This is a genomic window from Flavobacterium aquicola (assembly GCF_003385115.1).
Taxonomy (GTDB): Bacteria; Bacteroidota; Bacteroidia; order Flavobacteriales; family Flavobacteriaceae; genus Flavobacterium; species Flavobacterium aquicola.
This window is the reverse complement of sequence record NZ_QUNI01000001.1, coordinates 230,687-288,357: the sequence shown is the minus strand read 5'-3', so window position 1 is coordinate 288,357 and position 57,671 is coordinate 230,687. Positions and strand designations below refer to the sequence as shown.

At 33.0% G+C, this 57,671-nt stretch carries 56 protein-coding genes (1 of these 56 cut by a window edge); 36 read left to right on the top strand and 20 right to left on the bottom strand.

The window, feature by feature from the left end; translation table 11 throughout:
• The 3 genes from C8P67_RS01150 to C8P67_RS01140 form a co-directional block, all read left to right on the top strand.
• Positions 1 to 567 carry the 3' end of a RagB/SusD family nutrient uptake outer membrane protein gene (locus C8P67_RS01150; RefSeq protein WP_115809511.1) on the top strand. It extends 753 nt beyond the left edge of the window, so only the last 567 of its 1,320 coding nucleotides appear in the window; its start codon lies beyond the left edge, outside the window; the stop codon is at positions 565 to 567.
• 89 nt (positions 568 to 656) lie between these two features.
• Positions 657 to 1,688, top strand: a complete 1,032-nt coding sequence (locus tag C8P67_RS01145) for a hypothetical protein (RefSeq protein ID WP_115809509.1) — start codon at positions 657 to 659, stop codon at positions 1,686 to 1,688.
• A gap of 70 nt (positions 1,689 to 1,758) precedes the next feature.
• A complete protein-coding gene (locus tag C8P67_RS01140; protein ID WP_115809507.1) occupies positions 1,759 to 2,394 on the top strand; it encodes a M48 family metalloprotease in 636 nt (211 codons plus the stop codon).
• A gap of 535 nt (positions 2,395 to 2,929) precedes the next feature.
• Here C8P67_RS01140 and C8P67_RS01135 read toward each other — a convergent pair.
• The 3 genes from C8P67_RS01135 to truA form a co-directional block, all read right to left on the bottom strand.
• A complete protein-coding gene (locus tag C8P67_RS01135) occupies positions 2,930 to 5,533 on the bottom strand; it encodes a zinc-dependent metalloprotease (RefSeq protein WP_115809505.1) in 2,604 nt (867 codons plus the stop codon).
• 211 nt (positions 5,534 to 5,744) lie between these two features.
• Positions 5,745 to 7,499, bottom strand: a complete 1,755-nt coding sequence (locus tag C8P67_RS01130; protein WP_115809503.1) for an ABC transporter ATP-binding protein — start codon at positions 7,497 to 7,499, stop codon at positions 5,745 to 5,747.
• A 65-nt stretch (positions 7,500 to 7,564) separates the two neighbouring features.
• Positions 7,565 to 8,311, bottom strand: a complete 747-nt coding sequence (truA, locus tag C8P67_RS01125) for a tRNA pseudouridine(38-40) synthase TruA (RefSeq protein ID WP_115809501.1) — start codon at positions 8,309 to 8,311, stop codon at positions 7,565 to 7,567.
• 429 nt (positions 8,312 to 8,740) lie between these two features.
• On the opposite strand from truA, the gene C8P67_RS01120 reads away from it, so the two are divergent.
• Positions 8,741 to 9,238 (top strand): metallophosphoesterase family protein, encoded by a 498-nt coding sequence (locus tag C8P67_RS01120; RefSeq protein WP_115809499.1) that lies wholly within the window; start codon positions 8,741 to 8,743, stop codon positions 9,236 to 9,238.
• On the opposite strand, the gene C8P67_RS01115 is transcribed toward C8P67_RS01120, so the two are convergent.
• The 3 genes from C8P67_RS01115 to C8P67_RS01105 form a co-directional block, all read right to left on the bottom strand.
• Positions 9,235 to 10,935 carry a tetratricopeptide repeat-containing sensor histidine kinase gene (locus C8P67_RS01115; RefSeq protein WP_115809497.1) on the bottom strand — a complete coding sequence of 567 codons (1,701 nt, stop codon included), beginning with the start codon at positions 10,933 to 10,935 and terminating at the stop codon, positions 9,235 to 9,237. The two genes, C8P67_RS01120 and C8P67_RS01115, sit on opposite strands and share 4 nt — an antisense overlap.
• 57 nt (positions 10,936 to 10,992) lie before the next feature.
• Complete coding sequence (locus C8P67_RS01110) at positions 10,993 to 11,655, bottom strand: response regulator (RefSeq protein ID WP_115809495.1); 663 nt, start codon at positions 11,653 to 11,655, stop codon at positions 10,993 to 10,995.
• Positions 11,656 to 11,800: 145 nt separating this feature from the next.
• Complete coding sequence (locus tag C8P67_RS01105) at positions 11,801 to 12,214, bottom strand: DUF4293 domain-containing protein (protein ID WP_115809493.1); 414 nt, start codon at positions 12,212 to 12,214, stop codon at positions 11,801 to 11,803.
• Positions 12,215 to 12,396: 182 nt separating this feature from the next.
• Here C8P67_RS01105 and rho point away from each other — a divergent pair, with 182 nt between their 5' ends.
• On the top strand, positions 12,397 to 14,232 hold the full coding sequence (gene rho / locus C8P67_RS01100) for a transcription termination factor Rho (RefSeq protein WP_115809491.1): 1,836 nt from the start codon (positions 12,397 to 12,399) through the stop codon (positions 14,230 to 14,232).
• Positions 14,233 to 14,367: 135 nt separating this feature from the next.
• Here the strand turns inward: rho and C8P67_RS01095 are convergent, their stop codons facing one another.
• From C8P67_RS01095 to C8P67_RS01085, 3 genes are all read right to left on the bottom strand, one after another.
• Positions 14,368 to 15,585 carry an RsmB/NOP family class I SAM-dependent RNA methyltransferase gene (locus C8P67_RS01095; RefSeq protein ID WP_115809489.1) on the bottom strand — a complete coding sequence of 406 codons (1,218 nt, stop codon included), beginning with the start codon at positions 15,583 to 15,585 and terminating at the stop codon, positions 14,368 to 14,370.
• Between the two features lie 102 nt (positions 15,586 to 15,687).
• Positions 15,688 to 17,658, bottom strand: coding sequence for a KUP/HAK/KT family potassium transporter (locus C8P67_RS01090; protein ID WP_115809487.1), 1,971 nt, complete (start codon positions 17,656 to 17,658; stop codon positions 15,688 to 15,690).
• Positions 17,659 to 17,789: 131 nt separating this feature from the next.
• Positions 17,790 to 19,139 (bottom strand): hypothetical protein, encoded by a 1,350-nt coding sequence (locus C8P67_RS01085; RefSeq protein ID WP_115809485.1) that lies wholly within the window; start codon positions 19,137 to 19,139, stop codon positions 17,790 to 17,792.
• 115 nt (positions 19,140 to 19,254) lie between these two features.
• Between C8P67_RS01085 and C8P67_RS01080 the strand changes: the two genes are divergently transcribed.
• Complete coding sequence (locus C8P67_RS01080) at positions 19,255 to 20,319, top strand: sialidase family protein (protein WP_317125436.1); 1,065 nt, start codon at positions 19,255 to 19,257, stop codon at positions 20,317 to 20,319.
• 55 nt (positions 20,320 to 20,374) lie between these two features.
• On the opposite strand, the gene C8P67_RS01075 is transcribed toward C8P67_RS01080, so the two are convergent.
• From C8P67_RS01075 to C8P67_RS01060, 4 genes are all read right to left on the bottom strand, one after another.
• On the bottom strand, positions 20,375 to 20,833 hold the full coding sequence (locus tag C8P67_RS01075) for a sensor of ECF-type sigma factor (RefSeq protein ID WP_115809483.1): 459 nt from the start codon (positions 20,831 to 20,833) through the stop codon (positions 20,375 to 20,377).
• Between the two features lie 44 nt (positions 20,834 to 20,877).
• A complete protein-coding gene (locus tag C8P67_RS01070) occupies positions 20,878 to 21,306 on the bottom strand; it encodes a hypothetical protein (protein WP_115809481.1) in 429 nt (142 codons plus the stop codon).
• Between the two features lie 108 nt (positions 21,307 to 21,414).
• Positions 21,415 to 21,957 (bottom strand): RNA polymerase sigma factor, encoded by a 543-nt coding sequence (locus tag C8P67_RS01065; protein ID WP_115809479.1) that lies wholly within the window; start codon positions 21,955 to 21,957, stop codon positions 21,415 to 21,417.
• A 58-nt stretch (positions 21,958 to 22,015) separates the two neighbouring features.
• Entirely contained in the window at positions 22,016 to 23,128 is a 1,113-nt protein-coding gene (locus C8P67_RS01060) for an SRPBCC family protein (RefSeq protein ID WP_115809477.1), read from the bottom strand.
• A 330-nt stretch (positions 23,129 to 23,458) separates the two neighbouring features.
• On the opposite strand from C8P67_RS01060, the gene C8P67_RS01055 reads away from it, so the two are divergent.
• The gene (locus C8P67_RS01055) at positions 23,459 to 25,465 is read left to right on the top strand and encodes a dipeptidyl-peptidase 3 family protein (protein ID WP_394338633.1); all 2,007 of its coding nucleotides are present in this window, start codon (positions 23,459 to 23,461) and stop codon (positions 25,463 to 25,465) included.
• Between the two features lie 105 nt (positions 25,466 to 25,570).
• Here C8P67_RS01055 and C8P67_RS22310 read toward each other — a convergent pair whose 3' ends face one another.
• Positions 25,571 to 25,759, bottom strand: a complete 189-nt coding sequence (locus C8P67_RS22310) for a hypothetical protein (protein ID WP_115809473.1) — start codon at positions 25,757 to 25,759, stop codon at positions 25,571 to 25,573.
• 82 nt (positions 25,760 to 25,841) lie between these two features.
• On the opposite strand from C8P67_RS22310, the gene C8P67_RS01045 reads away from it, so the two are divergent.
• The gene (locus tag C8P67_RS01045) at positions 25,842 to 26,225 is read left to right on the top strand and encodes a pyrophosphohydrolase domain-containing protein (protein ID WP_115809471.1); all 384 of its coding nucleotides are present in this window, start codon (positions 25,842 to 25,844) and stop codon (positions 26,223 to 26,225) included.
• An 85-nt stretch (positions 26,226 to 26,310) separates the two neighbouring features.
• Here C8P67_RS01045 and C8P67_RS01040 read toward each other — a convergent pair whose 3' ends face one another.
• Positions 26,311 to 27,378, bottom strand: a complete 1,068-nt coding sequence (locus tag C8P67_RS01040; RefSeq protein ID WP_115809469.1) for a branched-chain amino acid aminotransferase — start codon at positions 27,376 to 27,378, stop codon at positions 26,311 to 26,313.
• A 308-nt stretch (positions 27,379 to 27,686) separates the two neighbouring features.
• On the opposite strand from C8P67_RS01040, the gene mnmD reads away from it, so the two are divergent.
• Entirely contained in the window at positions 27,687 to 28,346 is a 660-nt protein-coding gene (gene mnmD / locus C8P67_RS01035; protein ID WP_115809467.1) for a tRNA (5-methylaminomethyl-2-thiouridine)(34)-methyltransferase MnmD, read from the top strand.
• Between the two features lie 153 nt (positions 28,347 to 28,499).
• Positions 28,500 to 28,697: a hypothetical protein gene (locus tag C8P67_RS01030; protein ID WP_100841544.1), complete on the top strand. Its 198-nt coding sequence runs from the start codon at positions 28,500 to 28,502 to the stop codon at positions 28,695 to 28,697.
• Between the two features lie 377 nt (positions 28,698 to 29,074).
• On the opposite strand, the gene C8P67_RS01025 is transcribed toward C8P67_RS01030, so the two are convergent.
• Positions 29,075 to 30,016 (bottom strand): LysR substrate-binding domain-containing protein, encoded by a 942-nt coding sequence (locus C8P67_RS01025; protein WP_115809465.1) that lies wholly within the window; start codon positions 30,014 to 30,016, stop codon positions 29,075 to 29,077.
• Positions 30,017 to 30,158: 142 nt separating this feature from the next.
• On the opposite strand from C8P67_RS01025, the gene C8P67_RS01020 reads away from it, so the two are divergent.
• From C8P67_RS01020 to can, 4 genes are all read left to right on the top strand, one after another.
• Positions 30,159 to 30,638 (top strand): Dps family protein, encoded by a 480-nt coding sequence (locus C8P67_RS01020; RefSeq protein ID WP_115809462.1) that lies wholly within the window; start codon positions 30,159 to 30,161, stop codon positions 30,636 to 30,638.
• Positions 30,639 to 30,841: 203 nt separating this feature from the next.
• Entirely contained in the window at positions 30,842 to 31,060 is a 219-nt protein-coding gene (locus C8P67_RS01015) for a hypothetical protein (RefSeq protein WP_147298182.1), read from the top strand.
• 309 nt (positions 31,061 to 31,369) lie between these two features.
• Positions 31,370 to 33,025 carry a SulP family inorganic anion transporter gene (locus tag C8P67_RS01010; protein ID WP_115809458.1) on the top strand — a complete coding sequence of 552 codons (1,656 nt, stop codon included), beginning with the start codon at positions 31,370 to 31,372 and terminating at the stop codon, positions 33,023 to 33,025.
• A 57-nt stretch (positions 33,026 to 33,082) separates the two neighbouring features.
• Positions 33,083 to 33,724 carry a carbonate dehydratase gene (gene can / locus C8P67_RS01005; protein WP_115809456.1) on the top strand — a complete coding sequence of 214 codons (642 nt, stop codon included), beginning with the start codon at positions 33,083 to 33,085 and terminating at the stop codon, positions 33,722 to 33,724.
• 63 nt (positions 33,725 to 33,787) lie between these two features.
• Here the strand turns inward: can and C8P67_RS01000 are convergent, their stop codons facing one another.
• The 4 genes from C8P67_RS01000 to C8P67_RS00985 all read right to left on the bottom strand — a co-directional run bounded on the left by C8P67_RS01000 (position 33,788) and on the right by C8P67_RS00985 (position 37,038).
• A complete protein-coding gene (locus C8P67_RS01000; RefSeq protein WP_115809455.1) occupies positions 33,788 to 34,990 on the bottom strand; it encodes an LETM1-related biofilm-associated protein in 1,203 nt (400 codons plus the stop codon).
• Positions 34,991 to 35,262: 272 nt separating this feature from the next.
• Positions 35,263 to 35,832 (bottom strand): YdeI/OmpD-associated family protein, encoded by a 570-nt coding sequence (locus tag C8P67_RS00995; RefSeq protein ID WP_115809453.1) that lies wholly within the window; start codon positions 35,830 to 35,832, stop codon positions 35,263 to 35,265.
• 14 nt (positions 35,833 to 35,846) lie between these two features.
• Positions 35,847 to 36,374, bottom strand: coding sequence for a superoxide dismutase family protein (locus tag C8P67_RS00990; RefSeq protein ID WP_115809451.1), 528 nt, complete (start codon positions 36,372 to 36,374; stop codon positions 35,847 to 35,849).
• Between the two features lie 139 nt (positions 36,375 to 36,513).
• Entirely contained in the window at positions 36,514 to 37,038 is a 525-nt protein-coding gene (locus C8P67_RS00985; RefSeq protein WP_115809449.1) for a hypothetical protein, read from the bottom strand.
• Between the two features lie 124 nt (positions 37,039 to 37,162).
• On the opposite strand from C8P67_RS00985, the gene C8P67_RS00980 reads away from it, so the two are divergent.
• From C8P67_RS00980 to C8P67_RS00875, 22 genes are all read left to right on the top strand, one after another.
• Entirely contained in the window at positions 37,163 to 37,594 is a 432-nt protein-coding gene (locus C8P67_RS00980) for an META domain-containing protein (protein ID WP_115809447.1), read from the top strand.
• A gap of 52 nt (positions 37,595 to 37,646) precedes the next feature.
• Positions 37,647 to 38,156 (top strand): DUF4251 domain-containing protein, encoded by a 510-nt coding sequence (locus C8P67_RS00975; RefSeq protein WP_115809445.1) that lies wholly within the window; start codon positions 37,647 to 37,649, stop codon positions 38,154 to 38,156.
• The gene (locus C8P67_RS00970; protein ID WP_115809443.1) at positions 38,156 to 38,530 is read left to right on the top strand and encodes a hypothetical protein; all 375 of its coding nucleotides are present in this window, start codon (positions 38,156 to 38,158) and stop codon (positions 38,528 to 38,530) included. Before C8P67_RS00975 ends, C8P67_RS00970 begins: the two co-directional genes overlap by 1 nt.
• Positions 38,531 to 38,655: 125 nt before the next feature.
• Positions 38,656 to 39,852 carry a BamA/TamA family outer membrane protein gene (locus tag C8P67_RS00965; protein ID WP_394338632.1) on the top strand — a complete coding sequence of 399 codons (1,197 nt, stop codon included), beginning with the start codon at positions 38,656 to 38,658 and terminating at the stop codon, positions 39,850 to 39,852.
• 96 nt (positions 39,853 to 39,948) lie between these two features.
• A complete protein-coding gene (locus C8P67_RS00960) occupies positions 39,949 to 41,103 on the top strand; it encodes a BamA/TamA family outer membrane protein (RefSeq protein ID WP_115809439.1) in 1,155 nt (384 codons plus the stop codon).
• A gap of 136 nt (positions 41,104 to 41,239) precedes the next feature.
• A complete protein-coding gene (locus tag C8P67_RS00955) occupies positions 41,240 to 41,722 on the top strand; it encodes a hypothetical protein (RefSeq protein WP_115809437.1) in 483 nt (160 codons plus the stop codon).
• Between the two features lie 213 nt (positions 41,723 to 41,935).
• Positions 41,936 to 42,685: a hypothetical protein gene (locus tag C8P67_RS00950; protein ID WP_115809435.1), complete on the top strand. Its 750-nt coding sequence runs from the start codon at positions 41,936 to 41,938 to the stop codon at positions 42,683 to 42,685.
• A 141-nt stretch (positions 42,686 to 42,826) separates the two neighbouring features.
• Positions 42,827 to 43,633 carry a transporter gene (locus tag C8P67_RS00945; protein ID WP_170141384.1) on the top strand — a complete coding sequence of 269 codons (807 nt, stop codon included), beginning with the start codon at positions 42,827 to 42,829 and terminating at the stop codon, positions 43,631 to 43,633.
• Positions 43,634 to 43,663: 30 nt separating this feature from the next.
• Positions 43,664 to 45,001 carry a TolC family protein gene (locus tag C8P67_RS00940; protein ID WP_115809431.1) on the top strand — a complete coding sequence of 446 codons (1,338 nt, stop codon included), beginning with the start codon at positions 43,664 to 43,666 and terminating at the stop codon, positions 44,999 to 45,001.
• 9 nt (positions 45,002 to 45,010) lie between these two features.
• Positions 45,011 to 46,075: an HlyD family secretion protein gene (locus C8P67_RS00935; RefSeq protein WP_115809429.1), complete on the top strand. Its 1,065-nt coding sequence runs from the start codon at positions 45,011 to 45,013 to the stop codon at positions 46,073 to 46,075.
• Complete coding sequence (locus C8P67_RS00930) at positions 46,072 to 46,296, top strand: hypothetical protein (RefSeq protein WP_115809427.1); 225 nt, start codon at positions 46,072 to 46,074, stop codon at positions 46,294 to 46,296. The genes C8P67_RS00935 and C8P67_RS00930 overlap by 4 nt, the downstream gene beginning before the upstream one ends.
• Before the next feature lie 26 nt (positions 46,297 to 46,322).
• Positions 46,323 to 47,891 (top strand): efflux MFS transporter permease, encoded by a 1,569-nt coding sequence (locus C8P67_RS00925; protein WP_115809425.1) that lies wholly within the window; start codon positions 46,323 to 46,325, stop codon positions 47,889 to 47,891.
• A gap of 149 nt (positions 47,892 to 48,040) precedes the next feature.
• Entirely contained in the window at positions 48,041 to 48,754 is a 714-nt protein-coding gene (locus C8P67_RS00920; RefSeq protein ID WP_115809423.1) for a potassium channel family protein, read from the top strand.
• A gap of 26 nt (positions 48,755 to 48,780) precedes the next feature.
• Positions 48,781 to 49,869 (top strand): AI-2E family transporter, encoded by a 1,089-nt coding sequence (locus C8P67_RS00915; protein ID WP_115809421.1) that lies wholly within the window; start codon positions 48,781 to 48,783, stop codon positions 49,867 to 49,869.
• Between the two features lie 391 nt (positions 49,870 to 50,260).
• On the top strand, positions 50,261 to 51,142 hold the full coding sequence (gene bla / locus C8P67_RS00910; RefSeq protein ID WP_115810086.1) for a class A beta-lactamase, subclass A2: 882 nt from the start codon (positions 50,261 to 50,263) through the stop codon (positions 51,140 to 51,142).
• 33 nt (positions 51,143 to 51,175) lie between these two features.
• The gene (locus C8P67_RS00905; protein WP_115809419.1) at positions 51,176 to 52,312 is read left to right on the top strand and encodes a tetratricopeptide repeat protein; all 1,137 of its coding nucleotides are present in this window, start codon (positions 51,176 to 51,178) and stop codon (positions 52,310 to 52,312) included.
• 52 nt (positions 52,313 to 52,364) lie between these two features.
• Positions 52,365 to 52,817: a GNAT family N-acetyltransferase gene (locus C8P67_RS00900; RefSeq protein WP_115809417.1), complete on the top strand. Its 453-nt coding sequence runs from the start codon at positions 52,365 to 52,367 to the stop codon at positions 52,815 to 52,817.
• Between the two features lie 85 nt (positions 52,818 to 52,902).
• Entirely contained in the window at positions 52,903 to 53,631 is a 729-nt protein-coding gene (locus C8P67_RS00895; RefSeq protein ID WP_115810084.1) for a carbon-nitrogen hydrolase family protein, read from the top strand.
• Positions 53,632 to 53,796: 165 nt separating this feature from the next.
• The gene (chrA, locus tag C8P67_RS00890) at positions 53,797 to 54,927 is read left to right on the top strand and encodes a chromate efflux transporter (protein ID WP_115809415.1); all 1,131 of its coding nucleotides are present in this window, start codon (positions 53,797 to 53,799) and stop codon (positions 54,925 to 54,927) included.
• Positions 54,928 to 55,044: 117 nt separating this feature from the next.
• Positions 55,045 to 55,611 carry a murein L,D-transpeptidase catalytic domain-containing protein gene (locus C8P67_RS00885; protein WP_245980352.1) on the top strand — a complete coding sequence of 189 codons (567 nt, stop codon included), beginning with the start codon at positions 55,045 to 55,047 and terminating at the stop codon, positions 55,609 to 55,611.
• Between the two features lie 56 nt (positions 55,612 to 55,667).
• A complete protein-coding gene (locus C8P67_RS00880; protein ID WP_115809411.1) occupies positions 55,668 to 56,420 on the top strand; it encodes a helix-turn-helix domain-containing protein in 753 nt (250 codons plus the stop codon).
• Positions 56,421 to 56,445: 25 nt separating this feature from the next.
• Positions 56,446 to 57,606 (top strand): FAD-dependent oxidoreductase, encoded by a 1,161-nt coding sequence (locus tag C8P67_RS00875; RefSeq protein WP_115809409.1) that lies wholly within the window; start codon positions 56,446 to 56,448, stop codon positions 57,604 to 57,606.
• Positions 57,607 to 57,671 lie beyond the last annotated feature (65 nt).

The window sequence follows — 57,671 nt, the reverse complement described above, 5'->3', positions numbered from 1 at the left end:
ATTATGCCTTCTGAATATAATTCGGCAGAGTCAATTTTGTCATTAGAAACTGTTGCAACTTTTGACATAGCAAATAATGCCTCCATTTCGGATGATTTGATTTCGGCTTATGATAAAACCAATGATTTGCGTTTTGATTTATATTTTAGCCCAAATACAGATGGATCTTATCGCTCTAGGAAAAGTAAAGACATCAAATTCAAGGCGTCATACAGAACAGCTGAATTGTTTTTGACGACTGCAGAATGTTTGGTTCAGTTGAATGACATTGCAGCGGCTAAGCAAAAATTAATCGATTTTACTAAAAATCGATATACTCCTGCTGGCTGGACAGCTTATAAAACTAAAATAAATGCTTTAAATGCAGCTGATTTATTGACCGAAATACTAGAAGAACGCCGAAGAGAGTTTGCAATTGAGGGCTACAGATGGAATGATTTGAGAAGAACAACGCAGCAAGCTTTGACAAAAAACTTTAATGGAAAAAATTATACACTGGCTAAAAATGATAGCCGATACGTAATTCCATTTCCAAAAGAGGCAACTATAAATAACCCGAATTTATAGAACGAAACCATTTTAAACTGTTATTATCTTGTGGTTTAAGATGCTGAATAAAGAAGATAAATAAAACCCATTTTAACCTATTTTTAATTATGAAAAGAATTTTTTCGACCCTGTGTTTGTTTATAGCAGTAGCTATATCAACGGTTTCTTGCTCAAGTGATGATAGCGAATCAGCTTCAAGTTTAGCTAGTATTAATGATTTTAAAATTACAATAGCTAATGTTGATGCTGCAGCAATTACTTATAATTTGGGTACTGCCATTACAGTAAGTGTACCTCATGGAACAAGTCTAACGGCTGTTACACCAACTATCAGTATTTCTGATAAATCAACAATTTCGCCAGCATCTGGTACAAAAGTTAGCTTCGTTGATGGAGAAGCTAAGCCATTTACCGTTACTGCCGAGGATGGAACAACAAAAGTATACATGGTTACTATTAAAGTTCGTCCAGAAGTGGGCAGTGGTTCTAAATTAAAAACATATAAATTAGAAGATTTATATGGTGAAAACTCTACTACAACTTTTGCAAAATACAATACAGCTAATTTTGTAACTGAGTTTACCAAAGAAGTGGATGATTTTGGAGATATAACTTCTAATACTTATACATTAGTGTACAATGATGAAAATGAAGTGATAGAGAAAAAGTCTGAAACAGCTAAAGAAAGCACTGTTTACACATACAATAGCGCAGGTCAAATTGCAACTGCCGTTTACAAAAAGAATTCAGTCCTTACTTATACTTATGCATATACGTATGATACAGCTGGAAATTTATCTACTGAAAAAAGAACTGATCACACCAAAACAGATGAAGTTTCTGAAGTGAAATATACTATTGTTAATGGAAACGTTACCAAAGAGAATAGATTTGGAGAGGATTATATTGCCACTTACGATTCAAAAAACAATCCTTTCAAAGGAATTTATCCATCTGCTTATGCTGCAATTAATGCAGGAATTCAATCAGTTAACACAAACAATCCTCTTACAGGTACTTTTGCTGATTCAGGAGTGAAATACGTGTACAATACAGATAACTATCCTGTAAGTGCTGAATATACTTATTTTGATGGTTTAGCTACGGTATCAAAAACATTTACTTACTACGCTAATTAAGTATTTTTTTTAAAGAATTGAAACAAACACTCTTTTTTAAGAGTGTTTGTTTTTTATAAACAGTTATGAAATGAATAAGTACTTATTTATATTGCTTTTTGCTTGTTTATGCAGTTGCAATGGCTGTTCTTCGGATAGTGAGGATAAAAGTGCAGAAATAGTTTTAAGCAATGAGGATTTGCTCATAAAGCGGTACAATGAATTAGTTGTTCCAATGTTTAAAAGCTACAATGGTATTGAAATTCCTAGCGAGTTTCATGTTGATACCAAAGACAAAACGATTAATGCTGGAGCTTCTTTTGGCTATGTAGAAGTAAGTCAGGGATTGATTGAGGTTAAAAAACAGTCACTGCAAATTTTTGTATTATCACATGAAGTATCCCATATTGTTACTATTTCACAAGCAAAATTATTTGGTTTAAAAGGAGAGATTCCAAGAGGAGCTGTAACCAACGACTATAAAAAAGCTGAATACTTGGCCGATTTAATTGCGGTACATTTAATGCAGACCAAATTGCCTAAAGAGTTTGAATCCTTGTATGCAGATTTTGATTATTTACAGCAATTGCTTGGACCAGTAACTTTTACACATCCTTCGGGTTTAGATAGGATTAATTCTCTAAAAGAATATCTCCTTAATAGTAAAGAAGAAAACGAACCAACAGCTTTTAAAAAGCAGTTTCTAAGCATCTGGAATAGGGATTAGCAGAATTTCAAAGTTACTTACAGAGAGAGTAGAAAATACAGTAGTGTGAAAGTTAATAAAGCTCTAAAACAGTCTGTATTGTTTTGATCTTTTGTGTTTTGCATATTTAAAAAAATAGGTGACCCAATTAGGTCGCCTTTTTTTTGATTCTAAATTGTAAATGATTTTTATGACTATCCGTGACTAATACCAAATCGATAAAATTAGCCACAGATTATAAAGATTCTCACAGATTTCTAAAAAATGCATGTAAAATCAGTGAGAATTTGTGTAATCTATGGCAAAAGAAGACTATATTGTTTTAAGATCTTTTGTGTTTTACATATTTAAAAAAATAGGCGGCCCAATTAGGCCGCCTATTTTTTTATTCTAGATTGTAAATGATTTTTATGACTATTCGTGACTAATACCAAATCGATAAAATGGGCCATAGATTATAAAGATTAACACAGATTTCTAAAAAATGCATCTAAAATCTGTGAGAATCTGTGGCAAAAAAACATTTAGTATGTTTTGTGCATAGTCATAATGATTTTTATAATGATGAGTTTAATGCTCTTTCGATTCGTTGAATCAAATCAAAATAATGATTTTTAGTTTCTTGATTGCCTGTGTTTTGTTTGATTTTTACTAATTTCAAGATCTTGTTTAACTCTCCTCTTTTCTCTGAGGTGACTTCAGAAACTCTTTTCATAGCCGATTGATTGATGTTGCGCACCATTTTAGAATCGTCAATGTAGGTGCATATTTCGGGAATATTCAAGTTATTTTCAATTTGAATCAGCTTTTTAGACTCTGTTTTTTCGAATAGTTTATTGATTGAAACAATTAGTACATCTACATAATTTTTTTGAGTCATACGCTCTAAGATGCTCAAGGATTTATTTTGTAATGTGGGAGCAAAAATATGATTATTAACAGTTTGAAATAACTGGGTTACTGTAAATAGTTTCTCTTTGCTTTTATTACGCTGATACAATTCGTTTTCAATCATCCGAAGCAAGCGTTCGTCATTAAACATGTTGTATAAAGTGTTATACTGAAGATCTCTTGCCAAGGTATAAGGTGTGTATTCATAAGGGCCAACGGGAGAATCTTTCAGTGGATTTGTCTTGTCCAGTATAGGATTAAAAAACAGCCATTCTGGCAAAGTGATACTATTTTTCAATAAGTATGATGTCGCTCTTTTTTGAATAGAAGCAGGAACAGCTGTATAACTAGCCTTATTATCTCCATGTACTGTTGTGTTGAGATAAATACCGCCGAGGTTATTCAATACATGTCTGTTATACAACTGCCATTGTCCTATGGCACCAATGTATAATTTTCCAGTTTCATAGTATGATTCATCCTTATCATATGTCCAGGCCAGGATGTTATTCACAACAACTTTTAGGTTTTTCAGGCCATATTCGCCGGCTTTCATAGCATCATTTCCTAAATCTTCTGATTGCGAACGGGGATCTATAGTACTGTCTCCATCTTGTTGTTCTCCATAGAAGTAGATAGGGTCATTTTGATGTTTGGTAATCAGTCCGTTTAAAGCTGTATGTTCTTCTTTTTCATTAGCATACCAGCGGTAGCCCCATTCGATAGCATATTTGTCATATTCTCCAATTTTTGGAGTGATTGCTTCTACATGATCTTCGGGTTGGGCGATATAATTGTAACGTGCATAATCCATGATCGATGGAGCTGTTCCTCCCATTTTTGCTGTAAAATCTTTAGAACGAAGTGATTCAACATCATAAGCAAAAGAAGCACCCATATTGTGTTTTAAACCAAAAGTATGCCCCACTTCATGAGAAGAAACAAAACGAATAGCTTCGCCCATGTGTTCATCACTAAAATGATTATTTCTAGCCTTTGGGTCAATAGCACCTGTTTGAATGCGCATCCAGCTTTGCAGGGAAGTCATTACATTATGCCACCAGATAATATCGGATTCAATTATTTCTCCGCTTCTGGGATCCACAACTGCTGGTCCCATCGCATTTGCTTTTTGTGAAGCTACATAGGTTATTACCGAGTAGCGTACATCGTCAATGTCAAAATCAATATCATCTGCAGCAGGTTCTTTAGCGATAACAGCATTTTTAAAACCTGCTTTTTCAAATGCAGTCTGCCAATCGAGAACTCCCGCGATGATATAGGAACGCCATTGTTTTGGGGTAGCCGGGTCAATATAGTAAACGATTGGTTTCTTAGGTTCTACTAATTCTCCTTTCTGGTATTTTTCAATATCTTCTTGTTTAGGTTCTAAACGCCAGCGTGTAATCAATTCTTTTTCATTCATAGCATGCTGTGCATCACTGAAATACCAATGCTTTTCGGAAAAGTAACCAATTCTGTTATCAGAAAATCGTGCTTTCATAGGTGTTTTGTCCAGTAATATAATATTGCTGGTTACACCAATAGTAACTGATAAAGCGGGTCCTCCTTCGGCAACCGAAGTGGTGAGCTGCGATTTTATAATAATATTTTTTGGAAAGCTTTTTACTGTTTCTATATAGGATAATTCTGGTTTTACAGAACCTCCAAAACCAATATTGCTCAATACATCATTAAAACTTTTTTGTTTTCCGTCAAATACTTTATTCACTTTAATAACTACTGATGTAGAGTCGTTATTTTTAGTTTCAATATCAAAAACTTCAATGATGGATTCCGAAAAATTATTATTTACAGAAGCTGTTATTGCATCACCTATTGGAGAAGAAATTTTTGGAACAGATGATTTTACCCAGACTTTTTTTGCAATAAGATCTTTATGGAAAGTAATGATTTTGTTTTCATAATTCATTCCCTTATTTAATCCTGCATCATTTACTGGCATCGGAACATTAGAAATTTTGTTTACCAATAAAAATTCTCTTTGAAAAAGCGAGTCATTAATCTCAAAATAAAGATCACTTTTAACTTGAATAATATTGAATAATCCTTTTTTGACAGTCCCTTGTTTTATAAGGACATCATATTTTTTTCCTTTTTTGTTAGCGGTACTATCTTGGATGATTTCTGTTTTGTCTGTTTTGTCTTTTTTATTCTTTTTTTGAGCAATTATAGCATTACAGCTCATAACTAATATAAATAATAGCAAACTGTTTTTTAGAGCTGTTTGATATGCCTTTCCCTTCATGTGAAATAAGTTTAGGTTAAAATTTTTCCTAAAAATATTTGATTCATTAATCTTAAAAAAACAAAAAGGAGTGAGTAGTATTATTCTGGGAGTGAATACTTATTTTTGTTTATTAAAGTTAAAAAGGTAATTGTGCTAATTGATTGTCTTTATGATTAAAAGGCTTGCGAAGTTTGCAAGTGTCTTGTATGTATAAGTACAGGCAAAGTGATTAGTTAGCAGTTGAGAACTGCGAATCATACAGATTTTTATAATAACCTTTCTCTTGGTTTATTAATTCCTGATGCGTTCCCTGTTCTACAATCAGACCTTTGTCCATAACCACAATTTTATCAGCATTGACAATAGTTGCCAATCGATGGGCAATAACAATCGAAGTTCTGCCTTTTGTAATCGTTTCAGTCGCGCGCTGAATCAATTCTTCCGAATACGTATCAATAGATGAAGTAGCCTCATCCAGAATAAGAATACTCGGATTACTGACATAAGCCCTCAAAAACGCAATAAGCTGTCTTTGACCAGAGGAAAGCATAATGCCTCGTTCTTTTACATCAAAATCATAATTGTCCGGTAAGCTCATAATGAAATCATGAACCCCTATTTTTTTGGCCGCATCCAATACCTGCTCTCTTGTGATTTCAGGATTATTGAGTGTAATGTTGTTGTAAATGGTATCGGCAAAAAGAAAAACATCCTGTAAAACCACAGCAATTTGTTTACGCAGTGAACTCAAAGTATAATTCTCAATATTGTGATTGTCTATAAAGATGGAACCGCTGTTAATTTCGTAGAAACGGTTCAGTAAATTGATAATCGTTGATTTTCCAGCTCCAGTAGAGCCAACAATAGCAATTGTCTGACTCGCTTTTACTTCAAGATTGATTCCTTTTATCACCTCTTCGTTTGGAATATAGCCAAAACGAACATCTTCAAAACGGATATCTCCGTTAAACAAAGGGGCTTCAATTGTTCCAGTATCTTGAATTTGATCCTGTGTGTCCAAAATATCAAAAACACGGTTGGCTGCAATCATTCCCAATTGCATCTCATTGAATTTATCTGCAATCTGACGCAAAGGATTAAACAGCATTCCGATAAACATCGTGTATGAAAATAAATCTCCAAATGTGGTAGAACTGTCTCCGTCCAAAATATGGAAACCTCCGTAAAGGACAATAAAACCAAGAGTTAATGATGAAATTATATCGGCAATAGGGAAGAAAATGGAGTTGTATAAAATTGTTTTTATCCAAGCCCTATTGTGTTTGTCATTGATAACTTTGAATTTTTCTGCTTCAATATCTTCGCGCTGAAACAGCTGAACAATTTTCATACCCGTAACTCTTTCCTGTACAAATGAATTCATATTGGCAATTTGAGTTCGGACTTCTTCGAAAGCAACCTGCATCTTTTTTTGGAAAATACGGGTAATAAAAACCAAAATCGGCATGGCGACAATCACAATCCACGTTAGTTTCCAGTTCATATAAAACATAAAAATAAGAACCACCAGCATTTTCATCAAATCACTTATAATCATAAATAATCCCTGGCTGAAGATACGGGCAATCGCTTCAATATCGGATACAGAACGTGTTACAAGCTGACCTACAGGTACCAGATCGAAATATTTCATTCGGAAACTCAAAATGTGTTTGAATAGTTTTACGCGAATGTCTTTTACAATATCCTGTCCCAGCCAGTTTGCCCAATAGACAAAGAAAAACTGTGCCAAAACCTCAAGTATCAGGACAACTCCCATTAACGAGATGTAAATCAATAAACCGGTTTGGTCTTTTGGCTGGATGTAGCTATCAACTGTCTGTTTTAATAAATAGGGGCGAAGCGCTGCAAAAACAGATAGTGAAACAGCAAATGCAATCACACCATTAAAACGCCATTGATAGGGTTTAGTGTATTTTAATATTCGTTTGAATAATCGGGTGTCAAATGCTTTTGCTTTCAAAATTTACCTTAAAAATTAATAGGTTGTTGTTATAGTTTTCAAGAATTATCTAATTGTCAAATTATCTAATTCCCTAATTTTTCAAAATCATATTCTATTTTGGTCAAATATAAACCATGTGCTGGCACCGAGAATCCTGCTTTTTCTCTGCTTTTGCTTTTTATAATCTGTTCAAAATCGTCCAAAGAGATTTTATGTAACCCAATATTAATTAAAGTTCCTACTATAGAGCGTACCATATTTCTCAAAAAGCGATTGGCCGAAATGGTGAAAATCAAGCTGTCACTATTCCTTTTCCAGGACGCTTCAAATATTTCACAGTCAAAAGTATTTACATCAGTGTTGACTTTAGAAAAACATTGAAAATCTGTGTGATTTAATAATATTCCTGCGGCTTGATTCATTAAATCTAAATCTAGCTTTTGATGAAAGTACCAGCTCTGCTCCTGCAAAAATGCATCTTTAAAAGTATTGATATGGTATTCATAAGTCCTTTTGATAGCATCAAAACGGGTGTGTGCATCATCAGCAACTGGAAAAATATCGTAGATAACAATGTCTTTTGGCAGAAAAGAATTGAGCTTATGAATGGTATTTGGAATATCAAAAGATTTTTCCAAATCAAAATGTGCGTACATTTCTTTGGCGTGAACTCCCGTATCAGTTCTGCCGGCGCCCATAAGATTTATTTCGTCATTGAGTATAACCGAAAAAGCCTTGTTCATTGTTTCCTGTACAGAGGAAGCATTCGGCTGGTATTGCCAACCGTGATAATTGGTTCCGTTGTAAGCTAATTTTATAAAATACCTCAAGGCGATGATTTTAGATTGCAGATTTTAGATTGCAGATTTTAGATTTTTAAATCCTAATAATTGCAAACTGAGTACTGCTATTTTTTTATTGCAAATTTACAAAGAATGTGTCTTCTCAAGGTAAACGAATAAGTTGTTTTTACCGCAGATTCGCAAATTTTAATAAAAATCATTCTATGAAACTTCTATTTTCAGCTGAAGTAACACATATTAATTTTTCAAAAATTATTAAATCAAGTCTCCTAAAAAAATAAATCTGCGAATTTGCGGTTATTTTTTAATCATTTGCAGAATACTATTTGTTTTAATTTAAAAGCAGAATGTCTATTTTTGCTGGAATCTCCTAGCCCCGATAGCAGCGACATCCTTTTCCTTTTTTCTTTATAAAGGAAAAGATATAGCGGATAGCGGGATCAGCTCTAAAAAAACATGAAAAAAATTCTTCTTCTTTCGGATACGCACAGTCATATTGATGATACAATTTTGAAATATGTAAATCAGGCTGATGAGGTTTGGCATGCTGGTGATATTGGCGATTTGGCTGTTACCGACACTATAAAAAAGTTAAAGCCACTGCGCTGTGTTTACGGTAATATTGACGATGCGCGGGCGCGTTTGGAATTTCCTTTGCACAACCGTTTTTTTTGTGAAGGAGTCGATGTATGGATTACGCACATTGGCGGTTATCCAGGGAAATACAATCCAACGTTGAAAGAAGAGATGACAAGCAATCCACCGAAATTGTTTATCTGCGGGCATTCGCACATTCTAAAAGTGATTTTTGATAAAAAGAATAATCTATTGCATATGAATCCCGGTGCAGCAGGGAAAAGCGGTTTCCATCAAGTAAGGACGATGCTTCGTTTTGTAATTGATGGTGATAAAATTAAAGACTTAGAAATTATAGAAATTGATAAGAAAGTCTAATCATAATTAACAATAGGAACTTTTAAATGAATTGATGTGCCTTTATTTGGTGCCGAATTTATAATAAACTCACCTTTCATATTGTTTATTCGGGCGCGGATCTGGTTGATTCCAAATCCCTCGTGAGCTTCAAATTGGCTGTTTTTAAAGCCGGTTCCATCATCAGTTACATGAATGATTAGGGATAAGGCTGTTTCTTCAATGTTAATCGAGGAGTGACTGGCATTACTGTGTTTTATGATGTTGTTGATTAGTTCTGCAATTATAAAATATAATTTCATTTCAAAATCTTCATTATATCTTTTCTTTATTTTTATTAAAGAATTAAAACTAATCTTAATTCTTGAATTAGAGGTTTTTTCACATAAATCTTCCAATGCATATAAAAGCCCAAATCGTACCAAAAGTGCTGGCATCAGCTCATGAGATAAGTTTCGGATTTGTTTGTGAGCCTCTTCAAGAATTCCTTTGGTTTTGTTGATTTCCTCGGGCTGTGTTTTTTGCTGTGAAGTGAAAACATTAAGATGTAAGCCAGCTGAAGAAAGCAGTGCACTTATATTGTCATGCAGAAATGTTGAGATTTTTTTCCGCTCCAATTCCTGACCATCAATTGAAGCATTGATAATTCTTTCCTGAATTTTGCTCTGAACATCTATAAGTTTATTTTTTTGCTTTAGATGAATGTTTTGAAAGAAGTAATAGAAAGATATGATTGTGCATACTAAAATAATAAGAACAATAATTACAATTTTTTTATTTTTCGACTGCTCCTCGATTAAGAGATCCTGTTTGTTTTTATAAGATGCTTCGATCTTGTCAATTTCTCTTTTGTAATGATCAATTTCAAGGTTGATGCCAACAATATTGGCTTTGTTCAACTTCTCTTCTATGTGAAGTTCGTCTGTAATTTTATTGAATAAGCAAAGGTTTTCATATGCTTTTTGAGGTTCATGAATTTTGTTTAAAAATTTTGAGTATTCTAAATGTGCAAAAGACAGATCTGATTTTTCATTTCCTGCGGTGCCTAATTCTATGGCTTTTTGGAAATAAAAATTTGCTTTTTCATTTTCGTTCAAAAAATTGTAATACATGCCGTTTAACATGTTTAAAGCAACAATGGAGGACTCGCTGCCAAAAATAGACTGATATTTATTGATGTATTCTAAATAGGGTAGTCCTTCCTGAAATTTTCCAATATCAAAATATGCCCAGGTAATGTTTAATTTTGTGAAGAATATTTGATTCTTATCTAGTATTTTTTGGCTTTGCTGCAATGATTTTTGATAATAATATATCCCTTTATCATATTGTTTTTTGTCAAAGCAGTAGATGTTTCCTAAGTTATTATAAAACTGATTTTTTAGAGTATAATTATTAGTTTTATTAACATAGTAAAGTCCTAGATTGTAATAATGTAAAGCTTTTAAGGGTTCAGTAAGTTCGTCAAAGTTAGAGGCAATTATTAAATACGAATTGGCAATTAAATCATTGCTTTTGTTTTTGATTGATTGTTCTAAAGCTACTCTTGATTTTAATAATGATTCTTCATAATTACTCTTGATTCTATGGGTTTTTGCATCTCTTAATAAAGTAGCTATTTCTTTATTGGAAAGTGTTTTATTTTGAGCAAGTGAGGTTAAACTCAAATGGATTAGAAACAGAAATTGAATTAATAAACGAACCCTAATTTGAAACATGTTTTTGTTGAATCAATAAATAAAATGAATTGCAATTTTTGATTTAAAATATTTGAATTAAGATATGACCAAATGATTATTCATAGCATATTTTACAATGCCTATAGTGTTTTTGGCTTTAAGTTTTTTCATAATATTTTTTCTGTGAGTTTCTACAGTATTGGTACTTATAAAAAGCTGCTCACTTATTTCTTTCCCGCTGTATTCAAGAGCAATCAAAATAATGATTTCAATTTCGCGCTCTGTTAATAATGGGTTTACGTTTGGTTTGTATGTGTTTAGTTTTGGATTGTTTTTTGTAGCATGGCTAAATATTTTCTCTCGAATCGTTTCGCAAAAATATTCTTCACCTTTGGCAACAGCCTGTACTGCTTCAATGATACTATCACCAGCGCATTGTTTGGTCAAATAGCCTGTTACTCCCATATCCATGATTTCTTTAATTAATTTTAAATCATCATAGCTGGAAAGTATTATTACTCTGCACGGAAAACCTTTTGCCGCAAATTCTTTGACAACTTCAATTCCGTCCTTTTCGGGCATGCTGATATCCAGAACCAAAACATCAGCTCTATTATTAATTACATCTTCATATACAGTAGTTCCATTTAGTGAAAAACCCACAACCTGAAAATTTGGGACTGTATTAAGCAGGGTTTGAATTCCGTGAATAATTATTTGATGATCATCTGCAAGATGAATTCTAATATTCTTTGTCATACTTGTTAATAACTGTATCCAAATTTATAAATAAAGATTTTGAATAAAGCTTATTTAATAGAAAATTATTCGATAAATGAAAAAAAAAACCCGAATAGTTACATTCGGGTTTTCTTCGCACATTAATAAATTAAATCTCATAGGTTTATCTCAATCGATCCACAGATTTTACAAGATCTTCGTCCTTCTTGATCGCCTTGTTAGCTAAAACTAAAAAAACGATGCCCAAGACAGGCAGAAACATCCCAATACCTTTCTTCGAAACAGTAACTGTCTCTCCAGATAAATTTAGTGAATGATAAACAAACAATCCTAATAAAATCAAATTTAATACGATATTCAATCTGTTGGCAACAAATTGAGTTTGTCTTTTTTTAAATGATATAATACTGTAAATAGTAATTGCTGTACTTAATCCAAATACAATAGTATAGATTTGGTTTTCTCTTGCGAAATATTCTTTACCTCCTTCTAGTATCCAAAGAGGGAAAATGAATGGCAGAATACCAATCAATAAAAAGGTAAGAATTAAATATATGGTCTGAATGCGTTGTATCATGTCGTTGTATTGTAGTACAAAAATATATTTTCTTTTTAATAAATACTATTGTATGATAAATTTTATTTGTATTATTGCAAGACAATACCGTAAGCACTTCATACTGCGGGATATTAAAATAAGATACTACCTAAAAAATCTTTTGTATTATTTTCCAAATTAATTAAACAAATAGAACATTCATGTTTGATATTTCTGTATTAAAAGAATTGAAGCTTGCTGAGCTTCAAGAAATAGCTAAAAAAGCTAAAACCATAAAATTCACAGGTGTTAAAAAAGATACTTTAATTGGTCTTATTTTAGAACATCAAGCTGTTAGTAATGAATCTGTTCAGGAGAAATCATCAGAAGAAGAGAAGCCCAAAAGAGCTCGCATTACTGCAGAAAAAAAAGCAGCAGTTCCAAAAAATGAAACTCCGGATCTATTTGAAAGTGAAGAAAAAAAAGAAACTGAAATTATAGCAGTTCCAGAGAAAAAAGGCAAAGTTATTACAAAGGATAGCTCTCCAAAAGAGAACGAGTCTGTTTCTGATAATAATGCAAAAGATGTTAAAGTTGTAAAATTCAGTAAGTCAGCTTATGAAAAAAAGATGGCTTTGCAAAGAGAGAAGGAAGCTTTAAAAGAAACAGCACCCGTTGAGGAAGCTGTTGTAGCAGATTCTAATTTGGATGTAACTGAAAAAACAGAAAATCCTATTTCTGAAAAAAAGATAAATCCTAATCAATTAAATAAAAAAGGGCAAAATCCAAATACTAAGATAAACCCGAATCAAAACGGAAATTCCAATTCAAATGGAAATTCCAATTCAAATGGAAATCAAAATCCGAATCAAAACCAGAATCCGAATCAAAATCCTAATTTTAAAAACAAAAAAAGCAATTTCAAAGATGCTGATTTTGAATTTGACGGAATTATAGAAAGTGAAGGTGTTCTTGAAATGATGCCTGATGGATATGGTTTTCTGCGTTCTTCGGATTATAATTATTTGGCATCACCAGATGATATTTATTTATCTACATCTCAGGTACGTTTGTTCGGTTTAAAAACTGGTGATACTGTAAAAGGTGTGGTTCGTCCTCCAAAAGAAGGAGAGAAATTTTTCCCTCTTGTTCGTGTTTTAAAAATTAACGGACATGATCCGCAAGTAGTTCGTGACCGAGTTTCTTTTGAGCATTTAACTCCGGTTTTTCCTTCTGAAAAATTTAAATTGGCAGAGAAACAAAGTACTATTTCAACCCGAATTATTGATTTGTTTTCTCCAATAGGAAAGGGACAGCGTGGTATGATTGTTGCCCAGCCAAAAACTGGTAAAACAATGCTGCTGAAAGAAATTGCCAACGCAATTGCAGCGAATCATCCAGAAATTTATTTAATTGTTTTGCTAATAGATGAACGTCCAGAGGAGGTTACTGATATGCAAAGGAGCGTTCGTGGCGAAGTTATCGCTTCTACATTTGACAGAGAGCCACAAGAGCATGTGAAAATCGCTAATATCGTACTTGAAAAAGCAAAGCGTTTGGTAGAATGCGGTCATGATGTAGTTATATTATTAGATTCTATTACTCGTTTGGCAAGAGCTTATAATACTGTCCAGCCGGCTTCTGGTAAAGTATTGAGTGGTGGTGTTGATGCCAATGCACTGCAGAAACCAAAACGTTTCTTTGGAGCAGCTCGTAATGTAGAAAATGGAGGATCTTTGAGTATTATTGCAACAGCCTTGACCGAAACTGGTTCTAAAATGGATGAGGTAATTTTTGAAGAATTTAAAGGAACTGGAAACATGGAATTACAGTTAGACCGTAAGATTGCTAACAAACGTATATTCCCTGCTATTGATTTAACATCATCCAGTACTAGACGTGATGATTTATTATTAGATCAAAAAACATTACAGAGAATGTGGATTATGCGCAAAATGCTTTCGGATATGAATCCAGTTGAAGCTATGACGCTGATAAATGATCGTTTCAAGCAAACTAGAACTAACGATGAGTTCTTGATTTCAATGAATGATTAGTTTAATGAGATAATTAGAAAATTGGATACTACAAATAGATTGACAAAAAAAGCTTCGAAGAAATTCGAAGCTTTTTTTTATGTTTAGATTTTGTTTAAATTATCTAATTACCACATTATCTAATTCTCACATTTTCTAATTTTCCTTACGTTCCAATAAAGCCATATAAAAACCGTCAAAACCTGATTCTGAGGCTAATATTTTTTTATCTTTTATGAAGTTGAATTGTTTTCCAATTTCGGTAGTTAGGAACTTTTCAACCTGTTCTTGATTTTCTGATGGCAAAATAGAGCAGGTTGCATAAACTAATTTTCCGCCTGGTTTTACGATTTTAGAATAACTTTCCAATACTTCAGATTGAACTTTTCTAATGTTATCAATGAATTCCGGCTGCAGTTTCCATTTTGAATCTGGGTTCCTTTTAAGAACACCTAATCCGCTGCATGGAGCGTCAATTAAAACTCTATCGGCTCTTTCGTGAAGCTTTTTGATCACTTTCGTCGAGTCAATGATGCGGTATTCAATATTGAAAGCACCATCTCTTTTTGCTCTAAGTTTCAGCTGTTTTAATTTACTCTCGTATAAATCCATTGCAATTAATTGCCCTTTGTTTTCCATCAAAGAAGCAATGTGCAGTGTTTTTCCTCCAGCTCCAGCGCAGGTATCTACTACTCGCATACCAGGTTTTACATCTAGGAAATGTGCAACTAATTGTGAATTGGCATCCTGAACTTCAAAGAAACCTTGTTTGAAAGCATCTGTCAGGAAAACATTAGCTCTTTCTTTTAAGACTAAAGCATCAGGCTGGTCTTTTAAGAATTCCGTTTCGATGTTTAAATCCATCAAAATTGCTCTTAAGTTCTCTTTGGTAGTTTTAAGTGTGTTAACTCTCAAAATTACTTTAGCTGGCTGATTTTGAGCCGCTATTTCGGTTGCCCAAACTTTTTCACCTAATTCTTTTACACCCAATTCATCCATCCAGTCTGGAATAGATTCTTTTAGTGCTCTTACTTTTGAAAGTTCGTCAAAACGTCCTTTTATTTTTCTTTCAGGAGTTCCTTCTAATTGTCTCCAATCTGGAATTGGATATCCTCTTAAAACTGCCCAAACAGAAAACATTCTCCATAGATTGTCTCTGTCATAAGGTTCTTTTACTTCGGCTATTTCAGCATATAATCTTTTCCAGCGTACAATTTCGTAGATGGTTTCTGCAACAAATTTTCTATCGGAACTTCCCCAGCGTTTGTCTTTTTTAAGGGATCTTGCCACTACTTTATCTGCATATTCTCCTTCGTTGAAAATAGCGTTGAGTGCATCGATAGTGGTATAAACTAAATTTCTGTGTAATCTCATTTTAAATAATTGAATTGCAAAGGTACTATTTATTGGTCAAAACCAAATTTTAAATTTTAATCAAAAAAAAACACTGTTTTTGGAACAGTGTTTTAAAGTTTTTTAGTTTTTAACAAAAACTCTTGTGAGTCCAATGTTTTCTGGCGGATGCAGTACCATTGGGAATTTCTCTATTTTTACAGAACTGCTGTCTAAACCAAAAGCACTTTCTTCTGACAAGCTTAGTTTTTTAATTAAGAAATAAGAGTTCATAATTAATTTTTCATGCCATAATAAATGACTGTCAGGAGATAAAAATTTCTCCGATAATACGAATTTAAAATCTCCAATAATATTGTTTTTATTAAGAGATTCGTATCGGCTTGTTATATCTACTTCACCATTTTTCACCATGTCTTTGATTACTTCTCTGAACATCAGATTTATTTTCGTAGGTTCTCTAAAACCAAGATTGAAATCGACTCTATATAAATCGTCTTTAAGGATTTCTCTTACCTTGTACTCTGTTTTATATGGTTCGGATACAATATTTACGTGAACAAACCAATAGATATCAGCTCTTTTAGGTCTTTTCTGTAAAATTGAAAACATTACTTTTTCTTCTATTTCATCACTACGGTTGGCATTGGTCATATAAACCAAATGGGTAGCGTATTTTGGAATGGATAAATCGGCACTTAGTTCACTTAGTACTTTTTTGTAATCATCAATTTTTACAAACTTGGTATAGCTTTTATTGATCTGTTTGGCTCTGTACCAAATGGTCATGACACCAATAAGCATCATAGCTATAAACAGGGTTACATAGCCGCCTTCTGCAAATTTTGTAATATTTGCAGCGAAGAAACTTAATTCGATACTGAGATAAATAGTGATTAATGGAACAAAAAAATACCATTTCACCCGCTTCATAATTAAATAAAAGTTTAACAGCACAGTAGTCATTATCATACATAGAATAATGGCTAAACCATAAGCATGTTCCATATTACTGGATTCTTCGAAATGTAATACGATCCCGATACAGCCAATAAGAAGCAGCCAGTTTATAGATGGAATGTATAATTGACCTTTCAGTTCTGTAGGATATTTGATTCTGACTTTTGGCCAAAAACTTAATCGCATTGCCTCATTGATTAAAGTAAAAGAGCCAGAGATAAGAGCTTGAGACGCAATTACTGCAGCCATTGTTGCAATAACAATTCCAAAAGGCTTGAACCATAATGGCATTATTAAGTAGAATGGATTAGCAAAATCGCCTCCTAAAGACTGCAAGGTTACCCCTTCGTGATGTATTAAATAAGCAGCCTGTCCGAAGTAATTTAAAACCAAGGCTGATTTTACAAAAATCCAGCTTATTCTAATGTTTTTTCTTCCGCAATGCCCCATGTCAGAGTATAAGGCTTCAGCTCCGGTGGTACACAGAAATACAAAACCTAATGCAAAAAAGCCTTCAGGATGTATGCTTAATAAATGATATGCGTAATAGGGATTAATGGCTTTGAAAACTTCTGGATGTAAAGAAATTTGATTAACGCCTACAATGGCTAGCATTAAGAACCAGATAAGCATCATTGGTGCAAAAAATTTACCAACTAGTTTAGTCCCAAATTGCTGAATAGTAAATAATACAACCAGAATACCTATTACAATTGGTACGGTATTTATATGCGGAAAATAACTTCTCATTCCTTCTACTGCTGAAGATACCGAGATGGGAGGGGTGATAATTCCGTCAGCGAGTAAGGCACTTCCTCCAATAATAGCGGGGACAATGAGCCATTTAATTTTTGTTTTTTTAACCAAGGCATATAAAGCAAAAATTCCGCCTTCTCCATGATTATCAGCACTTAATGTGATGAGCACGTATTTAATTGTTGTTTGTAGTGTTAGTGTCCAAAATACACAGGATACACCTCCTAAAACAATATCGGCATTAATGATATATTCACCAAGTATGGCTTTCATTACATATAAAGGAGAAGTGCCAATATCTCCATAAATAATTCCCAAAGAAATTAATAAACCTCCCAGAGTTAATTTACTATGGAGGTCTTTGTGCGTTGCGCTCATCTATTATTTTTATAAAAACTTGGCAAATTTACTATTTTTCAATAATAAATGTGGTCAAATCTATTAAAATAATAAAAGAGGCCTAATATGTTACTATTAAGCCTCTTTTGTGAATTGTTATATTTATTTATTTATGTTCTTCGATTATTAACTCTGGAGGCATATTCATTATTTCTTTGTGATTCTGATCTTTGAGTGCTGTTTTCTCTAGGACTGCTGTTTCTGTTTTGAGAATAATCCCTTTGAGGCTGTGCTCTTTGAGTGTTATTTTCTCTAGAGTAGCTCGGAGTGTTTTGAGAATAATCTTTCTGAGTACTATTTTCTCTAGATGCAGCTGTATTTCTATTTTGTGAATAATCTCTTTGGGACTGCGCTCTTTGAACATTGTTTTCTCTTGTTGCACTTGCTGTATTTTGTGAATACTCTCTTTGGGTCTGTGCTCTTTGGACATTGTTATCTCTTGAAACACTAGCTGTATTTTGAGAATAATCTTTTTGAATTTCTCTTGAATTATTATTTCTATTTTGTGCGTAATCTCGTTGGGATTCAGTTCTAGAAGGTCTAGCTTGGTTTTGAGAGTTATCTCTTTGATATTCTATCATAGATCGATTTGCTGTTCTTGATGAACCTGTTCTATTTTGAGAATATTCTCTTTGTGAGTTGTTGTAACTAGTATTTCCTCTATTGTTGTTTGAATTATTTCTTGAATAAGCTATTTCATTTCTATTGCTGTTACCGCTTCTTCTTTGATTTAACTCATAATGGTTTGAATAGTTACTGTTTCTTCTCGAAAAATTATACTCCGGATGTCTTCTTTCATAAGTATTACAGCTGTATGAAGTATAAATTGCAGGAGCTCTGTAGCATCTTCTGTAATTCACATAGGTGTATGTATTGCGATAATTTACACAACTATAAACATTTTGTCTATATCTAAAAACTGAATATGGATTCCAGGCAACATAAAAAGTCGGATAAAGATTCCATGTCCAAGTTGAATAATACGGTCTGTAATAACTAGTCCAGAAGCTTGCATATATTTGCGGTGTCAAGCAATATTGTGGTTCGTAAATATAATTTTCCCCGTAAATAAATGTGTTTCCAACAATTTGAATAGAAATTTTATTATTTCTATCTTTTTCCACTTCTATTGTAGCGACATCTTGGTATAAATCACGGCCAAGAATTGATTGTATTATGATGATATGTGTATAATTTTCTACAGATTCGATTACTCTTAAATAGTCTACCTGATTGTCATTATTTAAATCTAAATTTGAAATTTGAAGTTTAGGATCATTTAAACGCTTTTCAAAGTCATTTAAATTCTGTGACTCACCAAAAATAGAAGAAACGGCTGTTAAATCAAGATTATCACTAATATCGGAGTTCATTGCGTTTATTGTTGTTCTATTTTGTGCGTTCATTTGAAAGGCAAAAAAAGCGGCGATAATTGCAGCTAAATGTATTTTGGTTTTCATGGCTTTTTAAATTTAATTGGTTGTATTACTATCTATACAACAACTGTGCCAGAAATAAGAATTATTGATAGTGGATCTTGAATAAAATTATACATGTAATTAAAATTAGTAAGTTATGATGAATAAAATATTTTTTAGTTTATTGTTTTTTAGTGGATTGAATTTTGTTTTGGCTCAAGATTTAAATAAAAATAAAAGGGCAGAAATTCATTTTAGTACGGTTCAAATAGATACTCTTTTTCAGGATAAGATAAGTATCAGAGCAATTGTGATGGATGGGAATAAAGTTTGGTATGCAGCTGATAAAAATCGCTATGGATATTATGATTTAAAATTGAATGAAAAATTTGAAAATAAGATTGTAAAGGATACTCTAAAAATAGAGTTTCGGAGTATTGCAAAAACAGACAAATTTATATATTTACTAAGTGTAGCAAATCCTGGATTATTGTACCAAATTAAGAAAGACGGAAAAAGTATCAAATTAGTCTATCAGGAAAGAAATGAAAAAGTTTTTTACGACAGTATGCAGTTTTGGAATAATAAAGAAGGAATCGCTATTGGTGATCCTTTGACTGATCGTCTTTGTATTCTAAAAACAATTGACGGCGGTTTTACTTGGAATAAATTATCAGAAAATAAACTGCCTCAAATTTTTGATGGCGAAGCTCATTTTGCAGCAAGTAATACTAATGTTGTTATTAAAGGAAATGACACTTGGATTGTTTCTGGAGGGAAAAAATCAAGAGTTTTTTATTCGTCAGATAAAGGAGATTCCTGGACCAGTAACGAAACACCGATTGATCAGGGCAAAAATATGACCGGAATATTTACCGCTGATTTTTATGATAATAAAAATGGTTTTGCAGCTGGAGGAAATTATGAAATCCAAAATCAGAATTTTGATAATAAAGCTGTCACAATTGACGGAGGAAAAACATGGAAACTTATTGCCGATCATAAAGGTTTTGGTTTTGCTTCCTGTGTGCAGTATGTTCCCAAAAGTAAAGGAAAAGGAATAGCAGCCGTTGGAGCATCTGGATTGTATTATTCATCAGACGGCGGAGCTAATTGGATTCAGTTTAGTCAGGATTCCAGTTTATATACAATTAGGTTTGTCAATGAAAATACGGCAATAGCAGCGGGTCGAAATAAAATGATCCGTATCTGTTTCAAATAAAAAATCCCATTTTATAAATCTATTATAAAACGGGAATTTTTGAATTAATTACCAATTATCTATTAGAACCTTTGTCTTTATATTGCTGCAGAAGCTTTCTGTTGAAATCTTCTTCTGCCTTTTTCAATTTTAATATTTTAGTGGCAGGCAGTACATCTTTGATATTGATCATGAATTTTTTTCGCAAGTTGTATAAATCTTCTTCATTATCCTGAATCTGATCTAAAAGTGCACTAGCTTCTTTCTCTGATAATTTATCAAGATTGTCACCTTGCATTCTTTTAAAATAACCCTTCATTTTTTGATGTCTAAGTTCAAATTGTCTGTCATCAAAAGTATTATAAATGGGCCAGAATTTTTCTGCTTCGCTTGGAGTAAGATCAAGTTCAGTGGTGAAAAAAGCAACTTTCATAGCTCTGATCTGTTCTTTTTTATCTTTAAAATTATCGCTTTGAGCATAAAAATTAAAGGTTAAAAACATAAAAAGTATCGGGAGTATTTTTTTTAAGTCCATGTCTTTATTTTTTTGGATATGTTTATTTTTAGAGAATTTAAAATTTAATTTTCAATTACAAGATTTTCTATATTGGGATTGGAAGCTAACATGTCTTCTAATGTTTGAGTTTCTATTTCTTTTGTATCCAATATAATGATATTGCTTTCAGGTTCAATTTCGCTTATTATTTCGTCCTGATTCAGATGACCTTCTTCCGTTAAATAACTTTCAATAGTTGCTGCGTCCAGATCTTTACTTTTTGAGTATGATTGGTACACTGCCGGAATCATTAAGGCGAGTGCTAAAACTGCGGCAACAGCAAAAAGAACTGTTTTCCTTTTTCTAAAAATAGATATAACTTTTGTTTCCTTATTACTTGGTTCGTTATCTAATCTTTCGATTAATGCTGTTTGGAAGTTCTCAAAGTAGTTGTCAGGAGTTTTAAATCCTGATTCTATTTTCGGTTCGCTATCTAATTTAAATGGTGTCATGAGGTAATATTTTTAATGAAATAAGTTAATTGATAAATGTTTTAATGTTATCAAATAGTTGTTATAGTATTTCATAATGTTTATTGGACTTATTTTTTTAACAAAGGTTTAATCGGTTGTTACAAAAGCTTCTATTTTTTTTACTGCATGATGGTATGAGGCTTTTAATGCTCCTACTGATGTTCCTACTATCTCTGATATTTCTTCGTATTTTAAATCTTCAAAATATTTCATCTTAAAAACCAATTGTTGTTTTTCTGGTAATGTGGCAATTGCTTTCTGTAATTTGATCTGGATTTCATTTCCATCAAAATAAAGATCAGCTTTTAGGTTATCAATTGCTTTGTTTTGCAACTCAACAGATGATATACCGCTTTTTTTTGCTTTTTGATTTAAAAAAGTCAATGCTTCATTTGTTGCAATGCGATACATCCAGGTAAATAATTTGCTTTCGCCTTTAAAGCTTTTTAAATTTTGAAATACTTTTACAAAAGTGTTCTGCAGAACGTCATCAGCATCATCATGGCTTAAAACAATATTTCGGACATGATTATATAATGGTTTTTGATATTCCTGCATGAGTCTTTGAAACGCTTGATTTTGCGTTTGCGGATTCAATAGACTAAAAATAAATTCCTTTTCGTCCTGCAATTTGTTTTGTTTTAAACTTTGATGCGAATAAACAGAAAAGGTTTAATTGGAATTTAATTTAAAAATCAAATTCGTTTTCCTGTTTTTTAGGATTATGCTGAGGAGCCAGACTGTCTTTTACCACTTTCTTATAAACCTTAGGTATTGTTACAGCTTTTGGTGTTATTGGGAAATACATTTCGGTGAGCCATTTTGAAGGGCTTAAGCTTTCATTTTTCCCTTTTGTAAAAATTTCCAAATGAGAAAAAGTGGAACCAGTTTTAATATTCTTGGCTGTTCCATATGCAGCAGTTTCAGCTAGTGCTTTGTTTTTATATGTATAATTTCCAGTCAAGCTTGTTTTTAATGCTTCAAAAGCTGTGAGTTTTCCTGCTAGAATATCGCTGCCCTCACTAGTAAAAATTTGTTCTTTTATTGGGATGCAAAAAGAAACTCTGGTCAGATCTTTTATTGTATCATAAGTTTGATAGATTATAAAAGGTTTCCCATTCATGCTGATGTTGTTTTGCTGGCAAAAAGCAATAATTTTTGGAAACACAGCATTAGCATTTTTGCTTATATCAGATATTTTACTTGTAAATGATTGTCTTAAGTAGAAAGTTTCCAGTTTTTTGACAATTCCATTTATTTTTACAGCATAAGTAGAGTTTTCAAAATCCAATGTTTTATCAAGGTTCACCAAAGATTTATCATAGATTTTTGATAATGTGTTTTTTGTGCCTACGTTAAAAAATGAACTAACTTTCAGCATAAAATCCATTTTCCCAACAGATTTCCAAGTCACTTTTGTTCCGCCCACAGTATCTTTGAAACTCCAATATACATCCGAAGAAGTTTCATTAAATTCCATTTTCTGAACAATGCTGTCATTCGCTTTAGCGTACAAAGTCTGAATAGTACCTATCTCATTATTTCCTTCCCAAGTAAGAGAACTTCCGTTGCCTGTCGTTGATGGAGAAAATGATGGCTGGACTGATGGATCAGATAAAATCCAAGAGCTGAATTTAGGCCAGTTTTTATAATCATTAACATAATTAAAAACAGTAGCCTTTGGAGAATTGATTACTTTACTGCTTTCTACTGTGAAATCGCCTTTTTGCGTTGCAATATAAATTGTAAGTGCTACAAGACTTAATAGAAATAAAAGAAAAAGATACTTAATAATTCTCATAATGGGTTCAGTGTTTTTGCTGCTGTAAAGTTAGAAATTAAATTAATTATACTACAACATCAATTCATAAAATGTTAAAGCAATTCAGAGGTATTATAGTTTATTATGTAGAAAAATACCTTTACAATTATTTAAAACGCCAAATAGTTTTGCAATAGTGTGTGTGAATTTATATTCAGGCTGTTGAAAATTGATAAATGTGTAAATTAATAATTATTAGAGGCTTTGTTTTTATTGTTTGTTTAAGGAATGTTTATATTTGTTGTGTATTTATTTGTTTAACATCTAAAAAAAATAAAAATGAAATTAGTTAAAACTATAGGTCTTTTCATGGCTTTTACGGTTTCAGTTATCAGCAGCGCACAAAATGATAAAAAAGCTGTGGCAAAATCAGATGAAAATGTGCCTTTCGACTTTTTCGTAGAACAGTTCTCGGATATAAAAGTTTTACGTTACCAAATTCCCGGTTGGGAAAACCTTAGTTTGAAAGAACAGGAGCTCGTTTATTATCTAACGCAGGCAGGAAATTCAGGACGAGATATAATGTGGGATCAGCATTATAGATACAATTTGAAAATACGAAAAGCATTAGAAAATATCTATCAAAATTATAATGGAGACAAAAGTACTGCTGATTGGAAGAATTTTGAAATTTATCTGAAAAGAGTCTGGTTTTCAAATGGTATTCATCATCATTATTCCAATGATAAAATTAAGCCGGATTTTTCTATAAATTATTTTAATACTTTGTTAACAGCGACAAAAACGGATTTATCTCCTGAAATTACTGCTATTTTATTCAATGAAGCTGATTCTAAAAAAGTAAATCTTGATGCTTCAAAAGGATTGCTTGAGGGTTCAGCAATTAATTTTTATGATAAAGGAATCACTCAGAAAGATGTTGAAGCTTTTTATGCCAACAAAAAGAGTCCGGATCCTAAAAAGCCATATTCTTTTGGATTAAATTCTAAATTAGTCCGCAATGCAAATGGACAATTGGAAGAAAAAGTTTGGAAAAGCGGCGGTATGTATGGAGCAGCGATTGATAAAATTATTTATTGGCTGGAAAAAGCACAAAAAGTTGCCGAAAACAAAAAGCAGGGTGATGCTATTGGTCTTTTGATTAAATATTATAAAACCGGAGATCTTAAAACTTGGGATGATTATAATATTGCTTGGTTAAGCGCTACAGAAGGAAATATTGATTACATCAACAGTTTTATTGAAGTGTATAATGATCCTTTAGGGTACAGAGGTTCTTATGAAGGCATTGTTCAGATTAAGGATTTTGACATGTCCAAAAAAATGGAAGTAGTGTCAAGTAATGCTCAATGGTTTGAGGATAATTCTCCATTGGCACCAGAACATAAAAAGAAAAAGGTAGTAGGTGTTTCATATAAAACGGTTATTGTTGCCGGAGAATCTGGAGATTCATCACCAAGCACTCCGATTGGAGTGAATTTACCAAATGCAGATTGGATTCGTGCTGAGCATGGTTCTAAATCGGTTTCACTTGGAAATATTATTGACGCTTATTCTAAAGCTGGAGGAAAAGGCAGATTGAAAGAATTTGCTAATGATGCTGAGGAAATTAGACTGGCAGAAAAATATGGCGAATTAGGAGGTAAATTGCATACTTCTCTGCATGAAGTAGTAGGTCATGCATCTGGACAAATTAATCCAGGCGTTGGAACTCCAAAAGAAACATTAAAAAATTATTCTTCAACATTAGAAGAGGGAAGAGCAGATTTAGTGGGATTGTATTATTTATACAGCCCAAAAATTCAGGAAATTGGATTGACAGACAATTGGAAAGAATTGGGAATGGAGTGTTATGACGGTTATATCCGCAATGGATTGATGACACAGTTAGTGCGTTTGGAATTAGGTGCAAATATTGAGGAAGCTCACATGAGAAACCGTCAGTGGGTGAGTGCTTGGGTTTTTGAAAAAGGTCAAAAAGATAATGTTATCGAAAAAATTACCCGCGATGGTAAAACTTACTTCAATATTACCGATTATGACAAACTGCATGAGTTGTTTGGCCAATTATTGAAAGAAGTACAGCGAATTAAATCAGAAGGTGATTTTGAAGCTGGAAAAGCATTGGTAGAAACATACGGTGTAAAAGTGGATCAAAAACTTCATGCCGAAATTTTAGAGCGCAATAAACAGTTTCCAGATGCTCCTTACAGCGGTTTTGTGAATCCAGTTTTGATTCCAAAATTAAATGCTAAAGGACAAATCATTTCAATAGAGATTGAACAGCCAAAAACATTTGCAGAACAAATGCTGCAGTATTCTAAAAAATATGGTTTTCTGCCGTTAGAAAATTAAGGGTAAAAGTTTCTAAAATTCTAAGCTGCTAAGTTTCTAAGTAATCGGGATTTTAAGATTAAAGTGATCTTAGAATCTTAGTGTCTTAGAAACTTAGTGTCTTTTTTAATGCTTAAAGTAAATCTTGATAACGAACAAGAGTCCGATAAATACCAAGAAACCAATTAAGATTTTATAATTCCCTTTGTAGAAAACTTTATGTAAGTTGGCATCTTTTCGATAAGCAAAGACCATTGTGATGACAAATGCGATGAAAAAACAGAGTGCAAATATTAATTGACCTTGGCTGAACATGTTTGAAAATTTTCTGCAAATTTAGACAATAGTTTAGAAATAGTTGCTAATTTTCCGTTTCAAATCAATAACAAGTCAAAGGATGCAAAAACAAATCAACGCTGTAAAGGAATTTCACACAGCATTTAGAATAGGACACAGCGAAACGCCGATTGCTAGTTTGGGAGAGGTTAAAAATATACTCCGCTATAATTTAATGAAGGAAGAAAATGAAGAATACCTAGAAGCGGTTCAAAATAATGACTTAGTAGAAATTGCCGATGCACTAGGGGACATGATGTATATTCTTTGTGGAACTATTATCGAACACGGGCTACAGCATAAAATTGAAGAAGTCTTTGATGAAATTCAGCGTTCTAATATGAGTAAATTAGGCGAGGATGGAAATCCTATTTACCGTGAAGACGGAAAAGTAATGAAAGGACCTAATTATTTTAAACCCGATTTTTCAAAATTGCTTTTATAATTTCTGAATGATATAAAAAAAGAAATCCCAATTGTTTCGACAATTGGGATTTCTTTTTTACGATCTGCAATCTAAAATCTAAATTTTATACTTTAACTGTCCAGCCAAAGGTATCTTCAGTTAACTTATTTTGAAGGCTTGTTAATTTATCTTTCAATAAAGAAGCAAAAGAGTTTTCAATTTTAGGAAGTTCATAATAAACTTCTTTATATGAATAACCTGCAATTGGGTTTACTACAGCAGCAGTACCAGCTCCAAAAATTTCTTTTAAAGTTCCTTTTTGAGAAGCTTCAACAAGTTCAGAAACTAATACAGGGCGAACCTCTACATTAATTCCTTCTTTTTCGGCCATATCAATAAGACTTTTTCTAGTAATACCATCCAGGATTCTTTCACTTACAGGAGCAGTCAATAAAGTGTCGTTTATTCTAAAGAACACATTCATTGTACCAGCTTCTTCTAGCTTAGTGTGTGTAGCATCATCAGTCCAGATTACTTGTTGGAATCCTTCCTTGTTAGCTAAACTAGTAGGATAGAATTGCCCAGCATAGTTACCTGCAGCTTTTGCAGCACCAATACCTCCGTTCGCAGCTCTGCTGAAGTGTTCTGCAATTAATACTTTTACTTCTCCTGAGTAATATGCTTTTGCAGGAGATAATAATATCATGAATTTATAATCTTCAGATGGGTTCGCTACAACTCCAGCTCCTGTAGCAATCATAAATGGTCTGATGTACATAGTGCTTTCGTTTCCATTTTTTACCCAAGCTTCGTCCAGTTTTAATAATTGTTTTAAACCTTCTATGAAAACAAATTCAGGAACTTCAGGCATAGCCATACGTACCGCAGAACTATTAAAGCGTTTGTAGTTTTCATCTGGTCTAAAAAGCCAAATGTCATTATTAGTATCTTTATAAGCTTTCATACCTTCAAAAATAGCTTGACCATAATGAAAGACTTTTGCAGACGGATCGAGTAGAAGAGGTGCATAAGGCTTAATGACAGGCTGCTGCCATTCTCCGTTAATGAAATCACATTCTAATAAATGGTCTGTAAATACAGCTCCAAAAGATAAATTGTCGAAATCAACTTCATTTATTTTTGTAGCAGTGGCTTTTATTGTTTCTATTTTGTTAGTTTGAGTGGTACTCATAATTATTGCTTATATATTAAAAAAAAGGATTGTTTCGCTGATAAAAATGACGACAGCAATGAAAATTTCTGTAACCATTATTGCTGATTGCAAAATTAAATAAAAATCAGATAAATAGTTGTCAAAAAACCATTAATTATGGTCTTTAACTGTGATTTATTTATTGTATAATTTTATTTAAAAAATGGTGTTAAATTCTGCTGAATATATAAAAAATACCGATTTTAGATAACGATAAGAAATTCTTTTATTTAATTTTGGAAGCAATATAGCAGTCTAAAATGCTGTAATAACTCAAAAACAATACTTTGGAAAGAGAAATTATCCGCACCTCCGATGGTTCTACAACAATTCATATCAAAGATTGGGATGAATGTTATCATTCTAAGCATGGAGCAATACAGGAAGCTAAACATGTATTTATCAAAAATGGATTGGCTTTGTTTCCTAATCAAAAAGTTTCAATACTGGAAATTGGTTTTGGAACTGGTTTGAATGCATTTATTACTTATTTGGAAGCTCAAAAATTAGGACAGACAATTGATTATATAGGAGCAGAGGCGTATCCTATTTCTGCAGAAGAACTGCAATCTATGAATTATCCACACGAACTGAATGCTTTGACAGAAAAAGTTATTTTTGATAAAATGCATGCTGTAAATTGGGGAGAAAAATTCGACCTGTCCGAAAATTTTTCTTTAACCAAAAGAAAGCAATTTTTTGAGGATATTAATGATATTGAAAAGTTTGATTTAATTTATTTTGATGCTTTCGGTTATCGTGTTCAGCCCGAATTATGGAGTGTCGATGTATTTAATAGAATGTTTAAGGCATTAAAAAAAGATTCTATATTGGTAACTTACGCTGCAAGAGGTGTTATTAAAAGAAATATGATTGAAGCAGGATTTACGGTCGAAAAGCTTGCTGGACCACCAGGAAAAAGAGAAATGTTTAGAGCAAGAAAATGATTTTATTCTATAAGCCTTGTGTTTATTAGCTTCTTGTACGAAATCGTTATAATTTTCATATTTTGATGTTAAAAAAAAGATTTGTATTTGGAAAAAAATGTACATTTACGGCATTATAATCGAGATAATAACCCCAAAAAATCTTAATTTATTATGTCTAAAATTATGTTTGATTACACAAAATCAGTACTAGAGAGAGTTAGTTTTGATCCGGTACTTTTCTGTAAAGAATTAGAGAAAGCAATTAGAACACTATTACCTTTTGAACTGGATCAATTAAGAGAGTGGCTGTTTGACTTCACAATCGAGAAACCAGAATTGAAACAATGTTTAATAATTGTAAATTCATAACAAAGAGAGGAATCATTTAATGATTCCTTTTTTTATGGATTTGTTTTTTATTAGATGATTCTTAGTTGAAAGCGTAATTAACTTACAATAAAATTGCAAAATACGTTATTTGTCGACTTATTTTGTTTTTTATGGATTATTTTTAGTTGAGATAAGAAATTTTTTCAATAGTTTTGCAACTGTTTACTAATTCAATTTATTTAAATCTTTTTGTTATTTGTAATTAATTATACAAAAGGGTTCTCGAGAGAGTGAGCTTTAATCCTATACATTTTGAAAAATAGTTGAAAAAAGCAATAAAATACTTGCTCTAAATGTTTAAACAATTAAGAGCAATAAAAAAGGAACCAAATAAGGTTCCTTTTTTTTGTTTTATATTATTTTTTTAAGAGCGGACTCACAATCTGCACATTTTGAAAAACGATCGCACCTTTTACAACTCCAGAAATGGTGCTTCTTAAAGCATCAATGATTTGTATTTTTAATTCACTTTTTGGATAAATTAAACTTACCTCTCGCGCTGGTTTTGGTTCTTTAAAATGTCTTAGTTTTAATTTATCTGAATCCTTTAAATCCAATGTGTGTAAATAAGGTAATAATGTAGTGCCTAATCCTTCATCAGCTAGTTTTATTAATGTTTCAAAACTGCCGCTTTCTATTTGAAAAGATTTAAGTCCTGCTTCATTTCTGTTTTTACATAAGTTTAAAATTCCGTCTCTAAAACAGTGTCCATCCTGCAGCAGTAGGATTTCATTGATATTAAGGTCATCAATTTCAATTTCTTCTTTTTGGTAAATTGCGTTATTTTCAGGAATGTATGCTACAAATGGTTCAAAGTAAAGAACAATCTCTTTGATTTTTTCATCCTCCAGAGGTGTAGCTGCAATTGCCGCATCCAGGTTTCCATTTTTTAATTTTATGATAATTTCTTCAGTATTCAGCTCCTCAATGATTAATTTGACCTTTGGATACTTTTTAATGAAATTATTCAAAAACATTGGCAATAGAGTAGGCATGATGGTCGGTATAATTCCAAGTCTGAATTCCCCTCCAATAAATCCTTTTTGCTGTTCTACAATATCCTGAATTCTGTCTGCTTCATTTACAATGTTTTTGGCTTGAGAAACAATTTTTTGACCAATATCAGTAAGCTGAATCGGTTTTTTTGTTCTGTCAAAAATTTGAATATTTAATTCTTCCTCAATTTTTTGGATCTGCATACTCAAGGTAGGCTGAGTCACAAAGCATTTTTCGGCAGCCTGAGTGAAATTTTTGTGTTCGGCAACTGCCAATACATATTTAAGTTGTGTGATAGTCATTAGATAGTATATTTTTATGCAAATATAAAAACAATCAATTTAATTTATACTTCTTTTTGCGTTTATTACATAATTTTGAAATAAAAATAAATCATAGAAATAGATTTAGTAAATTACTATAAGTTTTAAAAAAAAATATATTATGAAAACAAATGTTTTGGGTTTGCCAATAGAAGAATCAGAAGTTATTATAGTAGAACTGAATATTTTATTGTCTAACTATCAAATTTATTATCAAAGTTTGAGAGGTTTGCATTGGAATATTAGAGGAAGACGCTTTTTTGATTTACATCTGAAATTTGAGGAATTATATAATGATTCTCAGCTGAAAATTGATTTGATTGCCGAAAGAGTTTTAACCCTTGGCGGAAGACCGCTGCATACTTTTGATGACTATATAAAATTTAATCAATTGCCAGTTGGGAAAAATATTTCAAATGATGAAGCGGGTATTCAATTAGTTGTAACTTCTCTTTCTCAATTACTAAAGATAGAAAGAGAAATTTTAAGTAAAGCTTCGAATATTAATGATGAAGGTACAAATTCTATGATGAGTGACTTTATTGTAGAGCAGGAAAAAACTATTTGGATGATGAAAGCTTGGTTAGAAGAAAGTCTGTAAAATTAATTTACATTTTTGATATGGAAAGCCTAATTATTTTGTGATTTTTTAGGCTTTTTTTCATGTTAAAAATAAATTAATTTTATGAAACTAATTTTTTAATTCAATTTCTATCTCCTATTTTTGCCCACATGAAGATTTTTGCAAGTATGGTATTATTGTTTTTTGTTTTTTTCCTCGTAGCACCTACAATTGCGGTGTGTATGGAAAATGACAAGGAGAATACTAGTCTTTGCGGAAATTCCAGCAGTACTTCTTTTGAAGAATTAAAACATGATATAAAGTATTATACATTCAATACTTTTATTGAAATTCCTTTCCTAGTCTTAAAAAAAGGATCTGGTCTTATTATTTTTGAAAATTTATCGAAGCATGATTTAAACTATGCCTCTATATTTATTCCCCCTCCAAACAGATTTTAGGTTTATCTATTTATCATCATTTATGATTGGTTGCTAATGTAATTAAATAAGTATTTGAATATTTAGTGCATTAACAGACTGTGTAATTATTTCCAGTTTTTAATTGGAAAAAAAGCATTGCGAACAGACGTTGTAGGTTTTGGATATTATCCCAGATTTACAGTTCTGATTAACTGGCCTGTATACCTGCTGGTTAGCAATGATAATGATGCCCCATTTTTTTAGATACTTTTTTACAATAAAAGTGTCTTTCATTACAATATTATTGCAGTGAAAACCTAATAATCAATCTTATAATAATTTTATATTATGTCAAAGAATACAAATCTTTTTGCCTACTTCAAATCCGATTTTGCATCTGGTTTAGTAGTTTTTTTAGTAGCCTTGCCTCTATGTTTGGGAATTGCAATGGCCTCTGGTGCTCCTTTATTTTCTGGAATTATTACAGGTATCGTGGGTGGAATTGTTGTTGGATTTTTAAGCCAGTCACAAATAAGTGTTTCGGGACCGGCAGCAGGTTTGACAGCTATAGTACTTACAGCTATTACCAGTTTGGGTGGGTTTGACACTTTTTTAACTGCTGTTTTTATTGCGGGAATTATACAATTGACTTTGGGTTTACTAAAGGCAGGAAGTATTTCAAATTATTTTCCGACCAATGTAATTGAAGGAATGTTGGCTGGTATTGGTGTCATAATTATTATGAAACAGCTGCCGCATGCTTTTGGTTATGATGCAGATTTTGAGGGAGATCAGGCTTTTGAACAATCATCTGGTGATAATACTTTTTCTGCTCTTTTTGATGTTTTTAATCACTTGCAGTTAGGAGCGATACTGATTACATCAATTTCAATTGCGATTTTGATTGCATGGGATAAAGTGCCGGTTTTAAAGAAACTGAAATTAGTACCTGGTGCATTGGTAGCAGTAATTGTTGGTATATTGCTGAATGAATTTTTCATTTCATCGGGAAGTTCATTAGCTATTGAGAAAGAACATTTAGTTTCATTGCCTGTGCCAACATCCTTAGATGAATTTAAAGCCATTATTGTTACACCAAATTTTTCTGCGTTTACGAATCCACAAGTTTGGGTAGTTGGTGTAACTATCGCAATAGTTGCTTCTATCGAAACGCTTTTGTGTATTGAAGCGGCAGACAGAATGGATGTTCATAAAAGATATACCAATACAAATGTTGAATTAAAAGCACAGGGGATTGGGAATATTGTTTGTTCATTGATTGGCGGACTGCCATTAACATCTGTTGTGGTTCGTACTTCTGCTAACAATTCAGCAGGGGCAAAATCAAAATTATCAGCCATAATTCATGGTGTTTTATTGCTGGTATGTGCTTTATCAATTCCATTTATTTTAAATAAAATACCTCTGGCGACACTTGCTGCAGTTTTGATTTTAGTAGGGTATAAATTAGCAAAACCGGCAACATTCAAACATTTTTGGAGTTATGGAAAGTACCAATTCCTGCCTTTTATCGCTACCTTTTTAGGAGTTGTATTTACAGATTTGTTAAAAGGAGTTGTTTTGGGAATTGTAATCTGTATTGTATTTATATTGAGAGGAAATCTTAAAAGAGCATACAGTTTTAGAAAAAAGGAGTATGTAGATGGGGATATAATTCATATTGATTTGGCTCAGGAAGTTTCGTTCTTGAATAAAGCAGCTATCAAAATGACATTAGCTAATATTCCTGTAAACAGCAAAGTAGTAATTGATGCACAGGATACAGTATACATTGCTCATGATATTTTAGATTTAATACATGAATTTAAGACAACAAGAGCTATTGATGATAATATAGAAGTGAAACTCAATGGGTTTAAAAAAGAGTATGCATTAGAAAACAGCAGCGCTTCTCAAAATCATGTTACCATAGAGCATCATTATGATTTTGCAAAAAGAGAAATGGTCGAAAAGAAAGTCTTTGATGATGGATTTTCAGAATAATTAGTAATTTTAGACCAGTAAAACATAACTATTAAATAGACATTTAAAACAAACACAATGAGCGATTTTTATAAAAAAATATTAGATAATAATAAAAAATGGGTTGAGGAACAATTGGAATTAGATCCAGAATTTTTCAAAGATTTAGCCAAAGGACAGCAGCCACCATTATTGTGGATTGGCTGTTCTGATAGCCGTGTTCCTGCAAACGAAATTATTGGTGCTAAACCAGGGGAAGTTTTTGTTCATAGAAACATTGCAAACATGGTAGTTCATACAGATATGAATATGTTAAGCGTTTTAGATTACTCAGTAAATGTATTGAAGGTAAAACATGTTATCGTGTGCGGACACTACGGCTGTGGAGGAGTAAAAGCGGCGATGGGGAATGATTCTATAGGGATTATTGATAACTGGATTCGTCATATAAAAGATGTGTACCGTTTGCATGATAAGTATTTAAATTCTATTCCTGATGAGACGCAGCGTTTTAATGCCTTTGTAGAAATTAACGTGAAAGAGCAGGTATATGATTTAGCTAAAACTTCGATTGTACAGGCGGCTTGGAAAAACGGACAGGATTTATCACTTCATGGCTGGGTTTACGGTTTAAATTCGGGCTTTGTAACCGATTTAGGGGTTAATTTTAGTTCCAATGAAGATTTGGATGAAGTTTATCAGCTTAACATCAAACAATAATAAGCTGGAGTTGAAAAAAAAGAGAAAGGCTGTTTATATTTTTAAACAGCCTTTCTTATATTTTTAATCATCATGTTCTAAGTTTTCATTAAATGCTGACGGCAGAAGTTTTGGAATAAACTTGATTAAAAGCGGCAGTAATAAACTTCCTCCCGGAAGTAAAAATATGGTTAGAGAAGGTACTGTTTTGCATATATCCAACAGTTGTTTTTTTACTTTTTTCTTTTCCTTTTCATCCAAATCCCTATGGGTTGAATGCGCCAAAAGCAGCATTAATTCCTTGCTTTGAACTATTTCTTTAACCAGTCTCGACTTATTTCGTGAAATCAGGGTGATGACACTTTTTGTAGTCTGATCATAAAAGTGTTTAACAGGATTCGAATAATTGAAATAAGGAATTTCTTTTTTGTGTGTAGTTATAAAGCTGTCTGTATTAATTATGCCCAGCGTTACAAAATCGTCTTCAATTGATAATGTTTCTGCTAGTGCATGCAAAAAATAAGATTCATTATTTTCCATGATTCCATCACTCCATAAAGCCATTCCAGCAATATCAATTAAGTATTTTTTTTCCAGTTCGGCAGTAAAATAACTTAGTTCTAACGTTTCTAATGTAATGTTTTCTTTTTTTGAAAATTTGCTGTACCGTATAGAAGCTTCAAATAATTTAATCAATAAATCATCATATTGTGATTTGTTGTTTTTTATTTTCAAAGCAAGAATGACAATGTTTACAATTGTTTCCTCAATTTTTTTTAGATATTTTTCTGGAATCTGTCCCTGCAGCAAATATTGGCGAAAAGCCAAAACATCTATAAATAATAATGCGTTGGTAACTAAGTGAGAAAAATTTTTGTTGATTATGTTATCATTTGTCTGCACACGTTCATCAATAACGTTCTCTAAAGTTAATGCAGGAGAATTTTTGGGAACAATTTTTTTGAATAAGCTGAATCCTTCAGGATGCATTTCCTTGTAAAAAAGATTGGCTTGTTCAATAAAATCGGATGGATCTTTTTCTTTATTTATTATCGAAAAAATACCGTGCAAGGCATTTAATAAAGCTAGTTTGGAAATTTCTTCATTAAACCAACCTTTAGTTTCTATTTCAAAAGGAGTGTCAAATGAAATGATGTGGCCATAAATAAAACCAGTTTCCCTTATTTTTTGATAAAAGCTGGCCTCAGTTTCAGATATAGTATGTTCTGATAACTTTAGTTTAGTAAAATATTTTTCTATCCAACCAGATGCCGAAGGGTTAATCATTGCTTTATTTTGATAATACAAAACTATGTCTTTTTATCAATCTATACCTAATTCTAAAGGTTATAAAATAGATTATCGGCTGTTTTTTGTGAAATCGCACATTTGCATATGGCTACAATGTGAATTCGATTTTTCACAGCCTTTTTTTGATTTAAAATTTTAATTTCAGCATTTTTGATAGGGGAAAAACTTGAGGTTTTTTGGTAAAAGAGTTCTTGCTGGTGTAGATTTTGGGATATGTAAATTGTCGGCAAGGAATCTATTTAAATAAATTAATCTCTTGATTTTTTATTTTGAGCACAAAGCTCAATTATTGAGTTAATTCTAGTGTTTCTGGTTTCTTGCCTTTTTGCTTGATTGAGCCAGTGGAGATAATTTTTCCGATAAGAAGGACTGAACTTTTGATAGTTTTCGAATGCAGTTTTATTTTCTTCAAAAGCTGATTGCAGATCATCAGGAATTATTAAATTTTCGGTTGCATCCGAGGATGTCCAGGAGCCATTTTGTTTTGCGGTTTCAATTTTGGACAAGCCACTTTCATGCATCAAGTTGTCTGCAATGAGTTTTTCAATATAAGTTTTATTGAGTTTGCTCCAGATGCTTTTGTTTTTTCTGGGTGTAAATAATTGTCTTCGTCTGTGTTCGTCGATTCTTTTCACTGTAGAATCAATCCAGCCGTAGCAGATTGCTACTTGAACAGCTTCTTCCCAGCGCATGCTTTCGAAAGGACTGTTTACTTTATAAAAAATTAAATACACACCAGCTGACGAATCATGGTTATCGTGCAGCCATTCCCGCCATTCTGATGTGTTTTTAAAATAATGCTGTTCTTTCTCTATCAAGGAAAATCAGTTTTTTATTTAATAATTGCCGAACACGCAACTCTTGCTCCAGCATTTCCTGCAGGCTGACTCACAAAGTCATCGGCTCCTTGGTGAACTATAAGTCCTTTTCCTAGAATATCTTTTGCTGGATCATCACCGCCTATAGACCATTCATCTGTAGTTAATGTGATTGTTCCATTTCCTTTTTCGTCTGCTGTAAAATTGCCTATATCTCCTCTATGGTGCTCTACATCACCCCATTTTCCATGTTTTTTAAAAGTAGGGTTCCAGTGTCCTCCTGCCGAACTTCCGTCAGCTGCCGAGCAATCAGATTTCTCATGAATATGAATAGCATGAATTCCAGGTTTTAGACCAGAAATTTTTGCTGTAAAAGTTACTTTGCCATTTTTTTCCACGAAAGTAGCAGTACCCGTAACATTACTGCTGCTTTTTGATTCAAAAGTAAGGTTTAGGCTTTTAGAGTCACTCGATTTGCTATTGGTTTTACAGCCAATGATTACGGCGATAATTACGGCTGCCGAAAAGATTATTTTTTTCATGTTTTTTAAATATTATAAATTGGATTATAAAATTACGTATAAAAAAGTTCCTAAGTCTCTAAGATGTTAAGTTTCTATGTTTTTAAGCTTCAAAAGATATTATAATTTAGGTACTCAGAAACTTATAATCTCAGTAATTCTACTTGGACTTTTCTCCCACAAAATGGTTTGTTGGCGATTTAAACAATATATTGAATGAAGTCAGACTGCCATAAATCCTTGTGATATATTGCTGTAATTCAATTTTTTCTATTTCTTCAATTTTACTGCTGTTTATTTTTTGTTCCATAACACGTAAACGGTCGCGGACCATTATTATTTTATGAAAAAAGGTGTCAATGGGAATTTCTTTGGAAGCTAATCCAGCCTGACCCGGTTCTAAGATTAATTTACCGCCTTTCCATTTGTCTCCTATTGGTACAATTTCTGAAACATCAGACCATTTTTTCAGAAGATCTCTTAGTGATTGTTCAACTTCCGAAAAACTTATTGTATCTACTTCGTCAACTGTAGCTTCTATAACTTTAAATTCATCATTTAAAGGAATGGTTTCAAGTCCATTTTCTATAAATGTAACCCAATATTCTTTGGACGAAACATTGGTTATTACTCCTTTTCCATATTCGGGATGCTCAATTCGGGAACCGATTCCTAGTAGTGTCATTTTTTTTCTTTTTTACGAAAATAAATATACCTTTTTTAAAAAGCAAATTCGAAAGCAGACATCTTTTTTCTTATTAATTTTTTTTATATTTACAGATAACAATTTTGCATGTAAACCAATAAAAATGAGAAAAATAAAGTTATTGTTGCTGTTTGTCTGCATAAGTTTTATTTCCTGCTCTACCCAACAGAAAAAATTGAAAACATTTTCGCTTGACGGTACATGGGAATTGAATTATATAACTGGACCTAAAATAGCTTTTGGCGGATTGTATCCTCATAAAAAGCCGACAATTGTGTTTGATGTTACAAATAATAAAATAGCAGGAAATAATAGCTGTAATCAGTATTTTGGCGCATTGCTTCTTGATGGTGCTAAAATTAATTTTAAAGATGCAAAGATGGGAATGACAATGATGGCCTGCGAAGGTAATGGAGATTCGCTCTATATGGAAACGCTGCAAAAAATAGAAACATACACGATTACTGACGATGGGAGAACCTTAAATTTTTTATTGGGCGATATTATAATGATGAAATTCAGCCGTCAAAAATAATTGCATAGTTTTTCTTTAAAATATTTAAAGTTGAAATAAAATTTATTTGATTATGAAAACATTAGTAACAACTTTTTTGCTGTTTTTTTCAATTTTTTTCGGTTTTGCTCAGGAAAAAAGTAAGCAGCAGATAAAAGAAGAAAAAAAATTAGCAAAGCAAAAAGAGATAGAGGCTCTAGTAGACTCAAAGGAATATGAGTTTCAAGCTGATATGGCTTTTCCTCAAGGAACTAGAAGTATCAATATGACTACAAATGCTAATTTTTTGCGATTTAAAAAAGATACCATTCACAGCGAGATGCCTTTTTTTGGAAGAGCATATAGCGGAGTTGGTTATGGAGGTGGCGGAGGTTTAGATTTTAAAGGGCCAATTAAGGATTATTCTATAAAAAAAGGAAAAAAATATTATACCATTAAAGCTGATGTAAAAGGTGATTCTGATTCGTACGGTATTATTTTGACAGTTTACTTTGATGGAGGTGCTAATCTTTCGATTAATTCTATAAATCGCAGTCCTATCAGTTATAGAGGAAATATTGATAAACTTGAAATAAAAAAATAATGAAGTTTTTTTTAAAAATCACTGCTTTCTTTGAATTGGCTACTGGGCTGGGATTGTTATTCATTCCTAAAATAGTTATACTTATTTTACTAGGGACCACTTTGGATGGGGCTGGAGCGAATATTACGGGTATGGTAGCGGGGACGGCTTTGATAGCTATAGCTTATGCCTGCTGGTTAGCGCAAGACAGTGGGGCTGTACTAATAAGGCCTTTGTTGTTATATAATACAGTTGTAGCGGGTGTATTATTCTTTGGATTTTTAAATTTTAAACTTATTAGCTATGGACTATGGCTGACAATAGTTTTGCATACTGTGTTTTCAGTATGGAGTTTGCTTTTATTGCTTAGAATTAAGGAATTAAAGAAAAATTAATTTCAATAGTATCTGTATTTTATCACTGTCTTTAGAAAAACAAAACAAAAATCATGATCCAATTTTTCAAAAGAAAGTGCTTTTCAATTAACGTTTTATTGTTATTCTTTTTTGTGTGTATTCAAATGGATGTGATAGCACAAATACCTTCAGATTCGGATGAGTCGTGCCCTCCCAAAACCGTATTTGAATTATTCAAAAAGAAAGATTCTCTTATTGTAGTAAAACCAATTAAAAATAGTTTTTTGCTTGTTATCCCAATAATTGGAGTACAGCCCGCTACGGGATTTAGTTATGGTGCCACGGCTCAATATACTTTTAAAGGGAAAGATGTTTTAGATAAATATTCTTCGGCAAATATTGGAGTTGTTTTTACAACCAAAAAACAGCTGATGGTTAATATTAAGAACAGTATTTTATTAAAAAATAACAAAATTTACTTAAGCGGAGATTCTCGAATGTATGTATTTACCCAGCCCAATTATGGATTGGGTACCAATATTATTCCAAGTGATAAAAAAGATCCTGACTTTGATATTGAATCAATTGAAGAGCCAATGGATTACAATTATTTTAAGATGCATCAAACTGCTTCTTGGGAAGTACGTGAAAATTTTTACGTGGGAGGAGGCCTGCATATTGATTGGTATTCTTCTATAGTAGATAAAAATCTCGATGAAGCTAATGGAAAATTAACTCACCATTACAATTATAGTATTCAAAATGGATTTAATGACAAAGAATATTTTGTCAATGGTCTTAGTCTTAATTTGATTTATGATTCAAGAGATAACCAGATCAATGCAAGGAAAGGCTGGTTTGCAAATGTGAATTATAGATTTAATTGCGCTTTTTTTAACGAGCAGAAAGCGAGTAATATATTGTATTCCGAGTTCAGGTATTTCTTGCCGTTAAATCCCAAAAAGCAAAATTTTGTTTTAGGTTTTTGGACTTTTGGCCAATTTGTGACAAAGGGAGCTGTCCCTTACTTAAATCTGCCGGCATTAGGCTGGGACCAGCGGAGCCGAAGCGGTGAAGGATATATTCAAGGATTGTTTAGAGGTAATAATCTGATGTATTTTCAAACAGAGCTGAGATTTCCTATTAGCTGTAATCAGATGCTTAGCGGGACAGTTTTTACCAACTTTACAACAGCAAGCAACAAATATCAAAATATTAATCTTCTTGAATATGTTCAGCCTGCATTTGGAATAGGATTAAGACTTTTAATTGATAAGGCAACCCGTACCAATTTAGTTCTTGATTATGGTGCAGGAAATCATTTTAATGGATTTTATTTAAATGCCGGAGAAACGTTTTAGTTTTTTTAATATTAATTAATAGGAAACTTTAACTATTTTTATGAATGAAACTCTATATTTGTCTAAAGATAATTCAGGATAATCCCTATTTTAAGTATGAATCAAAATTATAATCAATTCGTTTTATTACTGCTTTTAATTTTAACCGTTTCCGCACAATCAGTGGGGCAAACAAAAGAAGATACGCTTGCAACCAAGAAAAGCAAGGTCGATAAATTTAATGATTTTAATGCAAAGGCCGAAGCGATCTTCAAAATAATTCCAGTTCCTATTTATGGATATTCTACAGAGGCTGGAAGTATTTATGGTCTAGCCAAAAATAATGTATTTAGTTTGTCCAAGAAAGATACCATCTCAAAGCCTTCGAAAATTAGTGGATTAGTATCGAATTCTACCGAAGGAAGATTAAATGTTGTAGCATCTTCGCAATTTTTTATTAAAGAAAATAAATATCAAATCATTAGTTATTTATTTTACCAAAAACAACCGCAATATATTTTTGGTATTGGTAATGACGTTGGGATTGATGACGGAGAGTTAATTAATTTTGACAGAATTAAGTTTTATTCCAATAATTTGATGCTGGTCAAAAAGGATTTATACATCGGGATACCAATAGAATTTGCAAATTATTGGAATATGCAAATTCCAAGTGAAAGTTTTTTATATGAACAAAATGTTTTGGGAATCGACGGAGGATATGACGTAGGGGTAGGATTATCAGGTATGTATGACACAAGAAAGAATCCTTATAACCCACAACAAGGGGTTTATTGTCTTTCCAGTTTAGTTTTTCATCCTAAATTTTTGGGTAGTACGTATCAATTCACCAATTTCATTTTGGACGTGCGTAAATATTACAATCCATGGTTAGAACACATTATCGCTTTACAGTTTTATACAAGTAATGCTTTTGGAGATACACCATTTTATGACTTATCAATGATGGGAGGTTCAGATCGAATGAGAGGGTTTTATCAAGGCGGATATAGAGATAAGGCTTTGGTTGATTCTCAGTTAGAATATCGTGCGCCTATTTGGAATATATTTGGTTTAGCCGGTTTCATAGGTACGGGTCGTGTTTTTAGCGGTTATAACGATTTGTCATTTGAGAAATGGAGATTTTCTTATGGAGGAGGTCTCAGAATTATGGTCGATAGTAAACATAAAACAAATTTGAGATTTGATTTTGGATTTGGAAATGGAGGATCTCTTAAGGGAACTTACGTGAGTTTTAGTGAAGCATTCTAAAGGTTTTTTTGTTAAAAGGACAAATATCGTAATAATTTGTGAATCATTTTTTTAAATAAAATTATCCTGAATTTTTTCGTTAATTTAAAGGAGATTTTTTTAAATTAGCTTAGTCAACAATATAAATTAAAAAAAAATGAAAAAATTACTTTTGTTATTTGCAGTAACATTCTCATCTGTAACATTTGCGCAATCAACATTGAAAGATGATATTGATGTTGTACAATCGGTTTATGGTAAATCAAAATCAGAATTAGTGAGTCAGTATATGGGATTGTCAGGTACGCAGGCCACAGATTTCACAAAGATTTATGATGCTTATGAAGCTGAAAGAAAAAAATTAGGTGAAGAAAAAATTAACTTAATTAATCAATATGCTACTGATTATGCAGCATTGACCGATCCTAAAGCGGATGTTATTGTGAAAGGCATTTTGAAAAACAATACAGCCTATGATAAATTGTATACTTCTTATTATGAAAAAGCTAAAAAAGCAATTGGAGCTATAAATGCTGCAAAATTTATTCAGCTTGAAATTTATCTTCAGACAGAAATCAGAAGCAGTCTTCAAAATGCAATTCCTTTTGTAGGAGAATTGGAAGCTGTGAAAGTTAAATAGATAGTAAAGATATTTTAAAAGAAAGAGCGTAATTCAAGAGTATTACGCTCTTTTTTTTATAATTTTAAGTAGGTTTTTAAATATTATTAGAATAGTTTAAACTTTTATTAAATTAATAAGTTCTTTTATCATAAAAAGTGTTAAAATTTATTTGCTAAGTTGCAGAAAAAAAAGTTAAATTTGTTAAGATAACTTCCTAATCATCTATAAATCATGAAAAATTTAAATCTCCCTTTTAAGATATCCAGTTTTTTTACAGTAGTATTAGTTGTTTATTCGGCAGCTGTTTTTTCACAATCTGATTTTAAGAATTCTGTGAAGTTTAATGTGTCCAATACATTACTTTATGACAATTCATACCAGTTTTCGTATGAGAGAATGATTAAGGAAAATCAGAGTATAAATGTTTTTGCGGGATATCAGGAATTTCCTTTGATAACAGTTGATATTACTGATGTGAATTTTGATAAAAAGAGTGATAGAAAAGGATATTCATTTGGTGCGGATTATCGTTTTTATTTAGGAAGTATTAATAAGTTTAACGGGCCTAGAGGGGTTTATTTAGCTCCGTTTATAAGTTTTTTTCAATTTGAAACTGATAGAAATATATATTATAACAATCCAGATACGGGAGTTGTCAGCAGTTCCAATCTTAATTCAAAATTTAATTTAACTAATGTTGGAGGAGAGTTAGGGTATCAATTTGTTTTATGGGACAGATTAGTTATTGATTGTGTTTTGTTCGGACCTTCAATTACCAGATATAAATTCAATACAAAATTAGATAATAACATTGAGGGACTTGAAAACAATGATGTCTATCAAAAAATTATCGAAGCTATAAAAGATAAATTTCCTGGAATTGACGGAATTTCAGGTGATGAAGGGATTGAAAAAAAGGGAGTCCAATCGATAACTGCTGTTGGATTTAGGTATAATGTCAGCATTGGTTACAGATTTTAATTATAGATTGAACAGAAATTAAATCTTCATATGCATATTTTTAATTTATTTTTCACAAGGAAGATTCCATTTTTTCTTGCAGGCTTTTTTATTTGCAATTACATAACTGCACAGGATCTCGAGCCAAGGGCTTATGCGAACATGCCTAGAGGAGTTAATATCGCAGTGGCAAGCTACGGTTATATGAAGGGAGATATTGTTACAGAACCTTCTCTGCCTATTGAGGATTTCCTTATTACCAGTCACAATCTTGGGGCTGGTTATATGCGTTCCTTTGGTCTGGGAGGGAAGCTGGCGAGAATTCAGGTTGCTCTTCCGTATGTTTTTATGGATGGTGAAGCAACGGTGAGCGGTACTAAAATTACCGGAAACAGAACAGGATTTGGTGATATGCGTTTACGTTTTGGAGTGAATCTGCTAGGTTCGCCTGCATTGAATGTAAAAGAGTTTAGTCAATTCCAGCAGAAGACAATATTCGGAGCAAGCTTAGTTGTTTCAGTGCCTACAGGGCTTTATTACTCGGATAAAAGAGTTAACATTGGTACAAACCGCTGGGGAATAAAACCAGAGTTGGGAATTTCCAAGCGTTTTGAACACTTTTATGCAGAATTATATTCCGGAGTGTGGTTTTATACCATTAACGATTCATTTTTAGGAGATAATGATTTGAAACAAGATCCTGTTGTTTCTTTTCAAGGCCACGCCAGTTATATTTTCAAAAATCAGATGTGGGTAGGGATTAATGCGAACTGGTTTAGCGGTGGAAAAACATTTGTAGATGAAGCACCGGCCGGAAGCATTATTAATGCCTCTAGAATTGGGGCAACTTTTTCAATGCCTCTCACAAAATTTCAGTCTTTAAAGTTTCAGTTTAATACCGGAACTTTTAAAAGTATTGGACTGAATTATGATGCAGTTAGTGTTGGTTATCAGTGTGTGTTTCTCTAGGATTGAAATCTTTAAAATTGGAATTAACCAATGAATTGTCTTTTTTTTAAAATTTTTAAAAGTGAAGTTGTTATTCTGATAATAGCTTGTCTTTTTTATGAAGCTGGTTTTTCCCAAAATGATGATGGTGTCAGACTTATAAAACTGGATGAAGCAATACAATTGGGAATTCAGAATAATAATCAGCTTAAAATCGCCAAAACCGATGTAGCTATTGCTAACGAAAATTTAAGCCAGTCACAAATCGCTAAAACACCTGTTATCGGGTTGAACATGGGCTATAATTATATTGGAAATCCAAAAATTTTTGAAGGTTTCTACGAAAAAAATACGACTATCGATTATTATAATCAGCAGGGTTCGGCCAGTGTTTTTGCGTCCATGCCTTTGTATTATGGGGGTGCAATCAATAATCAGATTGATAAGCAGCAGCTGATAGCCAATATGCAGGAATCAGTTGCTAAAATGACCGAAACCGAAATTAAACAGACCATTACCACACAATTTTTCACGCTCGAAAAACTATACAAACAAATTGAGGTAACCAAACAGAATATTGTCAATACCGATTTGCGTATCAAACAACTGAATTCCAGAGTGGCGAACGGGCAAAATCTAAAGAGTGATCTGTTAAGAACCGAATTACAAAAATCAAATTTTGAAGTAGCGGTTTTTCGCAGTTCCAATTCCATTGAGCTGATCAGTAATTATTTAGATATATTGACTGGACTGCCAACAAATACTAAACTAAAACCAGTATTGGATGGCATTTTGATTCCAAAAAAAGAGGTGAGTCTGGACGAAAGCCTGAATGACGCTTACCAAAACCGCTATGAAATCAAAAGATCCGAAATCAATGTAAAAATTGCCGAATCTTCTCTGGATATAACCAAAAGCGGATTTAAACCTTTTGTGAATGCCAATCTGCTTTTCAATACGCAATATCCTGCGCAGTGGCCAAATTATACTGATAATATTCTCAATTATTGGGTGGCAGGAGTATCGCTGAGCTGGGATATTTCTAGTTTTTATAATTTAAAACACCGAGTTAGTGCCGATAAACAGCAAATTGACAAAAGCAATGTTGCGCTTGCAGTTACCAAAGATCAAATCAATCAGGATGTTAAGGGGGCTTATATCCGATTTATGGAAAGTGTTAGAAACATAGTGACTTTTAAGAAAGATGTGGATTTAGCTTTGAGCAATTATAAAATTGTAAAAAGCCGATATGATAATGATTTTGCCGTAATCAGTGATATTGTTGATGCCGAACTGCAGTTAAACGAAGCAAAAATTTCCCTGAATAATGCTAACGTTGATGCTATTATTCAATATTATTCCCTGCAGTATGCGATGGGTAAACTTTAATTTTTATTTATGAGTGAAGATAATGCAACGAACCAAGAGGCCGTAAAAAGCGAAAAAAAGAGAAATACAATATTGACCATTCTTTCTTTTGCTTTCATAATTGGCGGAGCGATTTGGATATTGAGTCTGTTTTTTGATTTTCATCGGTATGAAACGACCAATAATGCACAAGTAGAATCGTATATCAACAGTGTTACGGCCAGAGCAACTGGGCATGTAGCTTCCATTCATTTTGATGCCAATCAATTTGTGCATAAAGGAGATACACTTGTGATTCTCGATGACGAGGAATACCGAATAAAAGTAAAACAGGCCGAAGCTGATCTGGCTGTCGCCGAAGGGAATCTGCATTCTTTGGAACAGTCTATAATTACTGCTATTTCCAATGAAGCAGCTTCAAAGGATAAATTGTCAGGTGATATGGCCGATCTTGAAAAAGCCCAAAAAGACTATGAAAGATTCAAAAATATGTATGCTGATTCGGCGGTGACGCGCAATCAGTACGATCAAGTAGTTTCTAAGCTGCAATCGACTAAAGCATATTTGGCTGCCGGTCAAAAAAGTTTATTAGCCAGCGGATCGGTTACGAAACAAAGTCATACCAATCTCGAAGCGGCGAATGCGACCGTAGCCCGAAAAAAAGCTGATTTGGACAATGCGTTACTACAGCTGTCTTACACACGAATCATTGCGCAGGCTGATGGTTATGTGGGCGACAGAACAATATCGGTAGGTGAACTGATAAATGCCAATCAGGTGGTGGCAACTATGGTTTTGAACCAAAAGATTTGGGTAACAGCCAATTTTAAAGAAACCCAAATTGAAAAAATGAAGATTGGACAGGAAGTGACAATTACTATTGATGCCCTTGGCGATAAAGAATTCAAAGGAAAAGTTACTGGTTTTTCTCCAGCAACGGGAGCCAAATTTTCGATGGTAGAGCCTGATAATTCGACTGGTAATTTTGTCAAAATAACACAGCGTATTCCCGTGAAAATTGATTTTGAAGCTTCCGCTAAAGAATTGGAGGAAGTAAAACCTGGAATGAATGTAACGGTGGAGATTAAGAAATGATTTTAAAGACTTGGCATTTTTTTGACAATATTGTCATTCCTGACGTAGGAGGAATCTCCGTCAGAAGCTCGACAAACATTAAGGATTTTGATTGCGGAATTACTTGTGGAGATTCCTCCTACGTCGGAATGACAAACTTTACGGTTAGGTCTGATATAAAGAAGAAAGATGTTTATAAAATAATTCCAAAAATGCCTAATGTTTCTGCTCCTAAAATTTGAAATGATTTCTAAAAATAAATAATGAAATGGCTTTAATAAAAAAAGGAAGTGTTTTTACTCTCGTGGGGCTTTATGTCCTTACGATACCTTTTTTTAATGCCATGAATGTAACCTCTTATGATAATTCCCAGATATTGGGACATTTTGGAGCTTCAACAACTGCGTTTACTTATTCGACTTATATTCCGTTTTTTGCAATGATTGGTTTTTTGCCATTAGGAATGAAAATTGGAAAACAGATTCCGATGCGGACGATGATATTATCGGTTAGTTTTTTGTCGATAATCTGTAATACGGCTTCGTTGTTTACAAACACAATTGAGTGGTTTACCGTTTGGCGTTCGTTGCTGGCGATTTTATCTATAATTGGAATTTTTGCGACCATAATTCCGATACTTCTAAAATACAATCCAACATTTAATATGCCAATTCTGTACGGAATTGTTCAGTTTATTCTTCAGGGAAGTAAACAGCTGTACCAGTATTTTGGAACGCAGATGACGAGTGTGCACAATTGGACTTTTGGGATTTATTTTCTGAATGTCAACTTTTTGTTGGCAATTGTTTTGGCTTGGATTTTTTACAGAAAAGATGTGGCACCCATGAAATCTCCTTTTCAGTTTGACTGGAGAGGCTGGGGGATTATGCTGTTGTTTTTTATGGTAATCCTTTTTCTTTGTGCCGAAGGGCAAACGAGAAACTGGTTTTCGGATCCAAAAGTTTCTATGGCAGCCGCTTTTTTACTGCTGATAATTGGAATTTATCTGATTCACGTTCGATTTACCAAAGAGCCGCTGATAAACACCGATGTTTTTAAATACAAAAATGTTGTTTTGGGGTCGCTTCTTTTTTTCTACACCGGAATGATGAACGGCACCGGAAGTGTTGTGACGGGGTTTATGACGAACATTTTAGGCTTTGATAGTATTTATGTGGCTAGAACGCATTTGGCTATTTTGATTGGGTTGTTTATTGCGATTCCGTTATCGACTTATCTTTTGTTCAAACGGATTTATCTTGCCACGCTTTGGGTTACGGGTTTTGCCTGTTATGGGATGTATCATATGATTCTCTATTTCAGGTTTTATCCCGAAATTGATGCAAGTGATTTTTTCGGACCTTTTATTTTCAAAGGACTAGCTATTGGTTTTCTGTATCCAGCAGCCTCGCTATATATTTCGGAGAAAGTACCAAAACCTTTGGGCGATTCACGGATGATGAGCGGTGTAATTTCTCGGGCAGTTTTTGCGTCATTATTGGGTGGGGCAATTTTGGGAACTTTTATTTCCAATATGAATGTACAGCACAAAACGGGTCTCAGTCAGCAGTTATCAGAAGTAAACACAGAAGCCAAGCAGCAATTGGATAAAAGCAAAAAAGTATTTATGCTCAATGGCTTATCAGCTTGGGAAGCACAGAAAAAAGCCGAAAAAAGCCTTTCAAACGAAACATCAAAGTCGGCAATGATGCTGGCGTATAAGGATATATATCTGGTAATGTCGGCTTTGTGTTTTTTTCCTATTTTGATTCTCCTGCTGTTTAAATTAGGACGAAGACCAATAGGAAGCGTTGAAGTGGAGCCGATACCTTTTTGATAAGTTACTGAGATTCTAGGTTTTTAAGACTCTTTCTTAGTAACCAATGATTAAAAGAATAAAAAATTAAATTAAAAAACTTAGAAACTCAGTAGTTTAAGTTCTATAAAAGAAACTTAGCAACTTAGAGTCTTAGCAACTTAGAAACTATGAATAAAAAAAAATACCGATTCTTGAATCATTTGTGGAGTAAGGAAAGCGGATTAAGCGGTATGTTTGTCCTGCTTTTCATTATGCACTTTATACTCATTCCAGTATTTGGAAGCAATTCTTCCTTTATGGTTATTACCAATGTGTTTTGGATGCTATTCCTGTTAGCAGGAATTATTTCGTTGTCTAAATCAAAAAAACAGACATTGCTGTTCATATTTTTTCCGCTGATGTTTGTACTTTTTGGCTGGATTTCTGTTTTCAATCGCTCACCATTTGTTCTGATTTCAGATATTGTTTTTACCATTTGTACATTTATAATATTAATCTATTTGGTTCTGAAAAAAGTTTTTGAACCGGGACCAATAACCGAATACCGTGTGATAGGTTCAATAGTAGTCTATATGATTCTGGCCAATTTATGGTCGGTGATTTATCAGTTTGTCTACGAGCACATACCAAGTGCTTTTCAAATCACTATGCCGGCATTTGAGAGTAATACACTGCAAGCTAATTTCTTGTATTTTAGTTACATAACGATTACAACTACTGGTTATGGAGACATTTTTCCTTTACATCCTGTTGCAAGGTCATTGGTTCAGATAGAAGCAATAATAGGAGTTTTGTATCCCGTAATTCTTATTGGCCGTCTAGTCTCGGATGCAAATGAAAATACTTCCAAAAAAAGAAAATCAAATAATAATGATATTTAATTTAACCAACCTTTAAACCAACTCTTATGGAAAATTCAAACCCATACAAAAGCAAACAGCTCTTCGAAGTCATTCTACAGTTAGGACTCGTTTTCCTGATATTGGGATTTTGTATTAAACTCTTACTGCCTTTTGTAATGCCTATTCTTTGGGCGATTATTTTGGCAATCATATTATATCCTGCGTACGATTTTTTGCAAAAGAAATTGAAAGGGCGCAAAAGTCTTGCTTCGTTTATCATTATTGCAATACTATTATTGGTAATTATTGTTCCTACTTCTTTATTTGTAAGTTCAGTCACATCCAGCATCGTCGAAATAAAAACTGGTGTTGAAAACGGTACGCTGAAAGTAGCAACACCGGGTCAAAATATCAAAGAGTGGCCAATAATAGGGGAGAAAGCCTATAATTTTCTTTACAGCCTGTCAACCGATTTAAAAGCGGGAGTATTGGAATACAAAGACCAAATCGTTGAGGTATCCAAAAAACTATTAGGAAGCGTTCTTAGCTCTACAGTTGCATTACTGCAGGTAATCCTTTCAATAATTATTGCGGGAATATTAATGGTTTCTACAAGTGCTCAAAATCTAGCAACCAATTTTATTAAAAGAATTTCGGGTGATTCGGGAGACGAATATGTAAATCTTTCTGTATCGACCGTTTTTCAGGTATTCAAAGGAATTTTGGGTGTAGCGGTTATACAAACCCTGATTCAGGCTGTGGGATTGTTTGGCTGCGGTGTTCCTTTTGCGGGAGTGCTTACACTATTGTGTCTGATGCTTTCCATCATTCAGGTTGGTCCAATTATCATCAATCTCGGAGTAATAGCCTACCTTTTTTCGTTAGATAATACAACTGCAGCAGCTTTATGGACAGTGTTTTTTGCCTTTAGCGGACTTTCAGACAACGTTCTAAAACCATTACTGCTTGGTAAAGGAGCTATGGTGCCAATGCTTGTAATTTTCCTAGGAGTAATCGGAGGGTTCATGATGTCGGGCTTTGTGGGCTTATTCGTAGGGCCAATTGTATTCTCCATTGGCTATAAATTATTCGCTGCCTGGCTGGACGATAAACCAGAAGGTACCAAACCCGAAAGTACTATAATCGAAGGATAATTTAAAAGAACAATTGGGGCGTGTCCCCGTAAAGAAAAAGGCCTTACTCTTCTGTTCGATGAGTCAGGCCTTTTTCTTTACGGGGTCGGGCTATCCACGCTACTTTGGTAGCTTGTTCCAAATATAATTCACTGAACACCATTAAAAATAAATGTATAGTGAAGTAATCCCTCACGCGGTTTAGTGCAATAACAATATTAATGTCAACCACAAATCATTCTGCAAATCTGAATTCTTAATACATATCAACAAACGAAAATCATTCAATAATTTGTAATGATTTATTTATATATTAGCCAGAGAAATAGTAAAGACTTTGTTTCAAAAACAAACGAGTTGGCAACAGTTTTGTCAAATCCACATTAAAACATAAATATTGAAAAATACAGTAATGACAAGAAATATTTTAATCCTTCTAACAGTCCTAACTTCTGTTCAAATTTTTGGACAAAACGAACTTCGAAAACAATTAAAAGAAATTATCGCCTCCAAAAATGCATCAATTGGAGTATCTATAAAAAATATTGAGGACAAAGATACATTAAGTATTAACGGAAATTTAAACGCTCCGTTAATGAGTGTCTTTAAATTTCATATTGGTTTAACAGCCCTAAACTTAGTTGACAATGGAAAACTTTCTTTATCGCAGAAAATTTTTATAAAAAAAGAAGATTTACACGAAGATACTTGGAGTCCTTTAAGGGATGAATATCCAAACGGAAATATGTATCTGACATTAGACCAATTACTGCGATATACCGTTTCCCACAGCGACAATAACGGTTGCGATATTCTTTTGGAATTAATTGGAGGTACTAAGGCGGTTCAAAAATTTATCAATAAACAAGGAATAAAAGATTTTGTCATAAAGGTAAATGAGAAGGAAATGAGTACTTGGGAAAACTTGTATATCAACACTACAACACCATTAGCAACTACCGCTTTACTTGAAAAATTCTATAATGGAAAAGTCTTAAAAGAAAATTCGACAAAATATTTATATACTCTTATGGCAGAATGTTCAAGAGGACTTAGTTGGATGAAAGCTGGACTTCCAGTAGGAACGGAATTAGCACACCGAACAGGAATGTCAGGAACAGATGATAACAATTTAAGAGCAGCGATGAACGATGTTGGAATTGTAAAACTCCCAAATGGCAGGCATTTGATTATTTCCATCTACTTAAAAAACATTACAGAGACCAAAGAAAATACTGAAAAAATACTTGCCGACATAACAAAATTAACTTGGGATTACTACACGAAAATATAAAGTGTAATAACCAATTTTTAAAATTACTATATAATGACAATTAAGAACATTTTAGCATCATTAATTCTAACAATTTCTAGCTTGACAATTTTTGCTCAAGACAAAACAACTACGGAGCTAAAAACTTTATCTGATAATAAACAATTTGATAAAATTATTGAGCACGCTTCTAGATCCAAAGATTATTCTGCAAAATCATTATATTATATAGGGCTTGCTTATTATATGCAAGAAAACGATAATAATTGCCTAAAGTTTATGAATTTATCAATAGATAAAGACCCGAAAGATCCTGCACCATTTTTCATTAAAGCATCTACTTTAAATTACATTCAGAAATATGACGAAGCTATAAAAAGTTTTCAAACAGCAATTAATTTAAAATCGGACGATGCGGAATTTTATAGCGGACTTGGTGATTCCTACTATAATTTAGAAAAATTAGATCTAGCATTAGAAGCATACAAAAAAGCGATTGAACAAAAGGATTGTCCTGATAGACCTTATTCATTTGTAGCTCAAATTTATTCTGACCAGAAAAATAACGATAAAGCTTTAGACGCATTTTATATAGCAAAATCAAAAATTGACAAAAAATCTAATTCATACATAAATGCTTTATTCAACATCGGACTTCTTGAATCTTTAAAAGGTGACTATGATAAGGCTGAATCTGCTTTTGTTGAACTTTTACAAATAGACCCAGCAGACTATCACACTTATGCTAAACTTATTCAAATATATTATTATAAAAAAGAGTATGACAAAGCAAAACCATACAAAGATAAATTGTATGAAGCTCACAAGAAAGATATACTTAAAGACAATTTAAAAGATATGTTTTGTTATGATCAATTTAAATGGAATGACAAATTAATTCAAGCTTTCGAGAGATATGAAGAAAATTCAAAAGACATATATAACAAACATTTGTTTTATGTTGTAAATCAACAAGGTAAAATAGAATATAGAATTCAAACAGAGTTTTCTCCAATTTCAGCAGAGCAAGGCGGTTCAAAGTATTTACTCTGCCTGACAAAAGGAGATACTCATTCAACATTCAACATTGGATTTAATAAAAATTTTAAATATGATGATTTGAAGAAAAGTGTAATTGATATTCTTGAAGGAAAAGTTCAACCAATGGTAACTTCACGACCAGCTAAATAACAAGAATAACTGAGCATAACAATTAATAGGCAGAAATAGAAATTAAAACGAAATGGAAATAATTGAAATCACTTTTGACAATTTTTTAATAACGACAGACAAGTCAAAAATGGATATTACTGCTATTCACGATTTCCTGTCAAAATATTCAGGGTGGAGTGACAACATTCCTTTTGAAAATGTTAAGACTTCTGTTGACCATTCTCTAAACTTCGGACTATTTCATGACGACAAACAAATTGGTTTTGCAAGGATAATATCCGATTTCTCGACTATTGCATATTTAGGTGATATTTATGTTTTAGAAAACTATCGTGGACAAGGACTTTCAAAAAAATTAATGGACGCTGTAATGGGACATCCAAATTTGCAGGGATTGAGACGATGGATTTTATTGACTTCAACAGCAGAGTGGCTTTACGAAAAATATGGTTTTACTAAATTGCCAAAACCAGAACTGTATATGGAATTTTTTAATCCAAATGTTTATAAAACAGATAAATAAAATTTGGAGACAAGGTTATTGAAATATTTAAGATAATAATATAATCTATGCTAAGGGATTGGATGATTTAGCAAACAAAAGCACAATGAAAATAGCAATCGCACAAATAAAACCTGTCAAAGGAGACATTTCAGCTAATATAGAATCTCATAAAAAAATGATTGCGCTTGCTGTTTCCTATAAATCAGATGCGGTTTTTTTTTCGGAGCTTTCGTTGACAGGATATGAACCTGAATTGGCCAAAGAATTGGCAGTAGATCAAGACGATCATTATTTTGATGATTTTCAAAAAATAAGTAACGAAAACAAAATTACTATTGGTGTCGGGATGCCAACAAAAACAGTTTCGGGAATACAAATCAGTATGATGATTTTTCAGCCAAAGACACCAAGACAGCTGTATTCCAAACAGCAATTGCATGCTGATGAATTTCCTTTTTTTGTAAATGGTGAAAATCAAATTATTTTGACAGTTGTTGATCACAAAATTGCACCTGCCATCTGCTATGAAAGTTTGCAACCTGAACACTCTGAAAATGCTGTAAAACTCGGTGCCGAAATTTATATAGCCAGTGTTGCCAAATCACAAAATGGCATTAACAAAGCGATGAGCCATTATCCCGCTATTGCAAAGAAATTTTCAATACCTGTTTTAATGTCTAATTGCGTCGGTTATTGCGATAATTTTACAAGCGCTGGACAAAGTGCTGTCTGGACCAAACAAGGTAATTTGGCAGGACAGCTTGATGACAAAACCGAAGGAATTTTAATTTTTGACACCGAAACGGAAGAAGTAATAAAACAGATAGTATAAAACTGATTATGGATTTGCAATCCGTACGTGAAATAATAAGTTATTATAAAAGACAAAAGCTGTTAGAAAATTTTATATTTATAAAGAGAAAAGAATAATCTTTGTAAGAACAGTTGTAAATCTGATATAAAAATAAACGAGCTTCTTTATAAAAAATCATAAAAAATGAACCCTAACCAAAATTTAAAAGAAATAGCAAAGTTATTTTTGAGGTTAGGTATTACTGCCTTTGGCGGACCTGCAGCGCACATTGCGATGATGCAGGAAGAAGTGGTTACAAAAAGGAAATGGCTGACTGAGCAGCATTTCTTAGATTTAATTGGTGCTACAAACTTGATTCCCGGCCCCAACAGTACCGAAATGGCTATTCATATCGGGGAGGAAAAAGGAGGCTGGAAAGGTTTGGTCACTGCAGGACTTTGTTTTATTCTTCCCGCCGTTTTCATTACAGGTATTTTTGCATGGCTGTATAAAGAATATGGACAGCTTCCCGAAGCGCACCCCTTCATTTACGGAATAAAACCGGCTATCATTGCAATTATTCTAGGTGCAGTTTTTCCTTTGGCAAAAAAATCTCTGAAATCAATCGGACTTATCATTATCGGGTTAATTGTTTTGATTGGTTCCTTGATTGGTTGCAACGAAATTTACCTGATGTTTGGAGCAGGATTTTCAGCATTATTTTTGGCTTATTGGCGAAATAAGAAATTAAACAATCTAAATAGTTTTTTGCCATTGACGCTTTTGCAAATAGATAATCCAGCTATATTTTCAATGAGCAGTGCAAAGCTGTTTTTGATTTTCCTTAAAATTGGAGCGATACTTTATGGAAGCGGTTATGTACTGTTTGCATTTCTTGACTCAGAATTAGTCTCAACAGGAATTTTGACACGGCAGCAATTGATTGATGCCATTGCAGTAGGTCAATTTACGCCTGGTCCTGTTTTTTCTTCGGTGACATTTATCGGTTATCAGATCAACGGTTTGACTGGAGCAGTCGTTTCGACTATTGCCATATTTTTACCGTCATTTGTCTTTGTAGCGTTACTCAATCCATTTGTAAAAAAAATGAGGGATTCAGAATTGTTTTCGGCATTTTTGGATGCAGTTAATGTGGCTTCGGTAGCAATTATTACGGCTGTTTGTTTTGAAATGGGAAAAGATACAATTACCGATTGGCGTACAATATTGATTGCTGTTTTAAGTATTACAATAACATTTGGTTACAAGAAAATGAATAGTGTTTTTGTAGTTTTGGGCGGTTCAATAATTGGTTATTTACTGACTTTAATTTAAAAATAGAATAGAGAAGAGATTAACGGTTCTGGATAAACATAGTAACTATTTCAAATGAAAATTCTGCGTATATTTTTTTGTTTAATTTTAATATTCTTAATTGGCTGTAATAAGCCTGTGGCAAAAAAGAAAGCTGAACTCCAGAAGCCTTCTGTCAATATTGACTTGACAAAAGGTAAAGCAAAACAGTCTTTAGAATTTTGTAAAACTAAAAACTTCAATACTGACTTTTGTATCCTAGTCGATATGAGTGTTCATTCTGGTCTTAAACGATTTTTTGTCTGGGATTTCAAAAAAGATACAATTTCAGATGGTTTCTTAGTTGGGCACGGATGCGGTGACAATCCTTGGAGTTATGATTATTCCAAAGAAAAACCAGCATTTAGCAATGTTGATGGGAGTCATTGTTCGTCCTTGGGGAAATATAAAATCGGAATAAGGGCACATAGTGATTGGGGAATTGGAGTAAAATATGTTATGCATGGCTTGGATTCTACAAACAGCAATGCGTTAAAACGCTATATCGTGTTTCATTCATGGGAAGCGGTTTCAGATGACGAAGTTTATCCCAATGGGACACCAGAAGGCTGGGGATGTCCAACAATTTCTAATAATAGTTTTAAGATAATTGATCCATTGTTACAAACAAGTGCAAAACCGGTTTTAATGTGGATTTATAAATAGATTGCGTTTATGCTAAACCAAAATTTATAAATAAATTGCTTTTAAATGCTCAAAAAATGACCAATCCTCTTCAATACAATATTAATAAACCTGAGAAACCGCTTTCAGACTTTGTTTATTGTTATTCATCACTGCAGAATATTTCAAATTTTACAGAAGGTGTGATTGTTCCAAACGGGAAAATTGATTTGCTGTTCTGTAAAACTACTGACAATCGGTTTCAGATTATGCTTATGGGCTTGGAAACAAAGCCAAAACCAATGCCAAAGCTGAAAGTTGAAACCTTTTTTGCCATCAGTTTTAATCCGCTTGCTTTAGAATATGTTTTTCATGAATCCATCGCCGAATTTGTAGACAGCGGTAAAGAATTGCCTAATGACTTTTGGGATTTTAGTATAAATGATCTTGATGACTTTGATGCTTTCTGTAAAAAAGCTTCGCAAAAAATTCAGTCGCTTCTGTCCAGCAAAATTGACTCAAAAAAACTTCAATTGTTTGAATTAATTTTTGCCACTGACGGTGAAGTTAATATTAAAGATTTATCCGAAAAAGTGTCTTGGAGCGAACGGCAGATTAATAGGTATTTCAATCAGCAGTTGGGAATTTCGCTAAAAACGTATTGCAGTATTTTGCGTTTTCAGGCTTCACTGCATCATATCAAAGATGGTAAACTTTCTCCGCAGCTTAATTTTACAGATCAGTCCCATTTTATAAAAGAAATCAAAAAACTTTCGGGAGTTTCCCCAAAAGAATTGTTCAAAAATCAAAATGACCGATTTTTACAATTTTTGGTCTATCACGCGAAGTAATTTTGCAGTATAAAATTTAAAAATTATGCTATTACAAAATAAAAAAATCGCAATTATTGGCGGTGGTCCAGGAGGATTGACACTCGCAAAACTTCTTCAAATAAAAGGAATAAATGTAAATGTATTTGAAAGGGACATTAATAAAGATGCCCGCGTTCAGGGTTCACCGCTCGATCTGCATGAAGAATCTGGATTGGCTGCCATCACCGAAGCAGGTTTGCTGGATGAATTCAAAAAGAATTACATGCCTGGTGCGGACCGATTGAAAATTATGAATGAACAGGCAGAAGTTTTTTTCAGTGACCACGATGATAAACCTGAAGAAAATTTTGGACAGGAACATTTTCGTCCGGAAATAAGCAGGGGAGCATTACGAAGAATATTACTTGAATCACTGGAACCAGAAACAGTTATTTGGGACAGTCATTTTCTTTCAATGGAGGCTCAAAATGACGGTTGGTTAATGCATTTCAAAAATAATAAATCAGTTTATGCCGATGTTGTCGTTGCTGCTGATGGATTCAATTCTAAAATCAGACCTTATATTACCGACATAAAAGCTTTTTATTCGGGAGTTACCATGCTGGAAGGTAATATTTATAATGCCGGAGAAACTGCTCCAAAAATGAATGCACTGCTTAATGGTGGCAAAATTATGGCTTTCGGAAACGGAAAGGATTTGTTGATGGGACAAAAAGACAATGGCGAAATTGGTTTCTACGCAAGTTTTAAAACTGATGAAAAATGGGCTGTAAATAGTGGTTTGGATTATTCGGATAATTTACAAATGCTGGATTGGTTCAAAAGTGAATATTCGGAGTGGAGCGATGTTTGGCACGAATTGTTTGAAGGTGCTGTATCACCATTTATTCCGCGCCCAATTTATTGCATGCCAGTGGATCAGACATGGAAAAGTATGTCCAATGTGACAATGCTTGGCGATGCAGCACATGTGATGCCTCCTTTTGCAGGTGAAGGAGTGAATGTAGCGATGCGTGACGCTTTGGAAATGAGCAAATGTTTAACTTCAAATGAATACAATTCTCTGCAGGAAGCAATTACAGCTTATGAAACTGACATGAGAGAAAGAGCTTCTGAAAAAGCTCAGGAATCGTTAGAAAATGGCGAGAGAATGCATTCAGAAAATGCTTTGAGAACGATGCTTGATTTTTTTAGAAGTCATTAAAAAAATATAGCTTACTATAAATAGCATAAAAGTAATTTGCATAAAAAAGCCGCTTTGTCATTCAG

Excerpts from the sequence above, each read along its gene's own strand:
- C8P67_RS01105 (WP_115809493.1), bottom strand. The coding sequence starts at position 12,214 with ATGATACAACGCATTCAGACCATATATTTAATTCTTACCTTTTTATTG.
- bla (WP_115810086.1), top strand. The coding sequence starts at position 50,261 with ATGACAAGAAATATTTTAATCCTTCTAACAGTCCTAACTTCTGTTCAA.
- C8P67_RS01095 (WP_115809489.1), bottom strand. The coding sequence starts at position 15,585 with ATGAGATTACACAGAAATTTAGTTTATACCACTATCGATGCACTCAAC.
- C8P67_RS01055 (WP_394338633.1), top strand. The coding sequence starts at position 23,459 with ATGGCTTTTACGGTTTCAGTTATCAGCAGCGCACAAAATGATAAAAAA.
- C8P67_RS00980 (WP_115809447.1), top strand. The coding sequence starts at position 37,163 with ATGAGAAAAATAAAGTTATTGTTGCTGTTTGTCTGCATAAGTTTTATT.
- C8P67_RS00875 (WP_115809409.1), top strand. The coding sequence starts at position 56,446 with ATGCTATTACAAAATAAAAAAATCGCAATTATTGGCGGTGGTCCAGGA.
- C8P67_RS01030 (WP_100841544.1), top strand. The coding sequence starts at position 28,500 with ATGTCTAAAATTATGTTTGATTACACAAAATCAGTACTAGAGAGAGTT.
- C8P67_RS01145 (WP_115809509.1), top strand. The coding sequence starts at position 657 with ATGAAAAGAATTTTTTCGACCCTGTGTTTGTTTATAGCAGTAGCTATA.
- C8P67_RS00975 (WP_115809445.1), top strand. The coding sequence starts at position 37,647 with ATGAAAACATTAGTAACAACTTTTTTGCTGTTTTTTTCAATTTTTTTC.
- C8P67_RS01080 (WP_317125436.1), top strand. The coding sequence starts at position 19,255 with ATGATGAATAAAATATTTTTTAGTTTATTGTTTTTTAGTGGATTGAAT.
- C8P67_RS01015 (WP_147298182.1), top strand. The coding sequence starts at position 30,842 with ATGGAAAATGACAAGGAGAATACTAGTCTTTGCGGAAATTCCAGCAGT.
- C8P67_RS00905 (WP_115809419.1), top strand. The coding sequence starts at position 51,176 with ATGACAATTAAGAACATTTTAGCATCATTAATTCTAACAATTTCTAGC.
- C8P67_RS01120 (WP_115809499.1), top strand. The coding sequence starts at position 8,741 with ATGAAAAAAATTCTTCTTCTTTCGGATACGCACAGTCATATTGATGAT.
- C8P67_RS00945 (WP_170141384.1), top strand. The coding sequence starts at position 42,827 with ATGCCTAGAGGAGTTAATATCGCAGTGGCAAGCTACGGTTATATGAAG.
- C8P67_RS00935 (WP_115809429.1), top strand. The coding sequence starts at position 45,011 with ATGAGTGAAGATAATGCAACGAACCAAGAGGCCGTAAAAAGCGAAAAA.
- C8P67_RS00930 (WP_115809427.1), top strand. The coding sequence starts at position 46,072 with ATGATTTTAAAGACTTGGCATTTTTTTGACAATATTGTCATTCCTGAC.
- C8P67_RS00970 (WP_115809443.1), top strand. The coding sequence starts at position 38,156 with ATGAAGTTTTTTTTAAAAATCACTGCTTTCTTTGAATTGGCTACTGGG.
- C8P67_RS01060 (WP_115809477.1), bottom strand. The coding sequence starts at position 23,128 with ATGAGAATTATTAAGTATCTTTTTCTTTTATTTCTATTAAGTCTTGTA.
- C8P67_RS00990 (WP_115809451.1), bottom strand. The coding sequence starts at position 36,374 with ATGAAAAAAATAATCTTTTCGGCAGCCGTAATTATCGCCGTAATCATT.
- C8P67_RS01040 (WP_115809469.1), bottom strand. The coding sequence starts at position 27,378 with ATGAGTACCACTCAAACTAACAAAATAGAAACAATAAAAGCCACTGCT.
- C8P67_RS01025 (WP_115809465.1), bottom strand. The coding sequence starts at position 30,016 with ATGACTATCACACAACTTAAATATGTATTGGCAGTTGCCGAACACAAA.
- C8P67_RS00895 (WP_115810084.1), top strand. The coding sequence starts at position 52,903 with ATGAAAATAGCAATCGCACAAATAAAACCTGTCAAAGGAGACATTTCA.
- C8P67_RS00920 (WP_115809423.1), top strand. The coding sequence starts at position 48,041 with ATGAATAAAAAAAAATACCGATTCTTGAATCATTTGTGGAGTAAGGAA.
- C8P67_RS01070 (WP_115809481.1), bottom strand. The coding sequence starts at position 21,306 with ATGACACCATTTAAATTAGATAGCGAACCGAAAATAGAATCAGGATTT.
- C8P67_RS01140 (WP_115809507.1), top strand. The coding sequence starts at position 1,759 with ATGAATAAGTACTTATTTATATTGCTTTTTGCTTGTTTATGCAGTTGC.
- C8P67_RS01010 (WP_115809458.1), top strand. The coding sequence starts at position 31,370 with ATGTCAAAGAATACAAATCTTTTTGCCTACTTCAAATCCGATTTTGCA.
- C8P67_RS00960 (WP_115809439.1), top strand. The coding sequence starts at position 39,949 with ATGAATCAAAATTATAATCAATTCGTTTTATTACTGCTTTTAATTTTA.
- C8P67_RS00915 (WP_115809421.1), top strand. The coding sequence starts at position 48,781 with ATGGAAAATTCAAACCCATACAAAAGCAAACAGCTCTTCGAAGTCATT.
- C8P67_RS01000 (WP_115809455.1), bottom strand. The coding sequence starts at position 34,990 with ATGATTAACCCTTCGGCATCTGGTTGGATAGAAAAATATTTTACTAAA.
- rho (WP_115809491.1), top strand. The coding sequence starts at position 12,397 with ATGTTTGATATTTCTGTATTAAAAGAATTGAAGCTTGCTGAGCTTCAA.
- can (WP_115809456.1), top strand. The coding sequence starts at position 33,083 with ATGAGCGATTTTTATAAAAAAATATTAGATAATAATAAAAAATGGGTT.
- C8P67_RS00965 (WP_394338632.1), top strand. The coding sequence starts at position 38,656 with ATGGATGTGATAGCACAAATACCTTCAGATTCGGATGAGTCGTGCCCT.
- C8P67_RS00925 (WP_115809425.1), top strand. The coding sequence starts at position 46,323 with ATGGCTTTAATAAAAAAAGGAAGTGTTTTTACTCTCGTGGGGCTTTAT.
- C8P67_RS00950 (WP_115809435.1), top strand. The coding sequence starts at position 41,936 with ATGAAAAATTTAAATCTCCCTTTTAAGATATCCAGTTTTTTTACAGTA.
- C8P67_RS00985 (WP_115809449.1), bottom strand. The coding sequence starts at position 37,038 with ATGACACTACTAGGAATCGGTTCCCGAATTGAGCATCCCGAATATGGA.
- C8P67_RS01115 (WP_115809497.1), bottom strand. The coding sequence starts at position 10,935 with ATGTTTCAAATTAGGGTTCGTTTATTAATTCAATTTCTGTTTCTAATC.
- C8P67_RS00880 (WP_115809411.1), top strand. The coding sequence starts at position 55,668 with ATGACCAATCCTCTTCAATACAATATTAATAAACCTGAGAAACCGCTT.
- C8P67_RS01020 (WP_115809462.1), top strand. The coding sequence starts at position 30,159 with ATGAAAACAAATGTTTTGGGTTTGCCAATAGAAGAATCAGAAGTTATT.
- C8P67_RS01045 (WP_115809471.1), top strand. The coding sequence starts at position 25,842 with ATGCAAAAACAAATCAACGCTGTAAAGGAATTTCACACAGCATTTAGA.
- C8P67_RS00940 (WP_115809431.1), top strand. The coding sequence starts at position 43,664 with ATGAATTGTCTTTTTTTTAAAATTTTTAAAAGTGAAGTTGTTATTCTG.
- chrA (WP_115809415.1), top strand. The coding sequence starts at position 53,797 with ATGAACCCTAACCAAAATTTAAAAGAAATAGCAAAGTTATTTTTGAGG.
- C8P67_RS01135 (WP_115809505.1), bottom strand. The coding sequence starts at position 5,533 with ATGAAGGGAAAGGCATATCAAACAGCTCTAAAAAACAGTTTGCTATTA.
- C8P67_RS01090 (WP_115809487.1), bottom strand. The coding sequence starts at position 17,658 with ATGAGCGCAACGCACAAAGACCTCCATAGTAAATTAACTCTGGGAGGT.
- C8P67_RS01085 (WP_115809485.1), bottom strand. The coding sequence starts at position 19,139 with ATGAAAACCAAAATACATTTAGCTGCAATTATCGCCGCTTTTTTTGCC.
- C8P67_RS01075 (WP_115809483.1), bottom strand. The coding sequence starts at position 20,833 with ATGGACTTAAAAAAAATACTCCCGATACTTTTTATGTTTTTAACCTTT.
- C8P67_RS00900 (WP_115809417.1), top strand. The coding sequence starts at position 52,365 with ATGGAAATAATTGAAATCACTTTTGACAATTTTTTAATAACGACAGAC.
- C8P67_RS22310 (WP_115809473.1), bottom strand. The coding sequence starts at position 25,759 with ATGTTCAGCCAAGGTCAATTAATATTTGCACTCTGTTTTTTCATCGCA.
- C8P67_RS01110 (WP_115809495.1), bottom strand. The coding sequence starts at position 11,655 with ATGACAAAGAATATTAGAATTCATCTTGCAGATGATCATCAAATAATT.
- C8P67_RS00955 (WP_115809437.1), top strand. The coding sequence starts at position 41,240 with ATGAAAAAATTACTTTTGTTATTTGCAGTAACATTCTCATCTGTAACA.